Annotated in this window: 54 protein-coding genes, 1 tRNA gene and 2 pseudogenes (1 of these 57 cut by a window edge); 37 read left to right on the top strand and 20 right to left on the bottom strand. The window is 59.4% G+C overall.

Features of this window, described 5'->3' with window-relative positions:
• The 12 genes from K6U75_03965 to rpsI all read left to right on the top strand — a co-directional run.
• Nucleotides 1-447, top strand: partial view of an adenylate kinase gene (locus tag K6U75_03965; protein MCL6474195.1) — the 3' portion only. Its footprint begins 225 nt before the window's first position; 447 of the gene's 672 nt are visible here — the last part of the coding sequence; the start codon falls outside the window, past its left edge; its stop codon occupies nt 445-447.
• Nucleotides 444-1193 carry a type I methionyl aminopeptidase gene (gene map / locus K6U75_03960; protein MCL6474194.1) on the top strand — a complete coding sequence of 250 codons (750 nt, stop codon included), beginning with the start codon at nt 444-446 and terminating at the stop codon, nt 1191-1193. Before K6U75_03965 ends, map begins: the two co-directional genes overlap by 4 nt.
• Nucleotides 1194-1227: 34 nt before the next feature.
• Complete coding sequence (infA, locus tag K6U75_03955; GenBank protein ID MCL6474193.1) at nt 1228-1467, top strand: translation initiation factor IF-1; 240 nt, start codon at nt 1228-1230, stop codon at nt 1465-1467.
• A 119-nt stretch (nt 1468-1586) separates the two neighbouring features.
• Nucleotides 1587-1703 carry a 50S ribosomal protein L36 gene (rpmJ, locus tag K6U75_03950; GenBank protein MCL6474192.1) on the top strand — a complete coding sequence of 39 codons (117 nt, stop codon included), beginning with the start codon at nt 1587-1589 and terminating at the stop codon, nt 1701-1703.
• Between the two features lie 12 nt (nt 1704-1715).
• Nucleotides 1716-2090, top strand: coding sequence for a 30S ribosomal protein S13 (rpsM, locus tag K6U75_03945; GenBank protein MCL6474191.1), 375 nt, complete (start codon nt 1716-1718; stop codon nt 2088-2090).
• Nucleotides 2091-2108: 18 nt separating this feature from the next.
• Nucleotides 2109-2504 (top strand): 30S ribosomal protein S11, encoded by a 396-nt coding sequence (gene rpsK / locus K6U75_03940; protein ID MCL6474190.1) that lies wholly within the window; start codon nt 2109-2111, stop codon nt 2502-2504.
• Between the two features lie 23 nt (nt 2505-2527).
• Nucleotides 2528-3160, top strand: a complete 633-nt coding sequence (rpsD, locus tag K6U75_03935; protein ID MCL6474189.1) for a 30S ribosomal protein S4 — start codon at nt 2528-2530, stop codon at nt 3158-3160.
• Between the two features lie 109 nt (nt 3161-3269).
• Nucleotides 3270-4307, top strand: a complete 1038-nt coding sequence (locus K6U75_03930; GenBank protein MCL6474188.1) for a DNA-directed RNA polymerase subunit alpha — start codon at nt 3270-3272, stop codon at nt 4305-4307.
• A gap of 12 nt (nt 4308-4319) precedes the next feature.
• Complete coding sequence (gene rplQ / locus K6U75_03925) at nt 4320-4664, top strand: 50S ribosomal protein L17 (GenBank protein ID MCL6474187.1); 345 nt, start codon at nt 4320-4322, stop codon at nt 4662-4664.
• A gap of 9 nt (nt 4665-4673) precedes the next feature.
• Nucleotides 4674-5447, top strand: coding sequence for a tRNA pseudouridine(38-40) synthase TruA (gene truA / locus K6U75_03920; GenBank protein ID MCL6474186.1), 774 nt, complete (start codon nt 4674-4676; stop codon nt 5445-5447).
• 12 nt (nt 5448-5459) lie between these two features.
• The gene (gene rplM / locus K6U75_03915; protein MCL6474185.1) at nt 5460-5891 is read left to right on the top strand and encodes a 50S ribosomal protein L13; all 432 of its coding nucleotides are present in this window, start codon (nt 5460-5462) and stop codon (nt 5889-5891) included.
• Nucleotides 5892-5902: 11 nt separating this feature from the next.
• Complete coding sequence (rpsI, locus tag K6U75_03910; GenBank protein MCL6474184.1) at nt 5903-6301, top strand: 30S ribosomal protein S9; 399 nt, start codon at nt 5903-5905, stop codon at nt 6299-6301.
• Between the two features lie 46 nt (nt 6302-6347).
• On the opposite strand, the gene K6U75_03905 is transcribed toward rpsI, so the two are convergent.
• The 3 genes from K6U75_03905 to K6U75_03895 are packed head-to-tail and all read right to left on the bottom strand — an operon-like array spanning nt 6348 to nt 7985.
• Nucleotides 6348-6749, bottom strand: coding sequence for a nucleotidyltransferase domain-containing protein (locus tag K6U75_03905; GenBank protein ID MCL6474183.1), 402 nt, complete (start codon nt 6747-6749; stop codon nt 6348-6350).
• Nucleotides 6736-7179 (bottom strand): DUF86 domain-containing protein, encoded by a 444-nt coding sequence (locus K6U75_03900; GenBank protein MCL6474182.1) that lies wholly within the window; start codon nt 7177-7179, stop codon nt 6736-6738. Before K6U75_03900 ends, K6U75_03905 begins: the two co-directional genes overlap by 14 nt.
• A 38-nt stretch (nt 7180-7217) precedes the next feature.
• Nucleotides 7218-7985: a hypothetical protein gene (locus tag K6U75_03895; protein ID MCL6474181.1), complete on the bottom strand. Its 768-nt coding sequence runs from the start codon at nt 7983-7985 to the stop codon at nt 7218-7220.
• A 138-nt stretch (nt 7986-8123) separates the two neighbouring features.
• Here K6U75_03895 and K6U75_03890 point away from each other — a divergent pair, with 138 nt between their 5' ends.
• Both K6U75_03890 and K6U75_03885 read left to right on the top strand, forming a co-directional pair.
• The gene (locus K6U75_03890; protein ID MCL6474180.1) at nt 8124-9320 is read left to right on the top strand and encodes a glycine C-acetyltransferase; all 1197 of its coding nucleotides are present in this window, start codon (nt 8124-8126) and stop codon (nt 9318-9320) included.
• 7 nt (nt 9321-9327) lie between these two features.
• A complete protein-coding gene (locus tag K6U75_03885; protein ID MCL6474179.1) occupies nt 9328-9846 on the top strand; it encodes a DNA helicase in 519 nt (172 codons plus the stop codon).
• 5 nt (nt 9847-9851) lie between these two features.
• Here K6U75_03885 and K6U75_03880 read toward each other — a convergent pair whose 3' ends face one another.
• A complete protein-coding gene (locus K6U75_03880; protein MCL6474178.1) occupies nt 9852-11009 on the bottom strand; it encodes an aldo/keto reductase in 1158 nt (385 codons plus the stop codon).
• Between the two features lie 89 nt (nt 11010-11098).
• On the bottom strand, nt 11099-12646 hold the full coding sequence (gene pruA, locus K6U75_03875; GenBank protein MCL6474177.1) for an L-glutamate gamma-semialdehyde dehydrogenase: 1548 nt from the start codon (nt 12644-12646) through the stop codon (nt 11099-11101).
• A gap of 163 nt (nt 12647-12809) precedes the next feature.
• Between pruA and K6U75_03870 the strand changes: the two genes are divergently transcribed.
• The 4 genes from K6U75_03870 (at nt 12810) to K6U75_03855 (ending at nt 18359) form a co-directional block, all read left to right on the top strand.
• Complete coding sequence (locus tag K6U75_03870; GenBank protein MCL6474176.1) at nt 12810-13637, top strand: SMP-30/gluconolactonase/LRE family protein; 828 nt, start codon at nt 12810-12812, stop codon at nt 13635-13637.
• 44 nt (nt 13638-13681) lie between these two features.
• Nucleotides 13682-16054 carry a DEAD/DEAH box helicase gene (locus K6U75_03865; protein MCL6474175.1) on the top strand — a complete coding sequence of 791 codons (2373 nt, stop codon included), beginning with the start codon at nt 13682-13684 and terminating at the stop codon, nt 16052-16054.
• Between the two features lie 118 nt (nt 16055-16172).
• On the top strand, nt 16173-17150 hold the full coding sequence (locus K6U75_03860; protein MCL6474174.1) for a glycosidase: 978 nt from the start codon (nt 16173-16175) through the stop codon (nt 17148-17150).
• Nucleotides 17151-17171: 21 nt separating this feature from the next.
• Nucleotides 17172-18359, top strand: a complete 1188-nt coding sequence (locus K6U75_03855) for a cofactor-independent phosphoglycerate mutase (protein ID MCL6474173.1) — start codon at nt 17172-17174, stop codon at nt 18357-18359.
• Between the two features lie 36 nt (nt 18360-18395).
• On the opposite strand, the gene K6U75_03850 is transcribed toward K6U75_03855, so the two are convergent.
• The 6 genes from K6U75_03850 to K6U75_03825 form a co-directional block, all read right to left on the bottom strand.
• Nucleotides 18396-19874, bottom strand: coding sequence for a hypothetical protein (locus K6U75_03850; GenBank protein ID MCL6474172.1), 1479 nt, complete (start codon nt 19872-19874; stop codon nt 18396-18398).
• Between the two features lie 29 nt (nt 19875-19903).
• A complete protein-coding gene (locus tag K6U75_03845) occupies nt 19904-21016 on the bottom strand; it encodes a cytochrome c3 family protein (protein MCL6474171.1) in 1113 nt (370 codons plus the stop codon).
• A gap of 32 nt (nt 21017-21048) precedes the next feature.
• The gene (locus K6U75_03840; GenBank protein ID MCL6474170.1) at nt 21049-22746 is read right to left on the bottom strand and encodes a hypothetical protein; all 1698 of its coding nucleotides are present in this window, start codon (nt 22744-22746) and stop codon (nt 21049-21051) included.
• Between the two features lie 13 nt (nt 22747-22759).
• On the bottom strand, nt 22760-23749 hold the full coding sequence (locus K6U75_03835; GenBank protein MCL6474169.1) for a hypothetical protein: 990 nt from the start codon (nt 23747-23749) through the stop codon (nt 22760-22762).
• Between the two features lie 127 nt (nt 23750-23876).
• The gene (locus tag K6U75_03830) at nt 23877-25715 is read right to left on the bottom strand and encodes a hypothetical protein (protein ID MCL6474168.1); all 1839 of its coding nucleotides are present in this window, start codon (nt 25713-25715) and stop codon (nt 23877-23879) included.
• A gap of 11 nt (nt 25716-25726) precedes the next feature.
• Nucleotides 25727-27094 carry an N-acetylmuramoyl-L-alanine amidase gene (locus K6U75_03825; protein MCL6474167.1) on the bottom strand — a complete coding sequence of 456 codons (1368 nt, stop codon included), beginning with the start codon at nt 27092-27094 and terminating at the stop codon, nt 25727-25729.
• Between the two features lie 170 nt (nt 27095-27264).
• Between K6U75_03825 and K6U75_03820 the strand changes: the two genes are divergently transcribed.
• Entirely contained in the window at nt 27265-28296 is a 1032-nt protein-coding gene (locus tag K6U75_03820) for a putative CRISPR-associated protein (GenBank protein MCL6474166.1), read from the top strand.
• On the opposite strand, the gene K6U75_03815 is transcribed toward K6U75_03820, so the two are convergent.
• A complete protein-coding gene (locus K6U75_03815) occupies nt 28293-30458 on the bottom strand; it encodes a DNA polymerase (GenBank protein ID MCL6474165.1) in 2166 nt (721 codons plus the stop codon). The two genes, K6U75_03820 and K6U75_03815, sit on opposite strands and share 4 nt — an antisense overlap.
• A 121-nt stretch (nt 30459-30579) precedes the next feature.
• Between K6U75_03815 and K6U75_03810 the strand changes: the two genes are divergently transcribed.
• The 10 genes from K6U75_03810 to glyS all read left to right on the top strand — a co-directional run bounded on the left by K6U75_03810 (nt 30580) and on the right by glyS (nt 37955).
• Nucleotides 30580-31005 carry a nucleotidyltransferase domain-containing protein gene (locus K6U75_03810; protein ID MCL6474164.1) on the top strand — a complete coding sequence of 142 codons (426 nt, stop codon included), beginning with the start codon at nt 30580-30582 and terminating at the stop codon, nt 31003-31005.
• Entirely contained in the window at nt 31002-31157 is a 156-nt protein-coding gene (locus K6U75_03805; GenBank protein MCL6474163.1) for a hypothetical protein, read from the top strand. The genes K6U75_03810 and K6U75_03805 overlap by 4 nt, the downstream gene beginning before the upstream one ends.
• A gap of 12 nt (nt 31158-31169) precedes the next feature.
• A complete protein-coding gene (locus K6U75_03800) occupies nt 31170-31430 on the top strand; it encodes a DUF86 domain-containing protein (protein ID MCL6474162.1) in 261 nt (86 codons plus the stop codon).
• 58 nt (nt 31431-31488) lie between these two features.
• Entirely contained in the window at nt 31489-31851 is a 363-nt protein-coding gene (locus tag K6U75_03795) for a cupin domain-containing protein (protein ID MCL6474161.1), read from the top strand.
• Complete coding sequence (locus K6U75_03790) at nt 31848-32825, top strand: zinc-binding alcohol dehydrogenase (GenBank protein ID MCL6474160.1); 978 nt, start codon at nt 31848-31850, stop codon at nt 32823-32825. Before K6U75_03795 ends, K6U75_03790 begins: the two co-directional genes overlap by 4 nt.
• Nucleotides 32826-32837: 12 nt before the next feature.
• Nucleotides 32838-33605, top strand: coding sequence for a carbon-nitrogen hydrolase family protein (locus tag K6U75_03785; GenBank protein ID MCL6474159.1), 768 nt, complete (start codon nt 32838-32840; stop codon nt 33603-33605).
• Between the two features lie 133 nt (nt 33606-33738).
• Nucleotides 33739-34416: an RNA polymerase sporulation sigma factor SigH gene (sigH, locus tag K6U75_03780; protein MCL6474158.1), complete on the top strand. Its 678-nt coding sequence runs from the start codon at nt 33739-33741 to the stop codon at nt 34414-34416.
• A 6-nt stretch (nt 34417-34422) separates the two neighbouring features.
• Entirely contained in the window at nt 34423-35313 is an 891-nt protein-coding gene (gene glyQ / locus K6U75_03775) for a glycine--tRNA ligase subunit alpha (protein MCL6474157.1), read from the top strand.
• Nucleotides 35310-35828 (top strand): signal peptidase I, encoded by a 519-nt coding sequence (gene lepB / locus K6U75_03770; protein MCL6474156.1) that lies wholly within the window; start codon nt 35310-35312, stop codon nt 35826-35828. Before glyQ ends, lepB begins: the two co-directional genes overlap by 4 nt.
• An 18-nt stretch (nt 35829-35846) precedes the next feature.
• Nucleotides 35847-37955 (top strand): glycine--tRNA ligase subunit beta, encoded by a 2109-nt coding sequence (gene glyS / locus K6U75_03765; protein ID MCL6474155.1) that lies wholly within the window; start codon nt 35847-35849, stop codon nt 37953-37955.
• A gap of 177 nt (nt 37956-38132) precedes the next feature.
• Here the strand turns inward: glyS and K6U75_03760 are convergent, their stop codons facing one another.
• A complete protein-coding gene (locus K6U75_03760) occupies nt 38133-38897 on the bottom strand; it encodes a DUF1559 domain-containing protein (protein MCL6474154.1) in 765 nt (254 codons plus the stop codon).
• Between the two features lie 324 nt (nt 38898-39221).
• Nucleotides 39222-39752 carry a hypothetical protein gene (locus K6U75_03755; protein MCL6474153.1) on the bottom strand — a complete coding sequence of 177 codons (531 nt, stop codon included), beginning with the start codon at nt 39750-39752 and terminating at the stop codon, nt 39222-39224.
• Nucleotides 39753-40072: 320 nt separating this feature from the next.
• Here K6U75_03755 and K6U75_03750 point away from each other — a divergent pair, with 320 nt between their 5' ends.
• From K6U75_03750 to K6U75_03740, 3 genes are read left to right on the top strand one after another with little or no spacing between them, the layout of a single operon-like run.
• Entirely contained in the window at nt 40073-41203 is a 1131-nt protein-coding gene (locus K6U75_03750; GenBank protein ID MCL6474152.1) for a GntR family transcriptional regulator, read from the top strand.
• The gene (locus K6U75_03745) at nt 41200-41952 is read left to right on the top strand and encodes a DUF1559 domain-containing protein (protein MCL6474151.1); all 753 of its coding nucleotides are present in this window, start codon (nt 41200-41202) and stop codon (nt 41950-41952) included. The genes K6U75_03750 and K6U75_03745 overlap by 4 nt, the downstream gene beginning before the upstream one ends.
• Before the next feature lie 59 nt (nt 41953-42011).
• Nucleotides 42012-42212: a hypothetical protein gene (locus K6U75_03740; protein MCL6474150.1), complete on the top strand. Its 201-nt coding sequence runs from the start codon at nt 42012-42014 to the stop codon at nt 42210-42212.
• A gap of 101 nt (nt 42213-42313) precedes the next feature.
• On the opposite strand, the gene K6U75_03735 is transcribed toward K6U75_03740, so the two are convergent.
• Both K6U75_03735 and K6U75_03730 read right to left on the bottom strand, forming a co-directional pair.
• Nucleotides 42314-43834, bottom strand: a complete 1521-nt coding sequence (locus K6U75_03735) for a hypothetical protein (GenBank protein ID MCL6474149.1) — start codon at nt 43832-43834, stop codon at nt 42314-42316.
• A 180-nt stretch (nt 43835-44014) separates the two neighbouring features.
• Nucleotides 44015-44090, bottom strand: a tRNA-Arg gene (locus tag K6U75_03730).
• Nucleotides 44091-44199: 109 nt separating this feature from the next.
• Between K6U75_03730 and K6U75_03725 the strand changes: the two genes are divergently transcribed.
• The gene (locus K6U75_03725) at nt 44200-46161 is read left to right on the top strand and encodes a hypothetical protein (protein MCL6474148.1); all 1962 of its coding nucleotides are present in this window, start codon (nt 44200-44202) and stop codon (nt 46159-46161) included.
• A 149-nt stretch (nt 46162-46310) separates the two neighbouring features.
• On the opposite strand, the gene K6U75_03720 is transcribed toward K6U75_03725, so the two are convergent.
• The 3 genes and pseudogenes from K6U75_03720 to K6U75_03710 all read right to left on the bottom strand — a co-directional run bounded on the left by K6U75_03720 (nt 46311) and on the right by K6U75_03710 (nt 50565).
• A complete protein-coding gene (locus K6U75_03720) occupies nt 46311-48131 on the bottom strand; it encodes a hypothetical protein (protein MCL6474147.1) in 1821 nt (606 codons plus the stop codon).
• Complete coding sequence (gene rimO / locus K6U75_03715; protein MCL6474146.1) at nt 48128-49525, bottom strand: 30S ribosomal protein S12 methylthiotransferase RimO; 1398 nt, start codon at nt 49523-49525, stop codon at nt 48128-48130. The genes K6U75_03720 and rimO overlap by 4 nt, the downstream gene beginning before the upstream one ends.
• 860 nt (nt 49526-50385) lie before the next feature.
• A pseudogene (locus tag K6U75_03710) lies at nt 50386-50565 on the bottom strand (DUF1559 domain-containing protein).
• 324 nt (nt 50566-50889) lie between these two features.
• Here K6U75_03710 and K6U75_03705 point away from each other — a divergent pair.
• Both K6U75_03705 and K6U75_03700 read left to right on the top strand, forming a co-directional pair.
• Nucleotides 50890-51123: a DUF433 domain-containing protein gene (locus K6U75_03705; GenBank protein MCL6474145.1), complete on the top strand. Its 234-nt coding sequence runs from the start codon at nt 50890-50892 to the stop codon at nt 51121-51123.
• A gap of 2 nt (nt 51124-51125) precedes the next feature.
• Nucleotides 51126-51486 (top strand): annotated as a pseudogene (locus tag K6U75_03700) (DUF5615 family PIN-like protein).
• Nucleotides 51487-51505: 19 nt separating this feature from the next.
• Here K6U75_03700 and K6U75_03695 read toward each other — a convergent pair.
• A complete protein-coding gene (locus tag K6U75_03695; GenBank protein MCL6474144.1) occupies nt 51506-52828 on the bottom strand; it encodes an aminotransferase class III-fold pyridoxal phosphate-dependent enzyme in 1323 nt (440 codons plus the stop codon).
• A gap of 179 nt (nt 52829-53007) precedes the next feature.
• On the opposite strand from K6U75_03695, the gene K6U75_03690 reads away from it, so the two are divergent.
• Nucleotides 53008-55143 (top strand): hypothetical protein, encoded by a 2136-nt coding sequence (locus K6U75_03690; GenBank protein MCL6474143.1) that lies wholly within the window; start codon nt 53008-53010, stop codon nt 55141-55143.
• Nucleotides 55144-55162: 19 nt separating this feature from the next.
• Nucleotides 55163-56638, top strand: coding sequence for an ADP-ribosylglycohydrolase family protein (locus tag K6U75_03685; protein ID MCL6474142.1), 1476 nt, complete (start codon nt 55163-55165; stop codon nt 56636-56638).
• The last annotated feature ends 297 nt before the right edge of the window (nt 56639-56935 follow it).

Raw genomic sequence — 56935 nt, 5'->3', positions numbered from 1 at the left:
GACACCGGCACGGGGGTGATACTGGACGGTTTTCCACGCACCGTGCATCAGGCAGAGATCCTGGAGCAAATGCTGGCTGAACACTGCTGGCAGTTGTGCGGGGTGTTGTACCTGGACGCTTCGGAAGAAGTGGTGCAACAGCGTTTGGGCGGCAGGCGAAACTGCCCGCAGTGTGGAGCCAACTATCACGTGGTCACCATGCCGCCCAAGGTGGAGGGACGTTGCGACCGTTGTGGGGCGCAGCTAGTGGTGCGTCCTGATGACACGCCAGAGGCTATCCGCAAGAGGCTGGAAGTCTACCATCGACAGACGGAGCCGCTGGTGCTTTTTTACAGTCAGCGTGGTTTACTGGAGCCTATCGATGCCAGCGGCGAGGTAGATGAGGTATACCGGGCGGTGAAAGAGTCGGTCTCGCGTCGCTGGCAGCGATGTCTGGAAAACGCATGATCATTATCAAGAGCCCAGCAGAGATAGAGAAGATACGTGTTGCAGGCAGAGTACTGGCCAGAATCCTGCGTACACTCGGTGAGTCGATAACGCCCGGCGTTACCACGACGGCGGACCTCGATGCGCTAGCGGCTATTCTGGTGAAAGAGGCTGGTGGACGCGCCGCGTTCAAAGGTTATATGGGCTATCCCGCCCATATTTGCACTTCGGTGAACCATCAGGTGGTGCATGGATTGCCGTCGAATCGGGTGCTGATGCCGGGAGATATACTGAGCATCGATATGGGTGTGGAACTGGATGGTTATTACGCCGATGCCGCTGTTACCGTACCGATTGGCGAGATTGCGCCAGAGGCACAGCGGCTGCTGGATGTCACCCGCCAGGCGCTGTACGTAGGGATTGACCAGGCGCAGGTGGGGAAGCGCATCGGCGATATCGCCTCCGCCATTCAGAGGTTTGTGGAGAAGCAGGGTTACTCGGTGGTGCGCGAACTGGTGGGGCATGGGGTGGGCAAAAAGATACACGAAGACCCACCGGTACCGAACTACGGAAAGCCGGGTACCGGACCGTTGCTTCGTGAAGGCATGACGCTGGCGATTGAGCCGATGGTGAACCAGGGTAAGCCGCAGGTGGTGTGTCTGTCCGACAAATGGACAATAGTGACAGAGGATGGCAAACTCTCTGCTCACTTTGAGCATACAGTAGCCATTACTCGTAAGGGTCCCCTGATCCTTACAGTAGAGTAAGAACACACCCGTTGCGCGGGTGGGGATAGAGGCTATGGCTAAGAAACAGGAGCCTGTCGAGAAGGAGAAAGGGCTTCAAGTAGAAGGCACAGTGGTGGAGACCCTTCCGAACGCGATGTTTCGCGTGCAGATTCAGGAAGGTCACATTGTGCTGGCGCACGTTTCCGGGAAGATGCGGATGCACTTCATCAAAATCTTGCCCGGGGACCGTGTGCTGGTGGAACTGTCGCCCTATGACCTGACTCGCGGGCGGATTATCTATCGCTACAAATAGCGCGTGGTCGCCCGGTAACACGGAGGGGGAGCACTTGCCGAAAGGGGGAGACTTTCGGTATAATAGGTATTTGCGTGTCCGTTTGGGCTTTGGATTCGGGCTGAAAAGGGGTTCAGACCATGAAGGTTAGAGCATCAGTGAAGAAAATCTGCAACGATTGCAAAATCATAAGGCGCAGAGGTGTGGTTCGGGTCATCTGCAAAAAGAACCCGAAACACAAGCAGCGTCAGGGTTAAGGAGGCAGTACGTTGGCACGCATTGCTGGTGTAGACTTGCCACGAGATAAGAAGATCGAGTATGCCCTGCCGTATATCTACGGCATCGGGCTGTCGAGCGCGCGTAAGATACTGGCACAGTGCGGGATTGACCCGTCGACGCGCGTGCGCCAGCTCACGGAAGGCGAAATCAGCCGTCTGCGCGAGGTGATCGACCGCGAGTATCGCGTAGAGGGCGAACTGCGTCGTGAGGTGCAGCAGAACATTCGTCGTCTTATCGAGATAGGCTGCTATCGTGGTTTGAGACACCGCCGTGGACTGCCGGTGCGAGGTCAGCGCACACGAACCAATGCGCGCACCCGCAAAGGTCCGCGCCGCACCGTGGGTACCAAACGGAAGAAGAAGTAATAGAGGAGGCATCACGAGATGGCGAGAAAAGCCGTTACCACGCGACAAAAGGTAAAACCGAAGAAGAACATTGTTCACGGTGTTGCGCATATCCAGTCCACCTTTAATAACACGATAGTGGCGATTACCGATGTCAATGGCAACGTCATTGCCTGGTCAAGCGCAGGCGTAGTGGGTTTCAAAGGCGCGCGCAAGGGCACTCCTTTCGCGGCACAAATGGCGGCGGAGGACTGTGCCCGTAAGGCAATGGAACACGGTGTGCGCAAGGTAGATGTGGAAGTCAAGGGTCCGGGACCCGGACGTGAAACCGCTATCCGTGCCCTGCAGGCGGTAGGGCTGGACATTCTCTCCATCAAGGACGTGACACCGGTACCTCATAATGGCTGTCGTCCGCCCAAGCGACGCCGGGTGTAAAGGAGCAGGAGGAGTTTCATTCGATGGGTATTGCATCACCGAAGTGTCGTTTGTGTCGCCGCGAGGGCGTCAAGCTGTTTCTCAAGGGCGAGCGGTGCTACACCAAGAAATGCGCGATCGAGCGTGAAAGCCGTCGCAAGCCGCCCGGACAGCATGGCGCCATGGCAGTGAGCAAGAAACTGACCGACTATGGAAAACAGTTGCGGGAGAAACAGAAGCTGCGGCGCATTTATCGCATGGAGGAACGCCCGTTCCGCACGTACGTGGATGAGGCAATCCGACGTCCGGGCGTGGCGGGAGAAAACCTGCTGCAGCTGCTGGAAATGCGGCTGGACAACGTGGTCTACCGGCTGGGATTGGCGGTTTCTCGCGACCAGGCGCGGCAGCTGGTCTCTCATGGCTTCTTCACGGTGAACGGGCGAAAGGTGAATATTCCCTCATACCAACTGCGTCCTGGTGACGAAGTGTCCGTAGCGCAGGGTAAGCGCGACTCCGAACCGATACGCAGTAACCTCGCGAAGCGGGGAGCACATATCCCCGAGTGGTTGACCTTCGACACCACAACGCTGACGGGACGGGTGGTGGCACGTCCGACCCGTGAGCAGATTGATACCGATGTCGAAGAGCAGATGGTTATCGAATTCTACTCGCGATAACGGCGTTCTGGTGTTCGCGGTGTGCGGATAGTACGAGAAAAGCACATAGCGAACACCGATGACCGGGCGAGATGGACAAAATGCCGTAAGGAGGCAGAGAGTCCGAACGATGGCAGAACCATTACTTGTGCCGCGTATCGAATCGATCGAGCAAAGCGGCACCTATGGCAAATTTGTCGTGGAACCTCTGGACAGGGGGTTCGCTACCACGCTGGGCAATGCCCTGCGGCGTGTGCTGTTGTCGTCTATTCCGGGCGCGGCAGTCACCGCCATCAAGGTGGAAAAAGTGCTTCATGAGTTCTCCACCATTCCCGGTGTGAAGGAAGACACCACCGAGCTGATTTTGAACATCAAGGAGCTGGCGGTGCGCGCACCGGGCGGTGGTAGACCGAACGAAGTCATCACGCTGACCGTGGACGCACGTGGACCGGGGATGGTGACCGGCGCAGACGTACGCTGCCCCAACGATGTGGAGATTGCCAACCCTGAGGTGTACCTGGCGACCATCAGCGAAGAAGGGGCAACCCTGCGGATGGACCTGTACGTGCAGCGGGGGCGAGGCTATGTGGCACCAGAGAAGGTGACCTTGCCGGATTCTCTGGCGAAGACCATCGGCGTCATACCTATCGGTGCGATGTTCTCGCCGGTACGTAAGGTGAACTATATCGTGGAGTCCACGCGCGTTGGCTTTAAGACCGACCTGGAGCGGCTCACGCTGGAGATATGGACGAACGGTACCATCTATCCAGTGCACGCGTTGCAGGATGCCGCACGGATTCTGCGTGAGTTCATGGACATGTTCGTGCGCATGGATGCCAGCTCCGCGTTGCCACTGTCTCCGGAGACCGTGCTGCTGCCTGCCAATGTGCCAGATGTGCGGGTGGAAGAGCTGGATTTCTCGGTGCGTACCTATAACTGCCTGAAAAGGGCAGGTATAAGCAGCGTACGCGACCTTGTGCACCGCACCCAGAGCGAATTGATGAGCATTCGCAACTTCGGAAAGCGGTCGCTGTACGAGGTGCGGGAAAAACTGGCGCAGCTCGGTTTGACCCTGCGCGGCGAGGACCTGGCGCAGGTGATGGAGGAACTGGCGGCATCTGCCGAGGCGCACAAGGAAGAGAAAGAGGAAGAAGAAAGCAAGGAGTGAGTTATGCGACATCTGGTTGGTCATCGTAAACTGGGACTGCCCAGCGACCAGCGTCGTGCGCTGTTGCACGGGCTGACGCAGCAGTTGTTTATTCACGAAGCCATCCGCACCACCGATACACGGGCGAAAGAGGTGCGTTCCATTGCCGAGAAGATACTCACGCTTGCGAAGCGCAACGACCTGCACTCGCGGCGGCTGGCTCGACGCATCTTGAAGTCCGAGAGCCTGGTGAAGCGGGTGTTTGATGAAATCGCCCCGCGTTATGCCAGCCGGAACGGTGGTTACACGCGCATCGTGCGGCTGGGTAACCGTCGTGGCGATGGCGCGATGCTGGTGCTGCTGGAGCTCATCCAGTGAGCTTTGTCTATGCGTACAATTGCCGTGGTCATCGAATATGATGGCACGGACTTTGCAGGTTTCCAGGTACAGCGTGGTAAGCGCACCGTGCAGGCGGAACTCTGCCGGGCGGTGCAAAGGATAACCAGAGAGTCGGTACCTGTTATCGGCGCAAGCCGGACAGACGCGGGGGCACATGCTACCGGGCAGGTGGTGCATTTTCGGACCACATGCCGTATTCCGGTGGAGAGAGTACCCGCAGCACTGAACAGCGTGCTGCCAAAGGACGTCGCCGCGCGCCGGGCGTGGGAAGCCGATGAAGGTTTCCATGCGCGATACAGTGCCCGTTCGCGGGTGTATCGCTATACGATATGGAACCACCCTGTGCGCTCTGCGCTGATGGAGCGGTATGCCTATCGCGTGAGTCAGCCTCTGAATGTGGAGGCGATGCTAGAAGCGACAAGGTATCTTGTGGGCAAGCACGATTTTGCGGCTTTCGCCTCGGAGGCTGGAAGATACCGTAATACGGTGCGAGAGGTATACCGGGCTGAACTGCAGATGCGCTTGCCGCTGGTGTGGTTGCGCATCGAAGCAAACGGTTTTCTGCAGGGCATGGTGCGCGCCATCGTGGGCACGTTGATAGAGGTCGGGTTGGGTAAGCGTTCACCCGACACAATGGAACATCTGCTCCAAGGCAGCGCCAGAGGCCGTGCCCTGTTTCGTGTGCCGGCACACGGGTTGTGCCTGGTAAGGGTGAACTACGACGAGAGCACTATTCGGAGGAGCGAACGAACAGGCGGGTAAAGGGCAATGACAATGAAAACCTATTCAACCAAACCATCAGACATCAAACGAGAGTGGTTCGTGGTGGATGCGACGGATAAACCACTGGGTCGCCTGGCGGCGGAGGTGGCAAAGATACTGCGCGGTAAGCACAAACCCATCTTCGCGCCACATCTGGATACCGGCGACTTCGTGATTGTGGTCAACGCCAGCAAGGTGAGGTTGACCGGTCACAAGGACGAGGAGCTCATCTACTGGCACACCATGTGGCCTGGCGGCTTGCGTTCTGTCTCGCGGGGCAAGCTGATTGCCGAGAAGCCGGAGCGAGCAATCCGTCGCGCCGTGAAGGGTATGCTGCCGCACAACAAACTGGGCGCGGCGATGATTCGCAAACTGAAGGTGTACGCCGGTCCCGAGCATCCACACGAGGCACAACAGCCGAAGCCGTTAGAGATTAAGGTTTAGTGAGGGAGACTATGGCACAGGAGCAGGTACGCTACTACGCAACCGGTCGCCGCAAGACGGCGGTCGCGCGGGTCTGGCTGATGCCCGGCACAGGCAACATCACCATCAACGGCAAGCCTGCGCGTGAGTATCTGGGCAGGTATACGCTGGAGGCGATGGTGAATCAGCCTTTCGCCGTGACCAACACCGAGGGGCAGTTCGATGTGATTGCCTATTGCAAGGGAGGCGGCATCAGCGGACACGCTGGCGCGGTGCGGATGGGTATTGCCCGTGCGCTGCTTCAGGCGAAGCCGGAGCTGCGTCCCACCCTGCGTCAGCTGGGCATCGTCACCCGCGACCCGCGCGTCAAAGAACGCAAGAAATACGGTCGCAAGCGCGCACGCCGTGCCTTCCAGTACGTCAAGCGCTAATCTCGCTGCGAAGCGAAACCCCCCGCTCCTGCGAGCGGGGGGAAGTTTACCACATCGCGGCGTAGCGTAACCCCTCGGTATCCCACCAGCGCAGCGTGACTTTTTCCGCAAAGTCCGCACATTCTTCCCACTCACGCACCATCAACGGTTCGCCCCGCGCCGCTTCGAACTGCAAACCCAAAGAGGCATTGTTGAGCAGGACCACATCTACCGGCAGGCGTACCGCCCGCTCGAGGTCGTTCGCGATGTCGAACGATAGCAGCAGCGGATCTTGGTTACGAAGCGCATCCGGGTGGACGTAGACAGCGATATCGATGTCTTCGAAGCTACCGTTCAGCAGGAACGAGCCGAACAGGTAAGCAAAACGTATCTCTTCCCACTGCATCAGGCGTTCTCGCAGAACCTCGCAGATGTGTTGTTTTTCCTCCGCACTCTTACGGTGGCGCATGTTTTTGCCCTTTCACAAACACTTGAACGCTGTCGATAAATGCTTCCCAGTCTTGTATGCTCTGTTGCACAATCTGGTAGACACGGACGTCATCCACCAGCTGATACCGATGAACCAGCATGTTGCGGAAACGCGCCATCTGCACCAGCCGCGCCGCCAACTCCGCAGACACCACTCCGAGCTCCGATAATTGCTCAAAACACGATGGTATGCTGTCGGGAGCCTGTCCTTTGAAACGCGAGAAAAGATGACTGCACACCTGAGCGCACGATTCAATGCCCATGAGCAGGCGATATTTGGCGGCGTCTACCGCTTCCCGATTTGTCAGAAACTGTTGCTGGCTCATCTGCGCATAGGGCTCCAGCAGAGCCATTGCCTGCCGGATTTCTGCTATTCGCTGTGCGATAAGTTCTTCGTTGAATCTTGCCATTTCGCTATCCTTATCGTGGGATGGTGCGAACAGCAGGTTCACTCGACCAGCACTGCCCGCGCCCCGTCCAGTATCGCAAAGACGCCTTCTTGCTGGGCAGCCTGGCGAGCATCCGCGCTTAGCCACCCACCCGCTACCACTGGCATCGTGTGCCAGCCGAGTTTGGTGAAGGTGTGCGCCCTTCGGGACGCTCTCTGGACATCGCTCACGCCAATGCCCCACGAAACTTCTACAATCAGGTATACCTCCTCACCATCGGTTCTGCGCCGTCCGCGCACCACGACATCGGTCTGTACCAGGTCCTCGCGCTCTTGCTCTGTCAAAATGCCCTGATCCAGCGCGTCGTCCAGCAGCTGACAAAGGTCGTCGTGGTCGATGGCGCGCGTTCGCCTGATGAGTTTGCTAAAGTACATCGCCGCACGCGAGTGATAGCGGTCCTCCGGAAAGAACTCCTTCAGCTTCGCGACATCGTCGCCAATCTTCTGGAGGGATTGTGCAAGCGAGTTCACAACAGTAGTCAGCTCCTCCATACGCCGTGCAAGCGCTTTTAGCTCTTCGGCTATCTGGTCGACCCGAGCGGTCAGTTCGTCTACGCGCGCGGTGAGTTGCTGGATTTGTTCTGTGGTTTGGCGTTGAGCCTCTGTCAGCTGGCGGATTTGTTCGTCGGTGCGCTGCTGAGCCTGAACCAGCTGGCTGACAGTCTCAGGCAGCGTCAGCAGGTCGTCGGTGAGAAGCAACCGGCGCAGTTCTGCCCGCCACTCTGGATGCTGTTCCAAAGCTGCGATGAGTTCACGAAAATCACCCATGCCCAATCTCCGTTATCTCGAACCTTTAGTTTTCCACCACTCATTATAGCACAACCGCTGTTTTTCTTTTCTCTCTTCCGCGCTTGACTTTTGCTGTTGCTTCCGATAAGGTACTGATTAGAAGGAGGTATAGTGAGCATGAACGCGACATTGCAACGATGGCTACAGGAGCAGCTGGACGAGCTGAAGCGCCAGCATCTTTATAAAGTACCGCCCATCCTGCAGAGCGCGCCCGGAGGACGTGTGGTGCTCAACGGCAAAGAGGTCGTGAACATGTCCTCCAATAACTATTTGGGGCTTTGCACACATCCGCGCATGAAACAGGCGGCTATCGAGGCGATTGAGAAGTGGGGCGTTGGCGCAGGAGCGGTACGCTGGATCGGCGGTACGATGAGTATCCACGATGAGCTGGAACAGAAGCTTGCCGAGTTCAAAAAGACCGAAGCGGTGCTGGTGTTCCAGTCGGGCTTTGCCGCCAATTCGGGAACCATTCCGGCGGTGATGCAGGAGGGCGATGTGATTATTTCCGATGAGCTGAACCACGCCAGCATCATCGACGGAGTGCGTCTGAGCGGTGCCGCCTACAAAAAGAGCGAAGGTTATGTGTACCGGCACAAGGATATGAACCACCTCGAAGAGATTCTGAAGCGGTGTGGGCACTTCAAGAAGCGCATGATTATCACCGATGGCGTGTTCAGCATGGATGGCGACATCGCGCCGCTGCCGGACATCGTGGCGCTGGCGGAGAAGTACGATGCGCTCGTGATGGTGGACGATGCCCACGCCAGCGGCGTACTGGGCGAACACGGTTCGGGTACCACCTCCCATTTCGGGCTGTATGGACGGGTGGATATCCAGCTGGGCACGCTCTCCAAGGCGTTCGGCGTGATCGGCGGGTATATCGCGGGGTCGCGCCTGCTGAAGGAATGGTTAATCAACCGCGGGCGACCGTATCTGTTCAGCACGGCACATCCTCCGGCAGTGGTAGCCGCGCTCATCGCCGCAGTGGATATCCTGATGACCGACCCCGAGCCGATGAAGCGTCTCTGGGAGAATACTCGCTACTGGAAGGAGAACCTGCGGAAGCTGGGCTTCGACACGATGGGTAGCGAAACGCCCATCACGCCCGTCTACATCGGCGAGGAGGAGAAGGCGCAACGGATGCAGCAGCGGCTGTTCGAGGAGGGTGTCTTCGCACTGGGTATCGTGTATCCCACCGTGCCCAGAGGGAAAGCGCGGATTCGCACCATGCCTTCCGCGGTACATACCCGCAAGGATTTGGACGACGCGCTGGAAGCCTTCGCCAAAGTAGGTAAGGAGATGGGGCTTATCTGAAGGCGATATGGCGAAAGAAGACGCGCTACAGCGGGTGCAAACAGACATCGAGGCTGGCAATCTCGGCAGGGCGCGCGATCGCTTGCATGGGCTTATATGGCAATACCCTAACGACCTGTCTCTTCGCGCCCGACTCGCAGAAGTGTACTGGCAGCTTCGGTTCCCTGCCATGGCTGGTTGCTACTGGTATTTGGAAGAGCCGGCGAGCGACAAGATTCGGGAAGCCCAGGCGGAGTTCGAGCGATTCTGCGGACGTGACCCTTTGCACATGCTGCAGCGTCTAAAGTTTCGAGGCGACGCGGCAAGTATGCCTCCGTATGCCCGCGAGAAGCTGCTCGGGTTACAGAGAGATTGCGAGCGGAAGCATGGATGCTATCCCGACTTCTCCAAACAGCCAGCCTACTGTCGCACGGGTGGTTGGAAAGAACAGGTTCTGCCGTGGGGTTGTGTCGCGGGGATAGCTGCTATGCTTCTCCTTGCGGCAATCGGACTCGTGACGGTATTGCAGTGGCTTTTTCGTGGTTAACTGTTTTACCGCCACAGTCGTTTCACCGGCGCGCCGGTGAGCAGTTCGTGTGTCTCGCGCAGGAGCGCGGGGATGTTCAGCTTTAGCGGACACCGGGGCAGGCAGTCTCCGCAGTCGGTACACGCGTCCGCCTGCACACCGGGAAACCAGTGCCCGCCGTTACCGAAAAGGTTATAGCGGAACTTGCCGAACTCCACCATATCGAACGCCTTCGCCATGTTGCGCAGGCGCAACACCTCGGGGATATGGATGTCCTCCGGGCAGGGCAGGCACTCAAAGCAGTAGGAGCAGTAGGTATGGCCCAGCTCCCGCTTCATGGTTTCGTCCATGCGCTGCAGGATGGCTTGTTCCTCTGGGTTCAGCGGCTCCACACGGTCTGCCATCCGCAGGTGGGCGTCCCACTCCTCCGGCTTACCTGCGCCGACGGTGAGGGTGGTCACGGCGGGGTCACTGAGCAGGAACCGCTGGTTGATTTCGATGGGCGTGTAAGGCGCTGTTACCTGCCGGAGCTTTTCCGGAGCGATGTGTAACTGACCGCCCTTATCGGTGGGTGAGATAATCAGCACGCCCATGTCCAGCTCTTCCGCCAGGCGAATTGCCGGGTAATTGCGCTGGTTGAAGTAATAGTAGTGCAGGTTTACCGACTCGAACTCGCCGGTGCGCATGGTATCCAGAATCACCTCCAGCGGGGCGTGGGTGGAGAAACCCAGATGGCGCACGATACCCTCCTGCATCGCCCGGCGGATGCCGTCCAGACAGCCGCCCTTGCGCACCGACATCTCCAACAGCTCGTAGTTATTGATGCCGTGGAGGTCCAGGTTGTCGATGTAGTCAATGCCCATTCGCTGGCAGGACTCGTCGATGTAGCGGCGCATCTCGTCGGCAGCAGGGGTGGGTGCGATCTTGGTAGTGATAATGAGCTCCTCTCGCTTCACTGGCAGATGCGGCAGCCACATGCCGATAAGATGCTCGCTGTTGCCGTAGCCTCGCGCGGTTTCGAAGTGATTGACACCCACTTCCAGCGCGCGTTTCATGGTGAGGAAGGCATTTTGCTCGGCGCGGGCGCGCTCTTTCGGTGACAGTTCACCAAAGGGGATACGCATTGCCCCGAACGTAAGCACCGAGATACGCAGATTGGTCCTGCCAAAACGACGATATTGCATCCTGTCAGCCCTCTCGTTTTTCTGCAGGTTTAGCGTTGGCAAACGTGTTTTCCTGCCCCGCCCGACGAGCGGGCGGGGCAAGGGGTTCGCTACCATCGCTCGCTGATGGACTTCGCCTGCATGAACAGCAGCAGGTAGTCGCTTCCGCCCGCTTTCGAGTCGGTGCCAGACATGTTGAAGCCGCCAAAGGGCTGCACGCCCACCAGCGCGCCGGTAATCTTGCGGTTGAAGTAGAGGTTCCCTACGTGGAACTCATGCCGGGCGCGCTCCAGATGTCGGCGATTGTTCGAATAGACGCCGCCGGTCAGCCCATACTCCGTACCATTCGCGATTTGCAGCGCGTGGTCGAAGTCGCGTGCCTTGATTACTGCCAGCACCGGCCCGAAAATCTCCTCCTGAGCGATTCGCGCGTTGGGGTCCACGTCGGCAAAGATGGTGGGAGGCAGGAAGTAACCATCGCCGGGCAGACGCTCTCCGCCGAGCACCAACCTGCCCTCAGTGCGACCGATGTCGATATAGCCCAGTATCTTGCGCAGAGCAGCTTCGTCGATAACCGCCCCCATGAAGTTGCGACCGTCTACCGGGTCACCGACGGTGTTCTGTTTCGCGCGTTCCACCACCATCTCCAAGAATCGGTCGTATACCACCTCGTGAATCACCAGTCGCGAGCAGGCGGAGCACTTCTGTCCCTGAAAGCCGAAGGCAGACCAGTTAACGCCCTCCAACGCCGATTCGAGGTCGGCATCTTCGTCGATAATGATACAGTCTTTACCGCCCATCTCCAGAATGGTGCGTTTCAGCCAGATTTGACCGGGCTGGGGCTTTGCCGCCAGCTCATGGATGCGCAACCCCACCTCTTTGGAGCCGGTGAAGGCGATGAATCGGGTGAGCGGGTGCGTAACCAGCACGTCTCCCACACTGCTGCCAGGTCCGGGCAGGAAGTTGATAACGCCGGCGGGCAGGCTCGCTTCCCGCATCACCTCCATGAACTTCGCGGCAATGGTGGGAGACGCGGACGCCGGCTTCAGCACGACCGTGTTGCCCGTCACGATGGCGGCAGTGGTCATGCCCGTCAGGATGGCGAGTGGGAAATTCCAGGGGGGTATCACCGCACCCACGCCCAGCGGGATGTAGCGCAACTCGTTCTCCTCGCCCGGATAGTCCACGACCGGCTGCGGCGGACCGAGGCGCATCATCTCGCGGGCGTAGAACTCCATGAAGTCAATCGCCTCGGCGACATCGGCATACGCCTCTACCCACGACTTGCTCACTTCATAAACCATCCACGCCGCCATCTCGTAGATGCGCCGGCGCATGATTGCCGCCGCCTTCAGCAGGTAACGGGCGCGCTCATCATAAGGCACGCGGCTCCAGGTGCGGAAGGTATCATACGCTACACGCACTGCCCTATCTGCCAGGTCAGGCGTGGCTTTGGCGAAGCGCCCAATCATCTGCGAGGGTCGGGCGGGGTTGATGGAGATAAAGGTTTCGGGAGTCTTTACTTCGTCGCATCCGATGATGAGGGGATACTCTTTGCCGAGTTCGCTTTCCACCTTACGAAGGGCTTCCAGCATTCTCTGGCGGTGAACCTCCTCGTTGAAGTTCACCACCGGCTCATTCTTGAAAGGGGGTAACATGGTCACTCCTCCTCGAGACTTCGGGTCCATGTGCAGCTTTATTATATCCCATACTCGCCTCCGAGTGCAGGCGAACCTGCTGGACACAGCGAACTATATTTTTCACGGAAAGAGGTGATGGAACATGCGGATGTTCACGATTTTGTTCGCAGGAGGCATTGTGATGGCGCAGACGACAGGAGAACCGGTCAAACTGGCGGAAGGCTTTCAATTCTGTGAGGGGCCAGCGTACGAACGCAGTACGGGTTACCTCTACTTGGTGAACTGCCAGAGTGACAACATCCACCGTGTTTACCCCGATGGCAGGGTGGAGGTATTCGCCAAAGCACCCGGCAGCGGCAACGGCTCTACCTTTGCAAAGGATGGCACGTTGTGGGTGTGCGACTACAAGCGCAAGGCGATTGTACGCTATGACCGTAGCGGCAAGCCGGAAGTCATGGCGGAGGAGTGCGAGGGCAAACCCTTCCTGGGGCCGAACGACCTCTGCTTTGACTCGAAAGGCAACCTGTATTTTACCGACCCCGCAGGCTCTTGGGACAGACCCATCGGTGCGGTGTACCGGCGCAATGCCGATGGCAGGGTACAGCGGCTGGCGGAAGGCTTGCAGTTCCCTAACGGCATCGCACTGAGCCGCGACGAGAAGTGGTTGTACGTGGCGGAGTCGCCGCGCAACCGCATCTTGCGCTGGCAGATACGCCCGGACGGCACGTTGGGCGAGATGGAGGTGTTTATCAACCTGCCTCCCCCCGGCGGACCCGACGGTATGCGCTTTGACTCGCGCGGCAACCTGTGGATTGCGCAGTTTGGGGCAGGCAAAATACTGGTGGTCAGCCCGAACGGCAAACTGTGGCGCAGCTATCCCGCAGGCGGACAGAACCCTACCAACGTGGAGTTCGGCGGCAAGGATAACCGGACGTTATACATCACCGAAACCGAGACCAACGCTGTGTATACCATCCGTGCGCCGTATCCGGGTTTCAGACGGTGGTAGCGGTTCCGGCAGACTGATGTCTGCATGCGGAAGGGGCTACGGCGATGCGGCTGGCGGAATACGTGTATATGTTTCTGCAGAACGAAGAGGTGCGCAAGCGGGTGGTGCATGTGCATCTGCTGGAGGCGACCGCCGGGCGCACCGGCACGATCAGCAGCCCCTTGCCCCAGGTACTGGAGCAGGCATTGCGCCGGCGGGGTGTGGGGGTGCTGTACAGCCATCAGGCGCAGGCGCTGGAGGCGGCACGACGCGGCGAGAACGTCGTGGTGGTCAGCGGTACCGCCTCCGGCAAAACGCTGTGCTACAACCTGCCCGTGCTGGAAAGCATCCTGACCAACCCGTATACCGCCGCCTTTTACCTGTTTCCGACGAAGGCGCTCGCCCGCGACCAGCAGGAAAAGTTGAACGAGCTAGGGCTGTTTCCTCAGGTGCGCTTTGGAGTGTACGACGGCGATACCCCGCAGCCGGAGCGCGCCTCCATTCGGCGCGGCTCACACATCATCCTCACGAATCCCGATATGCTTCATGTGGGCATCCTGCCCAATCACTCTGCATGGGCGAGTTTCCTGCGCAAGCTGCGCTACGTCGTAGTGGACGAAATGCACGCCTACCGCGGCGTGTTTGGCTCGCATGTCGCACTGATTCTGAGGCGATTACGCCGGCTGGCGGAGTTCTACGGGGCGCGCCCGCAATTCATCCTGACCTCCGCAACGGTGGGCAACCCGCTGGAGACCGCGCAGACCCTTACGGGGTTGCCCTGCACGCTCATCCAGGAAGATGGCGCGCCCCGCCCGCAACGCTACTTCGTGCTGTGGAACCCTCCCATCATTGGACAGAACTTCGAGCGGCTCAGCACCAATGTGGAATCTGCAGCGATAATGACCGCGCTGGCGGAGGCGGGATGGAGCACACTGGTGTTTGCCAAAGCCAGGATAACCACAGAACTGATACTGCGCTACGCCTGCGAGCTGGCAGACCGCCGCAACCCGGAGCTGAAAGAGCGACTGATGTCTTATCGCGCGGGGTATACCCCCGAGCAGCGACGCGATATCGAGAGGCGGCTGTTCAGTGGCGAACTGCTGGGGGTGGTCAGCACCAACGCGCTGGAACTGGGGGTGGATATCGGTGGGCTGGACGTGGTGGTGATGGCAGGCTATCCGGGCAGCATCACCAGTATGTGGCAGCAGGCGGGCAGAGCCGGGCGGCGCGACCGCGAGGCGCTGATTATTCTCGTGGCACAGGATGACCCGCTGGACCAGTATCTCATGCGCCATCCGGAGTACCTCTTTGGGCAGCCGGTGGAAAAAGTGCGTCTGAACCCCACGAACCATCCCATTTTGCGCGACCATCTGTGTTGTGCGGCGCACGAGAAGCCGCTGGAGCCGGAGGACTACACGCTTTTCGGAGATGCCGAAACGTGCATGAGCGCGATTGCCGGGTTGATGGACGCAGGTAAACTGGGCGCACGAGAAGGGCGATGGTACTACTTTGGCGGAGGCTATCCGGCAGCGGAGGTCTCGATACGCACCGCGTCGGGGGAGGTGGTTGTCATCCGTGACGGGGAGACGGGCATGGAGCTAGGGCGAGTGGAGATGGAACGCGCCTATCGGACTGTACATCCCGGCGCCATCTACCTGCATCAGGGCGAGAGCTATTTCATCGAAAGCCTGGACGATGTGCAGCGTGTGGCGGAGGCTGTGCCCGTGGAGGTGGACTATTATACCGAGCCGATGCTGTACGTGGATCTCCAGATTCTGCGCACGCGCGCCACACGAGAGATAGGAGCAGCGAAGGCTGGCTTCGGTGACGTGCGCGTCACCGAGCAGGTGGTGGGCTATCGGCGCAAGCACCTGCGCAGCGGAGAGACCATCGATGTGCAGCAGATGCTGATGCCAGAACAGTCCTATGATACCGAAGGCACTTGGCTGGCGTTTGACCTGCTGCAGATTGCCAGATCCGCTGACTGGACAGCGCGACCACGCGAGCCGAAAGAGATCGATGCACTCGCCCAGCTGCTTCGTCACACAGACCGAAGCATCCTTTCCACCTCCGCCGACTGGATGATGGCTCTGCATGGGGTGGAGCACTCCCTGCAGGCGGTAGTGCCCCTGACCTGTGGTTGCGAACGCATGGACATAGGCAGCCATTTCAGCTGGCTCTATCCTTCGCTTGGGCAGAGCGCGATATTTGTTTACGATACCAGTCCGGGCGGCACGGGCATCAGCAAGGGCGCGTACGAGGATCTGGAGACGCTGGTACGGATGGCAGTGTCGCTGGTGCGCGAATGTGCCTGTGCCGAGGGCTGTCCCAGCTGCCTGCATTCTCCACAATGCCCGGTGCGCAACGACGGACTGGACAAGCGTTGGACTCTGCGCCTGCTGGGGTGGCTGGAGGGGCAGGTGACACCGCCTGCGTAACTCTGGTATCTTCGCGATTGGCAGGGTATCATACTATACGCTTGAACTTCCTAGAGAGCGTCGATGTTTTACCGATAGTACTGTCAGGAAATCAGATTTTGCATGAACAGGTGGAACCATGAGTGAGGTCAGGCGTAACAATCATCACCAGCAGCTGTTGCACCGTTATGCGGGCAACCCGATATTGACCGCTGCGGACTGGCCGTACGCGATTAACACCGTGTTCAACGCGGGTGCGACAAAGCTCCCCGACGGCACAACGCTATTGCTGTGCCGGGTGGAAGACAGGCGAGGCATCTCCCACTTTTGTGCGGCGCGCTCCCGCAACGGGGTGGATTGCTGGGATATCGACCCTTGCCCGACGTTGCTTCCCGACCCTGACAACCATCCGGAAGAGATTTGGGGCATCGAGGACCCGCGCATCGTCTATGTGCCCGAGCTGGGTAAATACGCGGTGACCTATACGTCTTACTCGCGTGGTGGACCGGGCGTTTCCCTCGCGCTGACGGAGGACTTCCGGCACTTCGAACGACTCGGGGTGATTATGCCCCCCGAGGACAAAGATGCCGCCCTGCTTCCCCGGCGTATCGGAGGGCACTGGGCGCTGATTCACCGCCCGGTAACTGCACAGGGAGCACACATCTGGATTTCCTACTCGCCTGACCTGCGTCACTGGGGCAGCCACAAGATGATTTTGCAGGCGAGACGCGGGGCATGGTGGGATGCCAACAAGATAGGGCTTTCCCCACCCGTTATCGAGACGCCAGAGGGCTGGTTGATGCTGTATCACGGCGTGCGCCAGACCGCCAGCGGCAGTCTGTACCGGCTGGGGCTCGCGCTGTTCGACCTGAACACGCCCGAACGGTGCATCCTTCGCAGCGACGAGTGGATGTTCGGTCCCGAGGAGCCTTATGAGCGCGAAGGCGACGTGGCCAATGTGGTGTTCCCTTGCGGGTACACTATCGAAGATGACGGAGATACCATCAACCTGTACTATGGCGGCGCGGATACGTGTATCGCGCTGGCAACAGGAAGCATCCGCGAGATGCTGGAGTGGCTGAACGAGCATGGACACCCTGGCGATCACGGGATATAAGGAGGAAGATGCCCTTTGCCCATGAAGTACGTGCTGCTGGTGCCAGATGGTTTTGCGGATGACCCATTGCCCGAGTGGAACGGCAAGACGCCCAAGATGCGTGCCCACACGCCATATCTGGACGCCCTGGCAAAGCGTGCATTGATTGGAGCGGTGTGGACAGTGCCGCCAGACATGTACCCCGGAAGCGATGTCGCCAATATGGCTATACTCGGTTACGACCCGCGCCGCTACTACACGGGCAGGGGACCGCTGGAAGCACTGGCGATGGGCATATCGCTGGAAGGCGAGGACGTTGCCTTCCGCTGCTCTCTCATTAGCACCGATGGGGAGCGTATCCTGGACCACAGCGCGGGCAACATCAGCAACGAGGAAGCGCATCCCCTTATCCGTCTGGTGGACGAAAAGCTGGGCACACGCTACTGGCGGTTCTTCCCCGGCGTGGGCTATCGGCATGTGATGGTGTGGCACGAGGGACCCGCGGAGATACGTTGCACGCCGCCCCATGACATCGTGGGTGAACCCTGGCAGAAGCATCTACCGCAAGGGGAAGGCGAGCAAAAACTGCGCCGACTGATCGAGGACTCGCTCAATCTGCTAGATGACCACCCAATTAACCGTCGTCGCCGCGACGAAGGCAAAATGCCTGCCAACATGATATGGCCGTGGGGGCAGGGGCTTGCTCCCAAACTCCCGGCTTTCTCGTTGCAGCGCGGTTTAACCGGAGCGGTGGTTGCAGAGGTAGATTTGGTCAAAGGCATCGGACGGGCGGCGGGACTGGAGGTGCCCAACGTGCCGGGTGCTACCGGTTACCTGCACACCGACTACCGCGCCATCGGCGCCGCCGCGCTGCGGATGCTGGAAAAACACGATTTCGTTTTCATCCACGTGGAAGCGCCAGACGAAGCGGGACATCAGGGCGACCCCGAGGCGAAGGCGTGGGCGATGGAACAGATCGACGAACACATCGTCGCGCAGCTGGTGGATGGCTTAAAGGAACACGACTACCGAATGCTGGTGCTGCCCGACCACGCTACCCCTGTCACCATCCGCACCCATCGCGCTGGCGCAGTGCCTTTCATGCTGTACGATTCGCGCGAAGACCTCTCTCGCGACAGCCTGTTGACCTTCGACGAGAGCGCAGTGGAGGAGGCGAAACTGCGCATCGACGAAGGCTGGCGACTGATAGACCTGCTGTTCAAAGTGTAAAGGACGGGGCAGATACCTGCCCCGTCCCTTAGCCCCCTAGTCTACCGCGTTTCGTGCTGCCCTTCTCTGCTGTTGCAGGTCAGCCTCGAGGATGCCGCGTCGCTGCGCCGGCGAGAGGCTCACCGCTGCCCGCGACGCCGCGCCGACCCCCAGCCTGTCCAGATTGGCATTCGCCACCTCCAGCAGGTAGCGGGTGTAGGCTGGGTTATGCACGCCCAGGCTCTTGTCGTTCAGGATGAAGTAGTAGTTGTGGCGGGCGCGCTTGACCTCGATAGGTACCTGTGCCTGCGGCGGTGGCGTTTTACCCAGTTCCTGAATATAGGCGGTGTAGTTCCACAGGTCAGGGTCTCCAAAAGTCTGTTGCGCCCACGTGCGCAACCGCGACCGCAGTGCCAGCAGTGCCTGCTCGGTCTGGCTCTTGGTGACCTGCGTGCGTGCGGCAGCGTCGGCAGCGGTATGGCAGGGCGTGCAGCCGGTATCGTAGCTGACCGTAAACGTATGGCGCGAGTTGCCCATGTGACAATGCGTGCATTGTCCGGGCGCAGTGGCATGGGCAGTGTATCGCGTGATGGGACCCGGTTGCTCTTCCACCCCAGTGATGCCCATCAGCATGTTGTACTGATTGCTGTAGTGGAAGTTGACCCGAGCGGTACCTGTGTTCAGCGCGGTGTCAGACGGGTTCCCACCGCGACCGTTATGGCACGACCCGCAGATTTGGTTAACCGTCGTGTGCTGTTTAACCGGCGTGCCGGGGGCGATGTCTGTCGTGTCGGTGTTCAGCACGGCGTGGCGTAGCTGCAGCTCCTTGCCCTGCCAGCTGAGGTTGCCCGTGATGCGATGCGGGTCGTGGCAGGAAACGCAGGAGGCACTCTCGCGGGTCGCACGCGCAATCTTCGCGATGGAGTCGGCACTCATCGCCTGGATAGCACCGTCGATGGCGTCGCGCGACTGACCGTATGTGACCGGGTTATCCACCATCTGGTTGCGGAACGGCGCGCTGTGGCAGCGGAAGCAGTTCTTTCCGTACACGTTTGGGTTGTTTTCTGCCATCTGCACGACTGGTTCCACTGCCCCCGCATGTCCCGACTGCTCATAATGCGCTGCGACGGTACCATGACACTGGGCGCACACCTCCGAGCTCGCCACGTTCGGATAGGTGAGGATGTTGTCCTTGACGGGCTCTTGTACGTGTTTGCTACCCGGTCCATGGCACTGCTCGCAGCCCACGTTGACCTGGGCGTGCTTGGTCTTCTGCCATGCGACGGCCACAGGTTCGGCTCCTGCCTGCCGGTGTCCGGCACCATGGCAGCCGAGGCACTGTTGCGTGCCCACGTAGGTGGCGTCCTTCTGCGCAGGCGGTAGCAGCTCGGTGAAGCGCGTGGTTGGCGAGGGGGTGCCTCCATTCGTCGGCGGTGTTAGCGGACCGCCTCCGCCCCCGCATCCCTCCAGCACAAACACCGCTGTTACTACTGCCAGCGTCACCGACGCCAGCCAAAAAGTGCGTTTTCGGTGCATATCGCCTACCTCCTTTTGGTACACACTGTTCATGGTGATGTGTACGGTTGAGACAGCTTCTGCATCTGCTGTGCTGTCAGCGGTTCGGCGTACAGCATCTGCTTGCCATCGGCCCCTGTTTTCAAGAAAACCCACTTGGTGGGGTCGGTCGTGGGTGAAGCGGGGTCACCCGTGTAATCCACAAAGTCCAGCTGGAACGCTGTTTGCCAGTCCGGCGGCACGGGGATGACGCCCTTCTTGTTCACCACTTTGGAGCCATCCCACCTGGTCACCACGATTTTGCCGGTCTCATTGTATTCGCGGATGGCGGCGTTGTCGTGGCAATCTTCGCACTTGCGGGCGTTTTTCGCAATGGTATGTGCCCGGTAGGGAGCCACTGCCAGGAAGGTTTTGTCGTTGTAGTTCAGGGTCATGATGCTTCCGGTGTACACCTTGCCTGTTTCCTTCCGCCTCAGCAACAGCAGGTAGTCGCGAATCAACCCATGGGGGCGTTTTCTGTCCGCCTGGATCTCGCTGGGCAGGTGGCAGTTGTAACACGAAACCACCGACTGTGTGTGGCACGCAACGCAGTCCACGCTCCTGTTATGGACGTTGTGTGCGGGATTGCTCTCCACCCTGGTGTGGCAGGTTTCACACTTTACCTTCACTGCTCCGGGTTCCAGCCACGATGCATACTGCTTGCCGTCGCCATGCACATCCTCCAGCGTGTGGCAGCTCATGCAGCGAAATCCCTGTTGACGGTGGACGTCGCTGTAGAACTGCATCTCTCGCATCTGCCGGCTATGGCACTTGAGGCAGGTCTGGTCGCTGACCGAAGAGCCCGGGGAAGAGTGGCAGTCATCACAACCGGGCTGGTAGGTCGCCGTGTCGATGGGTGTGCCATCTGCTTTGGTACCCGGGTGGCACTTCATACACGCCATCTGCGAGATAGACACATTCGTCAACGCTTCAAAGCCGCCGTTCGCCCTGCTATACCAGGTCGCCTTCCCCAACCGCGTGGCGTGCAGGCTGGTGCGGAACGTTTCCTCGATAGAGAGGGTAGGCTCCGTTCTGCTCTCGCCTCCGCATCCCTGCAACATCCCGACGGAAGCAACGACAGCGACGGTGAGGGTCACCGCCCCGAACGCCTTTAGTCTTTTCATGGTTGCGTCCTCCTTCCATTACACGCTCGCGTTTAGAAGCGTCCACTAAGGGACAGCATCACCAGTTGCGTATCGTAATCCATCCATCGGTCTACCTCATCGCGGTAGACCCATGGGGCAATGGTTAGAGTGAGCTGGTAATCCGACGGCAAGAGATAGGTGAGGTTCGCCGTCAAGAACCTGCCTTCAGTGTTCCCATCCCGTAGCAACAGGGGGTTGTCGTTATCGGTCACGAAGTTGGTGTAGGTCAGGCTGAGTTGCGTGCGCGCGTCGATAGTCCAATTCAGCCCAATGGTTCCCACCCGGCTGTTGGGGAAGAAGTTTTCGAGAGTGGGGAAGGTGGTAATTTCGCTTCTGGCACCCCACGCCTCGGTGGAGTATTCCGCAAACACGCTCAGCCTGTCATTGGGCGTGTAGGTACCCCCTAAGGTGAAGCCGGTCAGGTTCAACGCCACCGATCGCGCATCGTTCGTCCACTGGCGGTAGTTATAGCTGATGTAGCCGTTGAACAGGGGAGTGCCGCCATCCAGCTTCACCTGAGCGAACCGCCGCTCGTCCCAGAAGAGGGAGCGTGTGTCCGTCCCCACGACGACAGGTGGGTCGTTCAGGTATTCGGTAAAACCGCGCACGGTGAGGCGCAGCTGCCTGTTCAGTCGCCCCCATAACCTCCCCTCCACCGTCCACCAGCGTGGCACATCCACGAAGGTCTGGTCTGCCCGTATGCGTTCTGCTTCACGCTGGCGCACACCGAACTGCAGATTCCAGCGGTTCCAGCGGTGTATCAGCAGCGCCTGGCTCTGACGGCGTTCGCGGACGTAGGCGTTTTGCACCACTGGCAGCGTCATCTGGTCTCGGCGGAAGCTCAGGGCGAGCTCTGTGCTGTTACTGAGTACCCAATCCGTGCTCATGTTCCAGGTTTCCATTCGGCTGGACGGGCGGTTTTGCTGTCTCAGTTCCATCCGCGCGACGCTTCCTTCCACCGCCAGTCTGGGGTTCAGCTCCCAAAGGTATCGGGCGTGCCAGCGCTCCATCCCCGTGTCGGGGAAGGTATCGGTACGGTCAAAGTAGCGCCAATCGGTATAGCCGATGCTTATCTGCCCGTTTCCCAGCTGCCCTTCCGCGACGGCGTCCCAGTAGCGAACGTTCTGCAGCAGCGGCGCGCGGGGGATGTCCACATAGTGGTTTTGCCCATCCTGGCGGTATCGCACAAACACCGAGAAATCGGGCGTCAGCGACTGCTTGAAAAAGGCTTCGGTGACGCTGCGCTCACTGATTGGCAGAGAGGCGGGCGTTGGCGTCAGGAAGCGGTTGCGCGTCGTCCAGCCTTCGATGCGCGTGCTGCCGAAGCGGAAGGAAAGATTGGCTTCTAACCGATAGTCATCCTCTGTGGGGCTCCACAGTTGCAGGCGTATGTTATCTCCATTCCGCCAGAAGGGCGAAAGGTAACGCAGCTCACGCAGGAAGCGGCTGTTGGGCGGCGTGGCGTATTGACGGAACTTCTTCGCGTTGCCGTCCTCATTCCAGAACGACCAGCCAAAGTCGACGGTGAGGTGCTTGGGAGGCGGTGGCAGGGGTTGTTCGGGAGATTCGGGCGGGACGGCGGTTTCTTGCTCCGATGGCGGGGTGACCTGCGCCTGTACTGGCGTGTGCACAGCAAGCAGCAGCACCGCCACACCCAGAGCCAGACACCTGCATAGCCATTGCAAACCCTTTCGACACGTCCGTTTCATCGCTCAACCTCCCCTACGGGCGACGCAACAGTGCGTCGGAATTGGAGCCATGTATCGCCGCGTGACAGCCTGCCATCCAGCAGCTGCGCCCCGGATAGTGCGTTGCCGCTTTGTCGGTGTGGCATTGACTGCACAGACCCCGCGAGGAAGCAGTGAGCAGTTTGGGGTTGGGCGAACCGTGTGGACGGTGGCACTCGGTACAACCCTGTCCGCTCCATCCCGCGACGGGGTCATGCTCGAAGGCAAATGGGCCCGCCTTATCGGGGTGACAGCTCACGCACATCTCCTTGATGGGGCGGAACCGCTTCTGCGCCGCTTTGCTGGGGTGTGCCTCGTGACAATCGCCGCACTCCAGCCTGCGCTCCGGCACCGGATGGTGGAAATTCAGGCGGAACTCGTTGGCTTCGCGCTGATGGCACTGACTGCACAGGATGGGGTCGTCGAACTTCAGCAGGCGTCGCGGTTGTGGTTCCTTCTCCGTTTGCGGCGCGCGCAGGCTTCCCAGGTTGATTAACCCACGCGCCGGAGGCTCTTTGTGCGGTTCCCAGTGGATTTGATGACAGGCGGTGCAGGCGACGTCCGCCTTGCCGTGCTGGGTGCGATGCCACTGTGAGAGGCGCATGGTGTCAGCGTGGCAACGCAAACACATTGCTGCAATATCTGCGGGTTTGGAGTCGCTGTAACTGAAAATCTTCTGTGGGTCCTCCAGGTGCGGGTTTGCGGGACCGTGACAGCCTTCGCATCCTCGCTTGTCGATGGGTAGCTTCGGGTCGCGCATGAACGGTGCGTGCGGCGAGCGGCTAAAGTTGTCGGCGTGGGGATAGTGGCATCCCGCTTCGGTGCAGTCCTTATCGCCCATATAATCATCGGGCGTCGCTTTGGCGAACAGGCTCTGCGGATAGGGAGGTTCCTTTTGTGGCTCTCTCCCCGCCACAACGGTCACCGTTGCCAGCAAAGCGAGGGCTGCTGCGCTCAAACAGAGCCAACGTCTTTGAGTGTTCACCGGAATCTCCTCCCGAGAACAAAGAGTTATGGTGCAAACTGTGCCCACATCTCACAGGCCCATCCTGTGTGCTCGGTTTATTACTCTAAATATACAGAATAACTATAGTATCTCTGGCAAAACGATACTATTTTCTGAGTAGAACCTTCGCGAAAGATTCCTGCTTTTCCTGCTCCTGAGAAGAAAGTGAAAAAGATTTTTCACGCACCGAAATGTGGTACTGCACCGACCTCTGCCAGTCCATACCAAAGGAGAAAACGATCTGCCCTCTCAGGGATTGTCCGATTGTGGTTGGTGCGTCGGGCACCAGGTGGCGTTGCTGTTCCAGCTCCTCCGCGCTTTCGGCAGCGATGGATACTCTCTCGCCTTCAAGCGTGTAGGTGCCTTCGCGCCAGCGTTCCACCACAAAGGCGAGCTCGGAGTGCAGGTCGCGTCTGGTGAGGTAGTCGAGAAGGAGCGGTTGCAGCGTTTCGTGGAGTTTCGCCAGCATGGCTTCCTGAAACAGGGTCTGCTGAACAGGGGTCAGACTGTGGTAGGCAATGGGCTGACGCCGAAGAGCGGCTTCCTTCTGTCCTGCGGTCAGGCTTGCCCAGAAGCGCAGAGCGAGCGCGGCATCTCGCAGGGGAGTGGGGTCAAACTGGAAAGAGTAGCCATGGCTTTCCTTGAGACGCAGAATACCTTCCGGCGTCAGCTGCGCGGCGAGAGCAGCATAATCATCCAGACTCAGCCCCTCCGTTGCCCACTTCTGTTCCATCTGGCGCACCAGTTTCTCAGGGAGTTCGCTGCGTCTCAGTTGCCAGTAGCGTGCGTGCCGAAAAAGAAGCCAGTCTCCCTCGACGCGCAGATAGCCAGGCTCTTGTAGTGTAAAGCGACCGAGCCATTCTGCCAGCGTGTCGCCTTCCACCACGAGGCGCACAGGTACGCGAAAGGCGTCGGCGATGACGTTCATCTGCGCGTGTTGTGCTATCCAGCGCAGCGAATCAGCGGCGGTGGACTGCCCTGGAGGTGGTGCAGGCGAAGGGGTCTTGTTCTCAATCCTGCGACGGAATCTACTGAACTCTTCTGGAGGTGCCTGCCATCTTTCCCAGCGTTGTTGCACGGAGGGTTTCTGTTCGTGGTCAGGCGAAACGGGGTGCGTGTATACCGTCGCCGTCGGCTCGGCGGTGTCGTCGCCAGGTTGAGTGAAGGCATAGAACACCAGCTCCCGCCGCGCTTCGTCCAGACGAATGCCGAACAGCATCGATCGCGGGATGGTATCTGCAGGATGGGCCTGCCATCGCAGGGCATCGGGTGGCAACGGAAGCGTGCCGGGCTCTTGCGCTGTAGAGAACCAGACGGTTTCACCGTGACGCAGCTCGCGCCAGATGGTGGAGGAAAACCGGCGATACAGCCATCCTGCCAGATAGCGATGCCATTCAGCAACCTCCCGTACTTGCGCGAACTGCTCTGCGAGTGCAGCGCGACGGTCTTGCCAGCTGGGTGGTTTCTCCTGTTGCAGTTTGTCCATCTCCTCCTCGATGTCCGATGCCCGCCTGGCGTAGACGGCAAAGTCGTCCCGAATCAGTTGCGACCAGGTGCGCAGGGTCTTCTCGGCTTCCAGTCGTATCATGCGCCGTTCCCACTCTACCGCTGCCTCTTCTTGCTGGCGAAGGGCGGGGTCAGGAAGCAGCTGGTAGCCTTCTCCCTGCGGCTCACACTTGAGACCAAACAGGCTCATCCATTTCGCAAGCACCTGTTGGGCTGGTTGATTGGTGACAAAAAATGTGGCTTTTTCTTCCTGCAGGGAAGGGTGCAGGGTAAAAGGTACGCCGGTCTGCTTGCTCAGCTCCTCCATGATCTCGGTAAACAGTGCGTTGGGAAGCTGGAGCGTAACCGTTTTTTGCAGGCGCGGGTCTTCTTGCCAGTCACTAGCCAGTACCTGCACGCACAGGATAAACCATGCCACACCAAGCATTACGTGGCGCATGGTTCCCATCCCTATCGCCTTGCCGGTGTCACGGGGCCGACGATTCGCACCGCGTCGGCGATAACCACGTACCCCGATGGTGCGTTCGGGCGCAGGTAGACAAAACCGCCTCCCCGCACAAACTGGTATCGTCCCAACCAGTTCCACTTGCCGCCGTTTGTCTGCTGGTTCACCACCTTGACTGCCGTGCCGGTGCGGTGCACGATTTCATAACGGGCGGCGGTGCTGCGATTGGTTCCCTGACTCCACCAGGCATACACATCGTAGTAGCCGTCTTTAGGCACATTCAGGTACCAGCGTGCCCATGCGGTGCTACGGGGATTGGTGCTGGTCCAGCGGTAGTCCGCGCCATATTTGCCCGGCGCTGTGGTTCCCGTGTTCCATGTGCCCCGTACGCTGAAGTTCTCGCTCACGTTATCGATAATGATGTCCCAGGGCACGACATCGATGCGGAAGGTAACTATCGGACCGAACCAGGTAACCCCCTCGCGCACGAGCTGATAACTCTCCTCGTAGGTACCGTAGCGTTCCGGCGCGGTGAGGGTGAAGTGAAACTCCCCGAAGGCTTCCGGTGGGGTGGGGGCGGCTACCGCGGTGGGGCGGTTGGGCGAAATCCATGCGCGCGACGTATAGAAGGGGCTATGGCGGTCGCGTGGGTTCTGTGTGCCCAGACGCACAGGGTTCGTGCCCATCGGTTGCCAGGTGATGTCGCCCGTGTTGCGGAAAACCAGTCGCGCGGAGGCGACTTCACCTGGGCGCAGGGTCAGCGGCACGGAAGCCTCTTCCAGTATCGCCGAAGACTGCACCATCTGCATGTAGAAATCCCAGTTCCAGTTGGGACCGGGGTCGGTGTGTGTCGCACCGGGCACCTCTACATGCCCAAGAATGTAGCTGCGTGTGCGCGGGATACCATAGATTCGGCAGATGTGGCGCACCAGCGTGGCGGAGGAATAATACATGGCGTAGGTAAACCACTTGGAGTCGTGTACCCAGCCCTCATGCTCGATGCCGATGGAGCGGCAGTTGTACCACCAGTTGCCCGCGTGCCATGCGATGTCCTTGTGGCGAACCATCTGCGTCACTTCGCCGTCGGAGGAACGGATGACGTAGTGCGCACTGACGCGCGAGCTGGGATTCTGGAACCAGGAGATGCAGCTGTTATACGAACCCTGTACCACGTGAACGATGACATACCATATCGGGTAGGTGCTGGGGCGGTTGGAAACCGTGTAGTTGCCCGAGTAGGCGGGAACCCATCGCGCAGGCGGGTAGTCCTCAGAGGCATACATACGGCAGGTACCAGTCACCACGCCGATCGTTATCAGGAATATGTACACGAACCGCATGGCACTGTCACCTCTGGCATCTGGTGGAAGCATCTTAGCACATCGCGTGTGCCCCTGTCAAACAGGATTTGTGTCCGCGTTGCCCGCAACTTCCAGTCGCTGGGACACTGCAGGGTTCTCCGAACACCTCCGAGGCACTTTGTCTACTGAAATGCTCATCGAGTATAATACAGGCAACATACTGTTTGGCGAGGGTGAATCTGATGCGCACAATCATCGCGACAGTGGGCACTTCCCTGTTGACCAATGCCGAACGGGCGGGTAAACAGAACGACCTGCAGATATACCTCCGTTTCACCGAGCCAGAAAAAGCCAGTGCGGAGACGAACTCGCTCAGTAGGCTGCTTCAGCCAGGGGACAAGATCGTGTTCCTGCACTCTCAGACCGAGGAGGGCAGGCGTGCGGCAGAGGCTCTGGCAACCTTCTACAAGAACAGCGGATACACAGCCGAGCTGCGCGAGGTGGCTGACCTGCAATACCGCGAAAGCCGGTTCAAGATGCGCGGTTTGCGCTCGCTGGTTGCTGAAATGGTAAGCTGCGTCCGCGATGAGCGGGCGGCAGGGCGCGAGGTGTTGATTAACGCAACGGGCGGGTTCAAGGCGGAGATTGCCTACGCCACGCTGGTAGGGTTGCTGTTCGACGTCCCTGTGTACTATATCCACGAAGCCTTCAGGGAGATTATCGAGTTACCGCCGACCCCCATCGGATGGGACTTCAGCCTGATGGATACCTATGCGGACTTTTTCGAGTGGATAAACGCCGACCTGCGCCCTACTGCAGAGGTCGACCGCCGTTTGCGTCCTCTGCCCGACGAGATTCGCCTGTTGCTGGTGGAGGAGGAGGGCTACACCATGCTTTCGCCCGCAGGGGAAGCGTTCTTCGAGGCGTATCGGGCGCGGGTAGAAGCAGAACGTCCCACGCCGCTCTTCCTGCATCAACGGGCGGTTCGCGCGATGAGCTCGGCAGAGCCGTCCATCCGCGATGTGCTGCGCGAGCGGCTCAAGCACTTACAAAACCCCGAACGTCGTCGCCAGAACTCCCATAGCGTACACGGAAGCGACTGTCTGGTCTACCCCTCCGTCAACGTGGCGGAGCGCATCCTTTACTATGAAGAGGATGGCAACGTGTGGGTGTGCGAAGTTTTCTGGTCGCACAGAGACTATGAAACCGCCCTCGCTGAAGGGGTATATCGGCTGCACTACCCGCGCGAACAGTTCGAGGAGTGGCATCCTTAGAACAGGCTCGGCTGTTGCTGTTTGCGGATGACCTGCTCGGGACGGGGGAAAAGGAGGTCGAAGTCGTCACCGATGGCTTCGCGCAGGCGCAGGGCAAAGCGGTAGAGCTTGTTCGCGTAGTGTTCGCGGTCTTCGTCGCCTGCATAGTCCTCCATCATGCCCAGCGAGCCGTCCGCCCGCTGATACAGATTCACATAATCGCCCACACTGACGCCCCGCACCGCCTCGGCGGCTTTGCGCTTGTTCTCGCTGGTGAAGGTCTTTTCGGTCACGCGCTCCCGCCGCGCCAGCTCTTCGATCGGAACGTCACCGTTGAGGATGCGCAGGATGGTTTCACGGTATAACTGGGCGATACCGTCGCGGTCGCCCTCCACCAGCTTCTGCAATACCTCGGCAATGAACTGCCTTCCGTACGGTTCGTCGGCACGGGAGCGCAAAGATGCCCCTTTGTATGTCCAGTTGCCCTCATAGTCCAGCAGGGCATAGTTCTTGGTTTTCACCGAGATCATGGCGCGGTATCGCCCGTCGAAGCTGAGACGGATACCGACAGGCAACGTCTCCGCTATCTGCTGTACGTATGCCTCTTCCGCCTCCTGTCCTTCTACGCCCTCTGGCGGCTGGAAGTAGACCCCATCGGTGTCCACTTCAATCACCTTGCTGCCGGTACGCTCCAGCGCGTCCACCAGCTGCATGGCGATTTTGCGCCCCTCCTCGGTCACCCGTTGTGCGGCATCGAAGTCGTTGAAAGGGAAGTTTGCGCCCAGGTAGCCGTAGAAGGAATTAATCAATACCTTGAAAGAACCCTGAATGCCGTCCCAGTAGGCGCGCTGGCGCGGGTCGGTGGCGCGGCGCAGTTCGGCTTTCGCTTCCAGTCTGCGGCGAGTCAGCTCTTCCAGCGCAGGCAGAAACACGCCCAGTTTGTCCGAAGCGGGTGCGATGCGGTGAACCAGCATAATGCTGGGATAGAGGCTTTCGACATCCGCCTTCACCACGCGCGGGATGACCCCTGTGCGACGCACCTCCGTGTATCCTCCGGGGAAGTCGCGCGCGGGCTGAGGCCTGGGAATGGCATAACCTGCGTGCAGATACGCCCGTACGAAGATAGCATTAATCTTTTCACCGCTTCCAGCGGTGGCAACGTGCTGGTAGGTGTCGGGAACCATCTGGGTCTGGTAGAACTCGGTAGGCAGTACAATCTCCGCCAGCCGGGCGGTCTCCTGAGCATCCTGCAGGGCGTACTGTCGCACCCTTTCGGGGTTGGATTGCCACTGCTCGCGCAGGTCGGCGCGGTCTATTAGCACCCGCTCCTCATCGGCGATGCCGTAGGCGCGCGCCACCTCTTTGAGACCGTAGCTCTGCAGGTCGCCCTTTGCCCAGTCGTAGCGCTGTACCGCGAAATAGGTGTCCACCACGTGCCGTCCGGGGATGTACACGGGGCGATAGGGACGGTTAATCGCACCGATGGGCAGATTGCGCTCACTGCCGATGGTCATCAGTTGCCCACTGCGTCCGACAGCAAGGGAGATACCGTGTCGCCGGGCGCGTTCGATGAGATACGGAAGGTCGAAACCATATAGATTGTGTCCTTCAATCACGTCGGGGTCGCGCTCGCGCATGAGCTGCACGAACCGCCGGAGCATCTGTGCTTCATCGATATCGTCCAGTACCTCACTCCAGCCCCGATTATCGTGCAGCACGATTAACAGCACGCGATTCGCGGGGTCCTGGGGATTCAGTCCGGCGGTTTCGATATCCACCTGCATTCGGTGCACGTCGTCGAAACTCATCTCCTTGAACAGTGTGTAGCCCGACAGCATCAGGAACTGCCGTTCGGGGCTGCCGTAAGCGAGAACGTCCACATGCATATCGCGCAGGCGCAGGCGTGCACTCTGATATTCCGTCCAAGAGCGGAACTTCGCCATCCAACAATAGCCCCCGCCTTCCAGCCGCTCCCACTGCGCGTCGATGTCGGAGTATGGCTGGGTGGTCAACAGCCAGGGCGTGAACGGTTCGCGCCAGCTGGTGCGTGTGCCGTCTGCTGAAAGCTGATGCAGGATGGCTTCGGTTTCGGTCATCTCCACCGCCACGAGGCGCGGCGTGTGGTTCCAGCCGAAGAGGATGTCGGCAGCAGAGACTGCTTCCATATCGAACAGGTTCGTCATCGCATGGCTCCTGCACAGGCTAATGGTATTATACCTGAAGGGCAGGTGCAGGTAGGGAGTAACGGCGTGCCCGGTTGACAGAATAGCGATGGCGTCAGTATGATAAGGGCAGGTGGTCGATATGGAAATGCGTCGGTTCAGCCTTTCACCGGAGCAGAAGCAGCAGGTCAAAGCGCAGATTCAGCACCTGCTGGAGTCGCGAGAGGAGGTGCTGTTCGCCTACCTGCACGGTTCCTTCTTGCTGGATGTGCCTTTCGAAGATATCGATATCGCCGTCTACCTGCGTGAGGACATGGTCAGTAATGGAGAGTGGCTAAAGACCGCTTTCCGCCTTGCGGATACCATAGAGGGACGCCTGGGATTGCCGGTCGACGTGCAGGTTCTCAACACCGCGCCGCGAGGGGTGCAGTTCACGGGGAGTGCAGGGGAACTGTTATGCAGCCGAGACGAGGAGTTTCGGTGCCGTTTCGTGGAGAGGCTGTGGCTGGAGATTATGGACTTTGACTATCATGCGCGACAGATGCTCAAGGAGGCGCTACAGGGATGAAACCAGACTTGCACGTTCTTCTGGCGCGAGCGGTGTCCCTGCGCCAAAACCTGGACAAGGTTCAGCGTCTGGTAGCCCTGCCCGATGAGCAGTTTTGGGGCAACGAACTGCACATCGACTCGCTGAAGCTGCATCTCATTCAGGCGATATAAGACGCCGCCAGCATCTGCACGCACCTGATAGCACGGCTGGGCGGGATTGCTCCCTCCGCTTACGCAGAGTGCTTCGCCTCTCTTCACCACAGAGGCATCCTCGACGCCTCGCTTGCCGAGCGTCTGCAGGCGATGGCACGCTTCAGGAACCTGCTGGTACACCGTTACTGGCAGGTGGACGACCGGCAGGTGCTGCGCATTGCCCGTGAAGAGGTGACGGATTTGCTGGAGTTCCTGCGACAGGTGGGAGAATACCTGGGTGAGTCCATCTAGCTCGCCCACAGGAAGTCGGCTTGCCTTTGCCGAAGTCCCGACCGGGGGTGAAACAACGATGCCTGTTTACAAGAAACCGCAGCCCCACTACTGGCAACCCGGTGGGGAGGTAGAAAAGCATTTCCACGACCACGACGAGACATGGATTATCATGGACGGCAGGGCAAAGGCGTTCATGATAGACCACGACGGGCACTACCATGAGTTCATCCTCGAAAAGGGTGACATCTGGATGGTGGAAGCAGGGGTGGAACATGGTTGTGTCGCTCTGGAACAGGGTGTGGCTATCTTTCCCTTCCCCGGTAGCATCCCGGAGGGCGCTCAGCCGTACGGGCACTACTACATGGAAAAAGAGGGCTACATCCCCCGGCTGAAGGTGGAGCGCATTCCCACAGACCGCTACCGGAAGGAGCAGAAATGATGCGGCGTATCGGCATAGAGTATCCCCAGCGCGGACAGATGCGCCTGAGTGACATCGGTGAGCCTCCACCTCTGCTGCCGACGCAGATACTCATACGTACCTGCTACACCGGCGTCACCAATGGCACGGAGCGTCATGCTTTGCTGGGAGAACACGGGTTCACCGTATACCCCTCCCGGCACGGTTATCAACATGTGGGGCAGGTAGAGGCGGTCGGAACATCTGTGAGGGAGTTCCAGCCCGGCGATTGGGTATTCTATGGGCAGTACGTGGGACATCGTGGATGGAATGTGGTGGACGTGTGCTGTACGGATGTCCAATCCTACAGCTCGCACCTGTGCCTGCGTTTGCCTGAGGGAATAGACTACCGCCTCTGTGCATTGTTTGGTGTGGCGGGAGTGGCAATGAGGGCAGTACGGCGATTCCGGGTGCAACCCGCACAAAGGGCATGGGTAGCAGGTGTCGGTGTGATTGGGCAATTTGCAGCTCAGGCAGCGCGGGCGCTCGGGGCGCATGTGACGGTCACCGACCTTCAGCCCAGGCGTCTGGAAGTAGCAGAAGCCTGCGGAGCACATCGAGTCATCAATGTGCACGAGCAGGGGATGGAACCGCTTCGAGAGGGCGCGCCTTACGACTGCATTATCGACTGTTCGGGGGTACCCAGCCTGCTGCAACAGATTCACGAGATGCAATTGCTGGCGTACAAGGGGGTCATCGGTCTGGTAGCGGTGCGTTCGCAGACGGAGTTCCCCTGGGCGATGCTGCACGGAACGGAAGCGTCCATCGAGGTATCCTGCCACTTCAGTCTCGATGACCTGCGGGTGCTGCTGTACTTTGTGCAGCAGGGCATCATCCGCATCGAGCCGGTGGTGTCGCACGTGGTGCCCATCGAGCAGGCTGCAGCAGTGTATGAAACCCTGCGTGACCACCCGGCGGAATTGCTGGGGGTGATTTTTGACTGGACGCAGTCATAGAGGAGGAACAGAATGCCCCTTCGCATTGCCGGTGCGCAGATACCCGTCACGACGGATGTCGAAAGCAACCTGGCCGCCATCCGTCGCGCCATTGCCTACGCTGCAGAGAAAAAAGCGGATGTGCTGTTGACGCCAGAAGGCTCGCTCAGCGGTTACACCCCGTCCTTCGACCAGCAAGCGGTGCAACAGGCGTTGCAGCAGGTGGTCGCGGAGGCAATGTCTGCGGGGCTGGCGCTGGCGTTGGGCACGTGCTACATTGAGGACGATGGGCTGTGCTACAACCAGATTCGCTTCTATGATGAGCACGGACGTTTTCTCGGATTTCATGCCAAGATATTGCGCTGCGGCACCATGAGCCACCCCCCGGTTGGCGAGATTCAGCACTATGCAGTGGCTCCCCTGCGCACATTCGTGCTGCGAGGTGTAACCGTCGGCGGTCTCATCTGCAACGACCTCTGGGCGAACCCAACCTGCACCCCGATGCCCGATACTCATCTCACGCAGCGGCTCGCCGGAATGGGAGCGAAAATTATCTTCCATGCGGTGAACGGCGGGCGCGACGGTTCAGAGTGGTCACGAGTGGCATGGCGTTACCACGAGGCAAACCTGCGTCTGCGTGCGATGGCAGCAAAGGTGTGGGTGGTCACAGTGGATAGTTGTTACCCTTTGCACCTGCGGTGCTCCTCGCCGTCCGGTGTGGTCTCGCCGGATGGGGAGTGGAAGAAGCGCGCGGCTGCACAGGGTGAGCAACTCTTTACCTTTACGCTACCCGTAGATTAAAACATAAAGCCTGCCGTTTATGCCTGCTTTCGGCGTACCCCCTTGCCTTTTTCGCGCGATTTTGGTATGATGACTGCAGAACACGGCTGCGGCGCAGCCGCCCACTCTATACCGGGTGAGGATTGGACTAACAGTGTTCACGGAAGGTGAATCGCACGTCAAGCGCAGCTATCGTCGCTTCATGCAGATGTCCGACCGGGAAATCGTGGAACAGGCTCAAAAAGGCGACGAACAGGCTGCGGAGTTCCTGCTGTATAAATATCGCAATCTGGTTCGCACCAAAGTCAAATCGTATTTCCTGTTGGGCGCAGAGCGGGAGGACCTGCTGCAGGTCGGCATGATTGGGCTGTGGCAGGCCATTCTGGATTATCAAACCGATAAGCCCATTTCGTTCCCGGCGTTTGCCAAAGTGTGCATCCAGCGCCATATTATCACCGCCATTAAGGCGGCGACTCGTCAGAAACAGATGCCGCTGAACACATCCCTTTCGCTGGAGGTGACGGCGGAAGACGAAGATTCGGACTGGAGCCTGGCGGATATGCTGCCCGCCGAGCCGAGCAGCGATCCCGAAGAGCGTTTGCTGCGCGCTGAAGATACTCGCCAGCTGCAGCGCACCTTACAGCAGTTGCTCAGCGACTTCGAATGGCGCGTGCTGATGCACTATCACTTTGGCAAATCGTATCGGGAAATCGCCGAGGCGTTGCAATGCAAGACCAAATCGGTGGACAACGCTCTGGCACGCATCAAGCGCAAGGTGGCAGGACTGCCGCTTGGCAAAGCCGACTTGCGAGAACTCTTCATGAATAACTGAGGTGCGATGACCTTTCAGGAGCTTCTGCTGAGATTAGAACAGTTCTGGGCACAGCATGGGTGCCTGATTTTGCAGCCCTATGACGTGGAAGTAGGGGCAGGCACCATGGCGCCGGGCACGGCTCTGCGCAGTTTGGGGCCAGAGCCGTGGAACGTGGCGTACGTACAGCCCTCCCGTCGCCCCGCCGACGGACGCTATGGGCGCAATCCCATGCGCGTGCAGCACTATTACCAGTACCAGGTCATCCTCAAACCCTCACCGGAAAACGTGGTGGACCTGTATCTGGACAGCCTGCGCGCGCTGGATATCGACCCACTGGAGCACGACATCCGTTTTGTGGAAGACGACTGGGAGGCTCCCACACTGGGCGCGTCGGGCGTGGGGTGGGAGGTGTGGCTGGACGGAACCGAAATCACGCAGTTTACCTACTTCCAGCAGATGGGCGGCATCGAGTGCCGACCGGTCTGTGCGGAAATCACCTACGGACCCGAACGGCTGGCGATGTGCCTGCAGGGAAAGAGCAGCTTCTGGGAGCTCGAGTGGGCACACGGCATCACCTACGGCGAGGTGGACAGGCACGCCGAAATCGAGCATAACTACTATAACTTTGACCATGCCGATGTGGACATGCTGTTCCGACTTTTCGAGATGTTCGAGGCGGAGGGGCATCGCATCGCCGACCTGGGTTATACGCATCCGGCTTTCGACTACGCGCTGAAGTGTTCGCACGTGTTCAACCTGCTGGACGCCAGGGGTAGCATTTCGGTCACCGAACGTGCCAGCTATATCAACCGCGTGCGAGCACTTGCCCGAAAATGTTGCGTGCAATATCTCAAGCAGCGTGAGGAGATGGGCTTCCCGCTGCTGAAGGCACAGGAGGCACTGGCTGTCGGATGAAAACGATGCTACTCGCATGGCTGTCTTCTGCCATGCGAGTAGCGGTGGTCAGTGCCCTCGTATTTTTGCTGACGGTAAACTTCGTGGGGCAGGGGTTCCGTGTGGATGGACGATGCATGGAACCCAATTTGCATCATGGGGAGCGCGTGCTCACCGAAAAAGTGAGCTATCGATGGCGGCAACCCCGACGCGGTGATGTCGTGGTTTTCCGTGTGCCCGATGGTACCAATGACCTGATGGTGAAGCGGGTCGTTGCGTTGCCGGGTGAGCGCATCAGCATCCGTAACGGACAGGTGTTTATCAACGGGCGCCCTCTGCCCGAACCGTACCGCCGTCATGAAATGCACTACTTCATGCGCGAGAAAACGGTGCCAGAGGGCATGTTGTTTGTGATGGGCGATAACCGCGACGTCAGCAACGACAGCCGCGACTGGGGGTTCCTGCCGATGAATCGTATCATCGCGCGGGTGTGGTGCCGATACCAGTTGCCCTTTCGGTTTGAGTTGGTCAGATAGGAAGGCAGGAGGACGGTTTTGGCAGACCTGTTGCTCGAAATCGGAACGGAGGAGCTGCCCGCCAGCGTGGTGGAAAACGCGCTGGAGCAGTTGCAATCCGCAGTCACACAGAGGCTGCAGGAGGCTCGCATCGCTTTTGCGCAGGTGGAGACCTTTGGTACGCCGCGCAGGCTGATTCTGCTCGTGCATGATGTGGCGCCGAGCCAGACCGATGTGGTGCGCGAGATACGCGGACCCGCTGCAAACATCGCGTTCGATGCGCAGGGCAATCCCACCCCCGCGGCGCAGGGGTTTGCCCGCAAGCAGGGTGTCGACGTGAAAGACCTCGAGGTGATGCACACCCCGCAGGGCGACTATGTGATGGCGAAGGTGTTTGAACGCGGTAAGCCGACGGTGGAAGTGGCTGCCGGCATCTTTCCCGAAGCCATCCGCTCGATGACCTTCCCCAAGATGATGCGCTGGGGCAGTGGCAACCTGCGTTTCTGCCGCCCCATACGCTGGCTGCTGGCGTTGTATGACGGAGAAATCGTGCCGTTCGAACTGGATGGCATCCGCAGTGGTAACCGTTCGCGTGGGCATCGATTCCTCGCACCGGAGGAGTTTGAGGTGCGCAGCCCCTCCGAGCTGCTCCAGCAGCTGGACGAGCGGTACGTTCTGTACGACCATCGCCGCCGGCGAGAAGTGATTCGCGAGCAGGCGAATCGCCTTGCGGAACAGGCCGGCGGACGTGTCCTCTGGGACGACGCCCTGCTGGACGAGGTGACCCATCTGGTGGAGTACCCCACCGCCTTGCTGGGGCGTTTCGACCCCACCTTCCTGAACCTGCCTGAGCCAATACTCATCACCGCCATGAAGAAGCATCAGCGTTTCTTCGCGGTGGTGGATGCGGAGGGCAAGCTGCTGCCTTACTTTGTGGCGGTGCGCAACGGCGATGGCCGTTATCTGGACATCGTGCGCGAGGGGAACGAGCGCGTGCTGACTGCCCGATTCAACGACGCGCATTTCTTCTACGAGCGCGACCGCCAGCAACCGCTGGAGGCTTTCGTCGGCGAGCTGAACCGGATTGTGTTTCAGGAAAAGCTGGGCACGATGGCAGACAAAGCCGCGCGTCTGGTAAGGATGGCGCGGGAGATGGCAGAGCAGGTGGGCGTAGACCCCTCGCTGGCAGAGCGGGCCGCGACCCTGTGCAAAGCCGACCTCGCCACCGAGGTGGTGATGGAACTGCCCGCACTGCAGGGTATCATGGGCAGGGAATACGCCTTGTTGTCGGGCGAGGACAGTGCCGTCGCTCAGGCGATAGCCGAACATTACCTGCCTCGCTTCGCCGGGGACAGCCTTCCCGAAAGCGCACTGGGGCGGTTGATCGCCGTATGCGACCGGGTGGATACACTCGTTGGCTACGTGGGCGCGCTGGGAATTGTGCCCACCGGTTCGGGTGACCCGTTTGGCTTGCGGCGAGCCGCGCAGGGCGTGGTGCAGATACTGGCAACGGTGGAGGGGATGCCACGCCTCTGGGCACTGGTGGATTCGGCGGCGAGCGCCTATGCACAGCAGGGCGTCGAGGTTAGCCAGGAAGGATTGCGTCAGCTGGCGCAGATGTTCACCCAGCGTATCGAGGCTTTGCTGGAGGACGAAGGTGTTCGCTATGACGTGGGGCAGGCGGTGCTGGCGGAGGAGCGCGTAGAGCCTTACGTGGCGCGGCGCAACGCGCGGTTATTAAACGCACTGCCGATGGAGCGGCTGACGCCGGTAGCTCTGGCGGCAACGCGCGTGCGGAACATCCTGAAAGCCGGGGAAGCAACCAGACTCGTTCCCACCGCTCATTGGCGGTCGCCTCTGGAATGGCTGTCGCAGGTGCAGCCTGCCCTGTTCCAGCATGAGGAAGAGCGTGTTTTGCATCAGATAACCGGACAGCTGCAAGAGAGAGACACCGAAGCGGTGGGGCAATTCCACAGCGATGCGGCGTTCTCCCTGCTCGAGGCGCTGACCGAGCCGGTCAACCGATTCTTCGACGCCGTGCTGGTAATGGCGCCTGACGAGGCGATTCGACGCAACCGTTTGCTGTTGCTGGCTGGCGTGGATTCTCTCTACCGCAGTATCGGCGATTTCAGCAGGCTGGTGGTGTAGCAAGATCCCGCTGCCACGCACCACCTCGAGGGCGAGGCTCGTGCCTAGCCGTAAACCTCCAGTCCACGAGCAGGTCACGTGGAAGGCAATTCACCCGGAGGTTCGCCCCCCAATGGTGGCCGCGGAAGAGCGAACCTCCGGCAAACAGGTCTTAACAGGCGGCTGTCTCACACAGACTTATGGAGCGCCCTGAGTGCACCAGCCCCACTGATCCTGCTTGGCAAATCCCCACAGTTCGTCGCGGCACACGGTTGGACCGGGTTCCTGGTTACACCAGCGGGTATACGCGCCGGAGGTCACGCAGTACTGCCGGAGTGCGTTTCGGTTGATATTAAGCCCTGAGCAGCCCGACAGCTTTGCTGTAAAGGTCTTGGCGTGTCCGTCTGCGTAACAGGCGTTCACGATGTCGTTGTGACGAGCCTGAACCGGCGAGTCGAACAACCCGAAGCCACACGCGCCAGGCAGTGCGAGATTCCCATCCGACGCCAGCGCGGTTTCCGCCGGGAACTCGATGGAGGCAATGGACGCACTGATGTTGGTCAGCGCATAGTTGAAGTTGTAGCTTGCGAGGGCAAAGCCGCCGCATTCACCGCCGGGTACCCCCAAACCCCGGAAGCCCGCGTCGATATCCATCGCTCTGGGCTCGGATGGGCACTGGTAAATCTGCCGGTTTTTGACGTAGGGCTCTATGGCAGCCAGGAATGTGAAGTAGCAGGGTTGCCCCGCCGCGTTTACCGTTTGGTAGTAGCTCAGAGGGAACCGCTCATCGTAATCCTGAACGTACATCATGGCAGCAGTTCCCATCTGCTTCATGTTGCTCAAACAGCTGGTTTGTCTGGCTTTCTCCCGCGCCCGTGCAAAGACGGGAAACAGAATGGCCGCCAGTATCGCGATAATCGCGATAACCACAAGCAACTCAATCAGGGTGAACGCACGTTTCATGATCGACAACCTCCCTTTACTTAGTGTAGACAAGCTTATACGAGTAACCGCCATATCCATTCTATAACAGGCGCGCCAGAGTCGTCAAGGGTTATCGGGGGGCTGCCCGACGAGTGGTTTTTTCCCGGCAACTGGAAGTTGCGGGCAACCCCAGACAAAGCCTCCTGCGGAGGCTGGAAACCTGCGGCGGCAGGTTTTGTCCCCGTGTTATCCGTGACTTTGAGTCTCCGGGGCAAAACAGGAAGCCATTGGTCAAGCACTCTCTCGGACCCCACACCATCAGTGCCCACGATTTGAATCGTGGGCTACCCTGCTGGTTTCGCCTCATCGAAGTCTGGTCAGGAAGTCGGTCCGCTGTGGCTTGCGCCGCAGGTGCCAGCCCGTGTCGAACACCACTTCCGGCAGTTCCGGGTTCTTTGCGTCCACCCGGGCTTCACCGACGCGGCGCGAAGGCGTGCCGATATAGGACTCATAGATGATGACGTGCGGACTTTCTCCAAACAACGTGCGGATTTCCCGCCAGACCTGATGGGCGATGAGTGCTTTGTCCCACGTGGGAATAGTGGCGGCGCATTCCAGATAGAAAGTGCCCCGCTCATCCACGTGCAGGTTTACCGGCATGTCCTTGCTGCGGTAGCGGCTGCGCAAAAGACGCCCGTACTGTCTTTTCTGTTCGAACACTGCGGCTTGTGTGTCGATCTGTTGTTGTATCTCGGCGGTGGTCGGCTGCCAGGAATCGATGTCTGACAGGTCAGGCATCGTTTGATTCGACATGGGGTCATACGTTGCCAACTTGAAGATGGCGATACCTCCCGCGAACACCAGAATGAGCACGATGACGGTCAGACGATTCATTTTGCAACTCCCCATTCCAGCCTGTTGGCGCAGCGTTGGTTGTGAATATGGTACCTGTTTGCCCGGCAAGAGTTCAACCATGCAAGCGATGTTTGGCAAATCTGACTCATGCCTTCTGGGATGCGAGGCTTCCATCGAACCTTTGCGTGTTTGTTACGGCTCACCAGAAGCTTCATCTTTCGGAAACGCGGGTTAAAGCCTGCGGCTGCATTTGATATATTTTTGAACACCCCCTTGCAGGACTTGACAGAACTGCGAGCAAACTCTATAATGGAAATACCATAGGCAAGACGAAAGATAAACCTTACGGTAATCGCGCCATGTCTTCCGTGAAGTGGAAACAGATTGCGGACGATATCCGCCTTCAGATTGAGTGTGGAATGCTGTCTCCCGGCACGCCGCTGCCTTCAGAAAGCGCGCTGGCTGAGCAGTACGGTGTGTGCCGGGTGACGGCGCACCGCGCGATGTCGGAGCTGCAAAGGCTGGGGCTGGTGGTGCGCAAGCGCAAGGTGGGTACGTTTGTTGCAGAGCCGCCGCCCGCAAAGCCCGTTTTTGTCGCTGCGGTGTTTCCCTTCATGCACGACTACCCGCAGGTCGAGTACCTTCGCGGCATTCGCAGCGCGCTTCCCGACCATTATAACCTGTTGCTCTGCGAGACCCGCAACGACCCTCACCTTGAGGCGCAGTACCTTCGCCGGATGCAGCATGAAGCGGACGGCATTATCTGTTATCCGACCTGTGACCCGAAGAATAACTCTCTTCTGCACCGCATTCTGGACACCGGCAAGCCCGTGGTGTGTGTGGACCGTCATCCACAGGGGATACCGTGTGATGTGGTGATGACGGATAATTACATGTCTGCACTGACCGGCTTGCGCCATCTGACCGCGAACGGGCATCGCACTATCGCTCATTTCACCGATGACGCCCTGTACGTCTCTTCGATAAGGGAGCGGTACGAGGCGTACCTGCAGGTAATGCAGGAGCTGGGGTGGGATGATGTTCAGCCGCTGGTGCGTCTTTTCCCCATGCACGAAAGTGTCAGGCTGGACTATCTGGCGCAGGCGGTACATGATGCGTTGTTTACCCTGATGCATCAGCCCGGACCGATTAGCGCCGTGTTCTGCCTGCACGATTACTACATGGTGGCGGTACTGGAAGCGTGTGACCGGATGGGCATCTCGGTTCCCGAAGATTTGGAGGTGCTCAGCTTCGCGGACGCTCCTCCACTGATGACCAGGGTCACACGCTCCGTACACCGTCTCGTGCAGCAGGTGTATGAGATGGGGCGTACTGCCGCCATTCGCTTGCAAAGTCGCATCAATGGGGAGGTGATGCCTTCAGAGGTAATGACGACTCTGGCAAGCTTCTATCCCGCGCAGCGCAATCCGCAGGGGGAAAGAAAAGTAATTACTCCCACACTATCTTATCACAAGGAGGAAAAGCCATGAAAAACCGCGCTTTCACCCTGATCGAGCTGCTGGTGGTCATCGCGATTATCGCGATACTGGCAGCCATTCTGTTCCCGGTGTTCGCCCGCGCCCGTGAGCAGGCGCGCAAGACCAGCTGCCTCAGCAACATGAAGCAGATTGGTCTTGGCATCGGTATGTACGTGCAGGACTACGATGAGAAGTACTTCTCGTGGAGTAGCCAGTGCGCGCACACGGCGGACTGTGCCGGCGACATCGTGATGGCGTTCACGCGCTGGGCGGTGCTGGTGCAGCCCTACGTGAAGAACGCGCAGATTTTCATCTGCCCATCCTACCCCGATAACTTCTGGAAGTGGGGAGGCTGGCCCGCGAACGGCTGCCCGGACCTGTGGCCTGTCGCGGGCTTCAGGGGCTTGTCATATGACTTCAAGCTGGGCTTGGCGACGGGCTCGCGATGTGGGGTGAAGCTCGCCAGCATCGATAAGCCCGCACAGACCATCATTTCTTACGAGAACAGCCCCATCCACGCGGAGAAGAGCGTGCCGTTCTGGTCGTGCACCGACAACCCGCAGGTGTTCACGCGCATGGCCTTCAACGCCATCTTCGCGGACGGGCATGCCCGCTACATTATGGCGGGTAACCACCGGTTCGTCAAGCAGCGGGTGTGGGAGGTGGAACCATACCCCTGCGCGAACTTCGACCCGCACTGGTTCGTGCGGGATGACCGTCGGAACACATGGAACCCCAGTGAGGGCTGGGACATCGACTGATGAACGGCGAGGGCAGGCAGCCGTTGCTGCCTGCCCGAACCCGACTCAAGGAGGCAGAGATGGACGACAAAGGTAAGCGCACGATGATGGGCATCATTGCCGCCGTCATCATCGTGATCGCGCTGGTAGTGATTGGTCTGCAGTGGGGCAAACAGCAAAAAGAGAAACAGCAGGTCTTGCCGACTGAACGCCCCTCGTGGTTTGGAGGAGGAGCAGGAGCGCCGACCGGCACCCCCGCACCTCAGACATCCGGGCAGTAGGGCTTGTTCAAGCCGAACCGGGCGGGGCATCTCCCGCCCGGATAACTCAACAGGCACACGCTGGTACGTCTACTGAAGGTTGACCGATGGTGTGTTGACCGCTAAAAATCTCCACCACCCGCATCACCACCAAAATCTCCACCCACATCGAAATCGGCAAAGTCTGCTCCGCCCGCGTCGATGTCGCCGGTGTCGAAGCCGCCGAACAGACTGTCAAAGAAATCCGCTCCAGCCGCCTCTGCATCGGCTGTCTCGAAGCCACCCATCGAACTATCAAAGAAGTCTGCTCCGCCTGCGCTTGGGGAGTTCGCCTCATCCCAGCCAGCGGTACTGGTGAAGAAATCACTGCTGCCAGCGTCCGTCACGGGGAAAGTCTCGTTTTCACTCTCGGATGGCCGTTCCTGAATAACAACAGGTGTGGGTTGCGCGAGGATACTGCCCAGCAGAAGCAGGCTCACCCAGTCCATGCCCGGATAGGGTCTGCCGTAATCGCGGTAGGGGTCATAATCCGGGTTCTCGTACCAAGGGCGAGCGCCGTCCCCATCGCGGAACACGCGCATCGCCGGGGTTTCACCCCGCCGCAGCTGCGCGGCGCACTCCTCGCACGCCCACACCTTTCGCGTTTGCTCACCGACGGTTACCTCTACCGGCTGCAGTTCGCTGAGCGTGGGCGGTTTGGAGCAGAAGAAGCAGGCGTATGTTCGGTCGTTGGGGCGAATGGATGTATACGCCTGTGGGGCAACCGATTCTTCGGGTTCTTCCTCCACATGGATACTGGTGTCGCCTCCTGCGCGCAGGATGTATTTCTTTGCCTTTTGCACACTCATCTGCGCTTTGTCCAGCAGGTGCTCTGCTCGCCAGAGGTCTTGCGGTCGCTTTGCGTTTTCCATCAACTGTACCGCTTGTGTCTGCAGTTCGGCGGCACGCTGTCGGTGTTCGCGGGCGCGAGTGGCGTCTTCCCCTGCAGGCAAGACTTCGAGGTAGCCATCCACGTATTCGATGCCTTCCAGCACCTGCGCCCGCTGATTCTGCAACTGCGCTTTCAGTCTGGCTACTTCCCGTGCCCTTCGGCGAATCACCCACGCAACACCACCAATCACGAGCACCGTCGGGATGCCTACTAATGCTGTGGTCTCCAGCAGGGAACTGCGTCGCTCGGCGACGTAGTGGTCACGCAGACCACGCGCCAGCTGCTCCAGCCCCTGGGTGTATCCCTGTGTGCTAAATGCGGCAAGGTGTTTCTGCAGTATCGCCTCGACCTGTTTGGGCGGGATGACACCGCTGCTGGCGGAAACGCCGCCGCGCGTGTTCGCCATCTTGGGCACCATCACGATGACTGCTCCCTCGCGGATGTTCAGATAGCGGCGCAGAGCGGTTGCCCAGCGGTCTCTGCTCTGGCGGTCGCTCAAGGGAACAACCACAAACTTGACGGTGAAGGGTTTCAGGTCGTTGGAGACCCGCTGTAGCTGCGCCGCGTCCACGACCTCTTCCAAGCCCGGCGCGACGTACACATCTGCCCGTGTAAGGGCGTCCACCACGGCATCCTCCACTCGCGAGGACACCTGCGCCCACACCGTCCCCAACGCACCCAGACCCAGCAGACAGAAGAACAGAGCACGCATCCAGAATACCTCCGAGTCGCAAAAGCGGTAATTGCCTCCACCTGCATTATTATGACAGATATTGCGTGCAGAAGTTGCTGAAGGAGCTGTGGAGGCAAGACCATCAGACTGGGGGAAGCTGTCAGCACGAGTAACACAAGATGTCGTACGGTGGGATTGCGCAGGGTGGCAGGTGGTGTATGGCGCGCCCGGAGGGACTCGAACCCCCAACCCTCAGATCCGAAGTCTGATGCTCTATCCATTGAGCTACGGGCGCGCTCTGCATATATTATCCCATAAAACTCACGTAATCGCAAGTAACTGCATGACAGGATTCTCTCGCTACGGGGCGAACCGAATGGCGACCGACCTCGGGAGGCGAAAGGATGCGTGCTGGTAGCCAATTCGAAGGACAGTACTTCTCAGGCGGGGGAGATACAGAATATCTGCAGCTTCTGGACATCGCCCGTCGGATGTTTGGCCCCGATGCCGAATTCCAAAACCTGTCGATGCTGTACACGCCGCAGTGGAACGGTTTCGTGGAAGGTCCCACGTGGAACGCCTGGTGGATACAAAACAGCTACGGAACGACCTACTGCGCACTGCCGTTCCTGCTGGAGCCATACGTCACTTTCCTGCAGAACGCACAGGACCTGTGGTTCGACCAGATGGGCGACGGTAAGACCGTGCGCCCCTTCCAGATGGGTGAACGCCGTTTCCTCTGGGTTCCGCCGGATGGTTGCCTGTGTGACGCCGCCGCGCCGGGCTGGTTTGTGGCAAAGCAGGGAGATGGATGGGTAGACATCCACGATTGGGGCATGGAGTTCACGGCGGCGGGACTGTTGTTGCAGGCGGAGCTGCTGTTAATCGGTCGCAACCCCGAAGCCATCGCCCGTTACCTGCCCAAGCTGGAGCGCTGTGCGGAGTTCGTCGAAAGCAGACGTGACCCGACAAACAATCTCTTCCTTGCCGGACCGGCTGGAAATTTGCTCGCCCCCAGCTATGCAGGCTGGAAGCGTCCCGATGGCACGTACGGCATGGCGTACCTCGCCGGGCTGTCTATCACTTACATCGCCGCACTGGACAGGCTTATCGAGCTGGAAAAGGTGGTGGGCGATGTCCGTAAAGCACGGCTGTACACGGGGCGCCGCGAACGAGCACGTAAGGGATTAACGCTGCTCACCACAGAGGAGGGCTACTTCATCAAATCGCTGGACCCTGACGGCACCAGACACGGGGTGTATGGCGCACCAAAGCACGGCTACTTCGAGTCCTCGCCAAACCACGACGCGATATGCTTCCGCGTCGTGGATGATGCACACGCACAGCGCATCTACGCCAGAATCGCCTCTATCCCCGGTTTGCGCCCATACGATTTCATCATCCCGAACTACCCCTCACTGGACGACATGTACACAGAGCCAGAGGGCTTGTGGGCTTTTGGCACGTGGGTGAACGGTGGACACTGGTCGACCTGTGAAGCGCGGATGATCATGGCATACTACCGTCTGGGCAAGCACGAGGACGCTCGCCGTTCCATGAAGCGATTGCTGGATTTTGCCCGCCGGTTTCGTCTGGACAATCCGCTGGTGAAGTTTGGAAGTGATGTGTATCAGCCCGGAGAGCCTATCAATATTACTTACGATGCCTTTGGTCCTCCTGCTGCGATGGTGCGCGGCTTGTTCGAGTATCTCTACCGTGCCGACGGGTTGACGCTGATACCGCACATACCTGCAGGTGTGACCGAACTGCATCAGCGTTTCCCGGTGCGCTTTGGCAGAAAGCGTTTGTATCTGTCCACAGTCGGGCAGGGGCGTGTACGCAGGGTACTGGTCAACGGCAAAGACTGGCAGTGGCATGACGAGACATCGGTGTTTCTGCCCGAAGATCGCACACCGGAAGTAGCCACGATACAGATACTGCTGGGCGATGCAAAACCTGCGCGGGTACCGGCTCCCACCGTACCCGTGTCCGCGCAAGCGGTGCTGAACGAGTTTGCGAAGGCATCTGCGCCGGCTCCACTTGCGCCGCTGAAAGAAAGAGTGTCCACCTTTGCCCGTTTACTGCAACGATTGGAGCAGGCAGAGCTGGCTCAGACCTACGAAGCTGCTCACGCCCAGCTGATATTGAGACAGTGGTTGACGGTGCTGAAACGCACGGAGTTGCAGGACGCAGGCAGGCTGTCGCGGTTGCCCGAGCCGTCACAAACGGCTGCCGATAAAAGCTATGTGGAAACCCTCACGAAGTTATGCGACGGTCTGGAGAAAGTGCTGGACGGCTACGCCGATTCGCGCCTTGCCGAAAAGCGCCTCATCTACGAGATGTGGCGGGTGGCTAAAGAGAGGTAGCGGTGTCCAATCTGTTGACATCGAGAGCAACCGCCTGGGCGGTCACCATGTGACCCATACGGTAACGGACAGCGCACTGTTGTAACCGCAGTCTGGAGGGCGAGCCCCGGATGAGCCAAATCCCCACCCGACATCTCGCCCTCCACCTGTCACTTTTTGATGTGCTTGCGCTTGGCGCGGTCGATGCCAGCGTCGCGCTTCTTCTCGTCCAGATGCCACATTCCACCACGCACGTAGAAGGCCTGGAACGCGCTGAGCACGGAAGCCACCCTTCGAGGCTTGGTACGTCGGATGACGTTGACCTCGCTGAGGATGCTCAGAAACTCCATGCCTCCGCGGTGTGTGCCCAGAATCTCGCAGATGATGTCGAAGGTGGAGTAGGTCTGAGCCATGCGCGTGCTCATGTCCAGCAGCTCCTCGTAGCGAGCGCGGCTGATATGCACGCGCCGGTCCAGCGTGTCTTCCCAGCGCACCTTGAAGACGAAGGGGTCCTCTGTGCGGGTGAGCGTAAACACCAGCCCCGAGACCGCGTCGCGGGTGGCATACCAGTCCAGCAAGCCGTAGATGAGCCTCACGTTCTGGTTCACATACACATCGGTATAGCGTTCGCCAGTCGTCTCGTCGATCAACGTCACCTGCTGGAAGTTCGGCTCTTTCAAGAAGAAGCCGTCAGGTATCTGGCACAGCGGGAACGTGCCAATCTCCTTGTGGCGCGCCTTGACTACGCACTGCACGCTCTCGGGTACGGGGAAGATGGTAACCTCGCCCTCTTCGTCGCCCACGTCTTGCGCTACCGGGTCCTGAATGTCGGAGCGCAACGTGCCAGACAGTCCCTCGTCCTCCAGGTCGATCTCCAGAGGTTCGCCTTCTTCCGTGTAGAATTGCACCTCCGGGAAGCACAGGCTCTCGGGTACCTGGAAGAGGTAGGGAGGCAGATTCTGCGGGTTCACAAAACGCGTGCCGCCCAACCATATCACCCGTACATCCTGCTTGAGTGACTGGATGATGGTTTGCAGGTCGTTGGCGTATGTGGGGTCGCCGGGCGCAAGGTCAAAGAACCGTCTCGCCAGTTCGTCTGCCGTGACCACCCTGGGGGATTGCAACACGTGTTGCACCATACCTTCCACGTCCTCGACCGATAGCACCAGCGGCTCAGCCATCAGCTGCGCCAGCACGCCTGCCATCTGCCTGGCTTGCGGGCGTATCGCCTCTATCCACTGGGGCACCCACTCTGCCAACGCCCAGTGTGTGACAGGCTCCAGCGTGTCGTTCTCCTGGAGGGGCAGTGCAACCAGCCCTTCCGCGTCTATCAGGCTCTGGTAAGCCCTGACCGCATCGAAGGTTTCTGGGTGCCGATACCACTGCAGGAAAGCCACGAAGCGCGCAGACAGCGGAGTACCCGCCGTGCGCAACAGAGCGACCACCGACTCCGGAGAGCCGTCGAACTTCGGGTGTTTCCGCAACAGTTTTTGCGCCTCAGCGAGGTCCACGTAGTTGTAGAAAGCGACGTCTTCCGGGTTGTTGTAGTCGGTACGCAGTAGCCACTCGCGCAAGCCGATTCGGTTGTCCGGCAGGCGGAAAAAGTGCTCGGCTGACAGACGGTATACCATCATCGCCATTGCCTCCGGCGCGCGGTGATACACGTCGGCAAGCAGGTAGGCGAGCGACTCCAGAGGGACAGGCCGTCCCGCATGGCGCAGGACGCGCTCTATCAGCGCGTACATGGGGCGCGTTGGGTCCTCGTAGCGTATGGAAAGCGTCCATCGCCGTTCACTGGAGATGAACAGGTCCGAGTTCACCCCCAGCGTGTAGCGCAGCAGGTCCATATCGAGAGAGGGAAGGTTACAGGCTTCCTGCAGCTCCGACATCTTTGCCGGCTCTCTGAAACGCAATAACGCGTTTGCCACGCTGGCACGCAGAAGCGTCTGAGCAAGTGTCTCTACACCTGGTACGGTAACCGATTTACTCACGGTGAAACCTCCTCCTTAAGCCCGGCAGTAACGGGCAGGTTAGCGGTGCTTTCAGCTATCAGGTCGTAAGCGGTCGCATCGGTCACGATAACCTTCACAAAACTGCCCGGTTCTAGGTTCTTTCCCCGCACCAGCACCACACCGTCCACCTCGGGAGCGTCGCGGAACGAGCGGGCTATCCACACATTGCGCTGAACCGGATGCGCCGCTTCCACCAATACCTCCATTTCGCGTCCAATCCACGCCCGGTTGCGCATCAGCGAGATGCGTTGCTGCAGGCGCATCAGGCGGTCGTAGCGCGCCTGTGCCACACGTGAAGGCACACGGTGGGGCAGCTTGTCGGCAGGGGTGCCGTCTTCAGGCGAGAAGATGAAGGCGCCCGCTCTGTCCAGCTGCACCTCTTCCAGAAACGACAGCAAGTTTGCAAAATGCCGGTCTGTCTCGCCCGGAAAGCCCACGATAAATGTGCTGCGCACCGTCATATCGGGATGTGCCTCCCGCAAGCGGCGTATCAGTGCGACATACTTCTCCCTGCCGACCGGACGCATCATAGCACGCAGTATCTCATCATCTGCATGTTGTAGCGGCATGTCCACGTAGGGCAACACTCCAGGAGTATGTGCCAGTACCTCCATCACCTCATCGGTGACCCGCGAAGGGTAACAATACAGCACGCGAATCCAGCGGAATGCCCCCATTGCCGACAGCTCACGCAAAAGGTGCGGCAGCATCTGCTTGCCGTAGAGGTCGAGACCGTATTGCGTGCTGTCCTGAGCGATGAGGTTGACCTCTTTGACGCCTCGCGTTGCCAGGTCCTCCGCCTCCGCGAGGACGCGCTCCAGCGGCTTGCTCACGTGTCCACCCCTGAAGGCGGGGATAGCGCAGAAGGTGCACTTGTGGTCGCAGCCCTCCGAAATCTTGAGATATGCGCTCCAGGGGGCGGTGGAAAGCACTCTCGTGCCCGTTTTTGCCCAGCGATGCTGCGGGGGCGTTTGCTCTACCAGCCGTGCATCCTGTCCCAGCGTCCGCTCCACCACTTCATGAATACGCGCCATCTGTCCCACACCAATCAGCGCGTCCACTTCAGGCACCTGTTCCAGCAGCTTTTGGCCATACCGCTGCGACAAACACCCAGCGACAATGACCTTAGCGCCGCGGCGACGTTTCCAGCGAAGCGCATCGCGGATTGCGGACAACGATTCCTCCTTTGCGCTGGCGATGAAGCCGCAAGTGTTGACGATGATGGCATCGGCGCGGGAAGGGTCGGCGGTCAGAGTATACCCCTGCTCCGCCAGCACACCCAGCATCTCCTCCGCGTCGACCACGTTTTTGGCGCAGCCCAGGTTCACGATGGCTACCGATGCGGGTTTTCCGTTGGAACGTTCCTTGCCCATGCTTTCCTCACAAAAAGAGCGCACTGACGTGCGCACATTAGTATACCATGTGAACCCTGCAGAGGTCAAAGGAGAGCACATTCGGGACACTGACAACCAAACCTCAGGAGGAAATCGCCCGCGCGGTAAACAACAATAAGCAAAGTGCCCCCGGTGTGGGCGCACCGAGGGCTCCAACGGATGGCGAGGGGGCGGCTTTACCAGCCGTTACGGCCTGGCACGTAGATATGGTCGACCCAGTTCAGTCGTCCCTTCGCCATCGCCTTAGCATGTCCATCCGCGAAGATGGTAGTGCAGTGACCGTTATGGCGGAAGCGCGGCATCACCGCCGCATGCGGCCAGCGTCCGTCCCACGATCCTGGCGACCAGTCGCGGTCTGGGTTCGGGTAGGAGAGACCCGTCGCGTTCTGGTTGGCAGGACCGTTCGGCCAGCCAGCAGCGGGGTTCTCCCATGCCCACACGTGTCCCCATGCCTGGAAGAAGGGCCACGAGTTGGACGTGCCGTCGGGCTGGACGGACTGGAAGTCCGCACGTCCCTTCTCAAGGATGATGGCGATGTTGGATGGGCGGTCGATCTCTGCTAACGTAGCTGAGATGTCGGTGCAGGGTTGCTGCTCTTCTGGACTGCCCCACCAGCATCCACGGAACAGGGCTTCATGAACGCCGTAGTGGAAGACCTGTTTGGGGTCGGGGTGCGAAGGGCACACGAAGATGCCGCCAACTCCGCGCGCCGCACCGTGTCCGGAGTCGCCATATTGACCGGCTTTCACGTAGGGTGCGATGTCCATCGTCCACGCGCGTCGCCGCCCGGGCACCTGCGGGTCTCCCCAGTCACGCCACTGCTGGTGCGGGAAGCGTTCGTCGTAGTCGTTGGCATACATCAGCGTAGCCAGTCCAATCTGCTTGGCGTTGGACAGGCAGGTGGTCTGCCGTGCCTTCTCCCGCGCCTGCGTGAAGACGGGGAACAGGATGGCTGCCAGTATCGCGATAATCGCGATAACTACCAGCAGCTCGATGAGCGTAAAGGCTTTGCGTTGCATGGACGTGCCTCCCTGAAAAGATTTACGTAATCGCTTACGCAGCTAAGAGTATAGTCTCCGCAGCAGAGACTTTCAATACCTCTTACAGGGTGTTGGGAGCAAACGCTATCGTCAACTTTTATGAGGGTGTTAAGCGTTTCCCAGCCACCCGACGCTCTCACAGGTGACGCCGTGAGCTCTGCTTAAAGGAAGCAGAGGCAGGGTATGGTAGTGTCAAAAAGCAGTCAGTGCGCTTCTGAGTTCAGCAGCGTTTTTCACACCTTTTTCAGGGAGCCGAGCAGGTGGTATAATAGTTGCCAGAACCAACGTACAAAGGGTGTACAAATGACACGCGAAGAGCTTTTACAGCGCATATCGATTGACCCTAACATCTGCTTTGGTAAGCCCTGCATTCGCGGTCACAGGATATGGGTGTCTCTCATTCTTGACATGCTTGCGAGCGGGATGAAGATAGATGACATCTTGCAAGAGTACCCCGGGCTAGAAGAAGCAGATGTTCTGGCATGTATTGCCTATGGGGCCGAGATGGCTCGAGAACGTCACGTGCTTATCGGGTGACAATGCGGTTCAAGCTGGACGAAAACCTGGGCGAGAGCGTAGCACGCATATTTCGCGAAGCTGGCCATGATGCGGAAACCGTTTTTTCAGAAGGCTTGTGCTCGTCCTCCGATATGTGCTAAGGAGAAGCGTTGTCTCGTCACGCTCGATATGGACTTTTCAAATCCGCTACTATTCAACCCGGCTGAATATTCGGGCATCGCTGTACTACGAGTTCCCAGCCCTTGCACCCTAAAGGATATTCAGGAAGCAGCGGAAACGCTACTACTGGGTCTCCAGCGTGAATCGATTGACGGTTTGCTTTGGATTGTACAAACAGGCAGGATACGTATCTATCAACCTGAAGGAAACTCTGGCGACTAAGCCAGTTTCTTTAATCTAACTACTGTAGCGCGTTCACCACCCGCTCCAGCTTCTGAAGTAGCAGATGGATGTCTTCTATTGTCACGCTGAGACTGGGGCGGAGGCGAATCGTATCGGTTCCCGCGCCGAGCAACAGCAGGTCCTCCTCTTGCAGGGCGATGTCCAGCAGCCTCTGGCGCTGGTCAGGTTGGCGCAAACTGAACCCCTGATATAGCCCCATGCCGCGCACGTTATAGATGCGGTCGGGGTAGCGTCGAGCTAAGTCGTTGAGACCGTCCACCAGCACTGCCGCCTTTTCGGGAACCTGCTCTATCAGCCGTTCCTCGCGCACAATCTTCATCTCCTGCACAAAGCGCACCATATCCGCTAGTGTACCGCCCCACGTCGAGTCCAGCACGCCCCTGTCTTCCATCGGATACAGCATATATACCACGCCGTTGCCCAGCTTCTTCGCGGTCGCCACCGCTTGTGGGGGGTAGGGGAGGTCGAACTGGTCGCAGGCGAAGAAGGTGCCTGTCTGTCCTCCTGCGGTCTGTACCTCGTCGAAGCCCAGGTATACGTCGTACTGATGGGCCAGCTCGCTCAAGCCGCGGAAGAACTCCGACAGTGCGACGCGATGTCCACCCGCACCCTGCAGCGGCTCCACGATAATGCCAACCACCTCTCCCTGATACCGCTGCAGGAAGTCTTCCACAATCTCGAGACTGCGTTGGGTGCGGGCGCGGTTCTCCGATTCGGGCAGCGAGGTGTCGATCGCGGGGAAGGGCACCTGGATGTTGCCCGGAATGAAGCCGTGGAAGTCTTTGGTGACGATGGGGTCGTGCGCCACCTGCGTCACGTTCAGCGCGAACACGGTGCGCCCATGAAACGCCTGGTCAAAATAGATAAAACGGCGCGGATTGGGTATCCTCCCTTTGCGCAGCAGTTTGTGGTGATGCAGGTTGATGAGGTACTTCATCATATTTTCCACCGCTTCCGCGCCGGAGTTGACCGCATAGACCTCCAGACGCGGGTTGCGCATACACTGCGGAGCCAGCTCATGGAGCAGGCGATAGTATTCCAGGCACTCCGGGGTGAGGAAGTCCGGATTAGCCACCTTGTTGTTTGCCGCACGGGCGAGCTTCTTGAGGTATTCGGGTTCATACAGGCGCGGGTGGTTGTGCCCAATCAGCTTGGAGGCGTAGTAGCCCGCCCAGTCGAACACGCGCTGTCCGTCCACCGTCGCCAGCCACATCCCTTCGCTGTGTTCCAAATCCACTACAAACGGCTTGGGTGTGGCAATCACGTAATGCGACAGCTCTTCCAGCATCTGCTGGCTGATCGCGCCCGGGTATTTTGGCATATCGGCAGCCTCTCCGCAGAATAAGTTCCATGTATATCATATCACACTCGCGGCGTTCATCCCGCAGTAAGGGTGGCGGCGACGAACACAAGCAAGCAGGAAATGCTGGTCCCCTGCGGAACAGACTCTCAGTTTCTCCCGCGAGGTGCAATATGTGGTGGCAAGGATGTTTGGTCGTATTGCTCGTGTTGACATGTGTTGGCGCGGTGTACGCGGATGTCCCCGAAGATTTCCCCCGCTTCGAGGTGCCCGGGCAGGAGAGACCGCTTCAGACCCTGCGGCGCCTGTTCTGGTTGCACTATCCGGGCGCAGGACCAAAAGCGACTCTGTGGGATGAGTGGCTCTCCTGCGCTGCACTCTGGCCTGCCGTCGATACCAGCGGCTTCGCCGACGCTTTCCGCCAGCAGTGGAAGGAAGCGCTCAGCCGACGCATCATCGACGACGAAGGCTACGTCGCCACGCACCAGCACGCCTCCATCGCACACCAGCTGGGCTGGCCGTTCCCCTTCTGGAATCAGGGCAGGCGCACCGCAGGCTGGCACTTCTCGTTTAAGGACACCGTGGGGCCGGGCTGGCGCACCGATCAGCTGAGTACACCCGATGGATGGGACCTGTGGGGTGCGGAGAATGCGGGTGTCACCGACGAGGGCTGGAAGATTGTGCTGACCGCTGCGAACGCCTCGGTGACCACTCCCGCCTGCGATATTGACCCCTTTGAGTCGCCCTTTCTGCAGCTGCGCTGGAGGAGCAAGGGGCTGGAAGGCGCACAGCCATACATCGAGTGGACAACGCGCCAGCAACCGGAGTTCTCTCCCGAACGACGCATGTATTTTTCTCCACACGCTGGGGAGAGCATCCGCTACGAGATGATTCCGCTGTACCGCCACCCGCAGTGGAAGGGTGACATTACCCGCCTTCGCATCGGTTTCGGAAATCCTAGACCGGGCGGTGAAGTCGTGATTCAGGCGTTCTTTACCCAGTACGACACCCGACACAACATCAACGCGCAGAACTTTGTGCGGGGGTGCGCCACCTATTTTTGGTGGACGGGCGACCTCGAGTTCCTGCGTCAGAACCTGAACCGGATGCGCCTTGCCATGCGCTACATGATGACCGAGCATCAGACGCTGCAGCGCAAAGTGGTTTACACCCCGTGGGTGGGGCATGACGGGCGCAGCGGCATCGAATACACCCGTGACGGGCAGAAGCGCATCCGACACGGGTATGGCATCGGCAATAACTACTGGGACCTGCTGCCGTTTGGCGACAGGGACGTGTACGCCACCATCCACTACTACGACGCGCTGCGCAAAATGGCGCAAATCGAAGCCGAGGTGCGACGTCACCCGGAGTGGAACATGCCGAGAGGGGTGTTCGAACTCGACCCACAGGAGCTGCTTCGCCATGCAGAGGATGTGAAAGCGGAAGGCAACCGCCTGTTCTGGAACCCGAAGACCCATCGCTACGCGCCCATCGATGCCGACGGCAAGATGCACGACTACGGCTACACCTTCCTGAATCTGGAGGCGGTCTATTACGGCTTCGCCCCACCCGAACGCGCCCGCGACATCCTGAGCTGGGTCAGCGGCGAGCGCATCGTGCAAGGCGACACCTCCACTGGAGCAGATATCTACTACTGGCGATTCGCCCCACGTGCCAGTACCAAACGCAACATCGATTACTACTTGTGGGCATGGAGCGCGCCGGAGAGCATCCCGTTCGGCGACCAGGTACAGGACGGCGGCGCGGTGCTGGGATTCTCGTGCCATGACCTAATGGCGCGGCTGAAGGTGCGGGGCGCGGACGACGCGTGGAACCGCCTGCAGGAGATACTGCGCTGGTTCGAGGAAGTGGAACAAGCCGGCGGCTATCGCAAGTACTACGATGGTTCCCGTCCGGGCAAGTTGCAGGGCGGGGGCACCGCAGGCGGATTGGGGCTGGATATGGAGTTTTTCGAGAGCGTGCTGGTGCCGCAGGTGATGCTTTACGGCTTCCTCGGTTTCCAGCCAACAGCCGATGGGTTTGCGATAGACCCCAAACTGCCCTCCGGCTGGGAATCGTTACGTATTGACCGTATCCGCTGGCATGGAATCACGCTGGCGATTACGGTGACGCCGACAACTATCCGCATTGAGAAGGATGGAGATAACGGCGAAACGCCACTGGTTCGCCTGCCCTCGGGCTCATGGAGGGCTACCGGCAGGACGGCAAGCGGTGAGCAGCGTCGGTTGAACCTGCGAACTGTAACACCCGAACTGCATCGCCTCGATTGGCAGGGTTTGCAGGAAGTGGTGCTGGAACGCTGGAACCGATAAATGAGGAGGAACACAGGAGATGAAACCGATAACCATTTCTCTGGAAGAATACCGCGACAAAGTGTACGCTTGCTGGATGGGCAAGAACATCGGGGGTAATCTCGGCGCGCCCTACGAGGGACAGAAAAAACTGCATTCCCTCACCTTCTATGACCCCGTGCCCGACAGGGCATCTGCGAATGACGACCTGGATTTCCAGCTGGTCTGGCTGGAGATGTTGCGCGAACGGGGTGTGCAAATCACTCTGAGCGATTTCGTGGACTACTGGAGTAAACACCTTGCTTCCTACCCGTGGAACGAGTATGGCTTCTGTATGCGCAATATCTCCCGCGGGTTGCGCCCGCCGATTTCAGGCTGCTTCGAGAACTACTATATCGACGAGATGGGTTCGCCCATCCGCAGCGAGATTTGGGCGTGTGTGGCGCCGGGCGACCCCCAGCTGGCGGCTTCGCTGGCGTGGATGGACTCGGCGATGGACCACGCAGGCGGCGAGGGCACCTACGGCGAGATGTTCTGGGCGGCGGTGGAGAGCGCTGCGTTTGTGGTTTCCGACCCGCACACGCTGATTCGCATCGGATTGTCCATGATTCCGGTCTGGTGCCGCATTTCGCGCGTGATCCGCGAGGCGGTGTGGTGCTACGACAACGGCGTGCCCTGGCAAGAGGCGCGTGAGCGTATCCTCTTCAACTTCGGACACAATCAGCCCTGCCACGCCGTGCAAAATCATGGTTTCACCGTACTGGGCTGGCTGTACGGTAACGACTACGGCGACAAACTTTGCACCGCCGTGAACTGTGGCTACGATACCGACTGTACCGGCGCAACGCTGGGTTCGTTGCTGGGTATTCTGGGCGGCACGAAGGGCATCCCGCAGGAATGGATAAAACCGATAGGCGACGCTATCGTGTTGCACCCGTACACACGCGGAATCGACGCCCCCAAGACCATTGCCGAACTGACCGAGCGTACGGTAGAGGTGGGTAAGAAGATGTTGGAAGCGCACTCGGACAGCGCGGCTCTGGGCGATGCCACTCGCCTGCCTGATAACCTGCTCTCTCTGCTTTTCCGTAACGAGCGGGCATTACTGGCACTGAGTCGCGACCCGCAATCCGCTATCATACACACAAAGGGCTATGATATCGCCCTGCACTACAACGGCGAGCCGGTGCTGCGTCCGGGCGTCGAGAAAGTCATCGGCGTATCGGTGAAGGAAAATGACGCGCCGGTGTCCGCCAGCGTGACTATACGGGTACCAGCGGGCTGGCGTGTTCAACCTTCCAGTGAGCTTTTGGGGCAGCAGCGCTTCATCCTGTACGCCGATGAGGTGGCAGACCGCAATACGATAGAGGTTACCGCTACGCTGGACGGCACGCTGTTGAACGCGACATTCGTGATGCTGGGACCGGGGGAAGCCAGAGGCTATCCCGCTGGTCAAAACGTGCCCACCTGCCCGAGATGCCACGCCCGGGTAGAGGCGTGCATTTGCGAGAAGTAACCCTCACCTCCAGTCCCTCTCCCGAAGCTTCCGGGAGAGGGACTTTCACTTATCCCTTCACGGCACTGATAGGACGCATCGCTCGTCGCCTGCACCTCCCTGAAGATGTTATATTTCAGCAGTACGAGGGATGGAATGGAGGAAGATTTTCTACTCAGCACACGGCTGGAGGGCGAGGTTTCCACAGAGCCTTAGTGGTCACCAATGCAAACGAAAAAGTCTGTTGTTACCAATGGCGAGTCACATTTAATTCCCAGTTTGAAATGTCACATATCCAAACGCTTCGATGGTATCACA

This window comes from Bacillota bacterium (genome assembly GCA_023511455.1).
Taxonomy (GTDB): Bacteria; Armatimonadota; HRBIN16; order HRBIN16; family HRBIN16; genus HRBIN16.
Note: the sequence above shows the minus strand (reverse complement) of the source record. Positions and strands in the feature narration are given on the sequence as shown.

Bases quoted from the DNA above. Each gene is read 5' to 3' on its own strand.
- map (MCL6474194.1), top strand. From the start codon at position 444: ATGATCATTATCAAGAGCCCAGCAGAGATAGAGAAGATACGTGTTGCA.
- infA (MCL6474193.1), top strand. From the start codon at position 1,228: ATGGCTAAGAAACAGGAGCCTGTCGAGAAGGAGAAAGGGCTTCAAGTA.
- rpmJ (MCL6474192.1), top strand. From the start codon at position 1,587: ATGAAGGTTAGAGCATCAGTGAAGAAAATCTGCAACGATTGCAAAATC.
- rpsK (MCL6474190.1), top strand. From the start codon at position 2,109: ATGGCGAGAAAAGCCGTTACCACGCGACAAAAGGTAAAACCGAAGAAG.
- rpsD (MCL6474189.1), top strand. From the start codon at position 2,528: ATGGGTATTGCATCACCGAAGTGTCGTTTGTGTCGCCGCGAGGGCGTC.
- K6U75_03930 (MCL6474188.1), top strand. From the start codon at position 3,270: ATGGCAGAACCATTACTTGTGCCGCGTATCGAATCGATCGAGCAAAGC.
- truA (MCL6474186.1), top strand. From the start codon at position 4,674: ATGCGTACAATTGCCGTGGTCATCGAATATGATGGCACGGACTTTGCA.
- rplM (MCL6474185.1), top strand. From the start codon at position 5,460: ATGAAAACCTATTCAACCAAACCATCAGACATCAAACGAGAGTGGTTC.
- rpsI (MCL6474184.1), top strand. From the start codon at position 5,903: ATGGCACAGGAGCAGGTACGCTACTACGCAACCGGTCGCCGCAAGACG.
- K6U75_03905 (MCL6474183.1), bottom strand. From the start codon at position 6,749: ATGCGCCACCGTAAGAGTGCGGAGGAAAAACAACACATCTGCGAGGTT.
- K6U75_03900 (MCL6474182.1), bottom strand. From the start codon at position 7,179: ATGGCAAGATTCAACGAAGAACTTATCGCACAGCGAATAGCAGAAATC.
- K6U75_03895 (MCL6474181.1), bottom strand. From the start codon at position 7,985: ATGGGTGATTTTCGTGAACTCATCGCAGCTTTGGAACAGCATCCAGAG.
- K6U75_03890 (MCL6474180.1), top strand. From the start codon at position 8,124: ATGAACGCGACATTGCAACGATGGCTACAGGAGCAGCTGGACGAGCTG.
- K6U75_03885 (MCL6474179.1), top strand. From the start codon at position 9,328: ATGGCGAAAGAAGACGCGCTACAGCGGGTGCAAACAGACATCGAGGCT.
- K6U75_03880 (MCL6474178.1), bottom strand. From the start codon at position 11,009: ATGCAATATCGTCGTTTTGGCAGGACCAATCTGCGTATCTCGGTGCTT.
- pruA (MCL6474177.1), bottom strand. From the start codon at position 12,646: ATGTTACCCCCTTTCAAGAATGAGCCGGTGGTGAACTTCAACGAGGAG.
- K6U75_03870 (MCL6474176.1), top strand. From the start codon at position 12,810: ATGGCGCAGACGACAGGAGAACCGGTCAAACTGGCGGAAGGCTTTCAA.
- K6U75_03865 (MCL6474175.1), top strand. From the start codon at position 13,682: ATGCGGCTGGCGGAATACGTGTATATGTTTCTGCAGAACGAAGAGGTG.
- K6U75_03860 (MCL6474174.1), top strand. From the start codon at position 16,173: ATGAGTGAGGTCAGGCGTAACAATCATCACCAGCAGCTGTTGCACCGT.
- K6U75_03855 (MCL6474173.1), top strand. From the start codon at position 17,172: ATGAAGTACGTGCTGCTGGTGCCAGATGGTTTTGCGGATGACCCATTG.
- K6U75_03850 (MCL6474172.1), bottom strand. From the start codon at position 19,874: ATGCACCGAAAACGCACTTTTTGGCTGGCGTCGGTGACGCTGGCAGTA.
- K6U75_03845 (MCL6474171.1), bottom strand. From the start codon at position 21,016: ATGAAAAGACTAAAGGCGTTCGGGGCGGTGACCCTCACCGTCGCTGTC.
- K6U75_03840 (MCL6474170.1), bottom strand. From the start codon at position 22,746: ATGAAACGGACGTGTCGAAAGGGTTTGCAATGGCTATGCAGGTGTCTG.
- K6U75_03830 (MCL6474168.1), bottom strand. From the start codon at position 25,715: ATGCGCCACGTAATGCTTGGTGTGGCATGGTTTATCCTGTGCGTGCAG.
- K6U75_03825 (MCL6474167.1), bottom strand. From the start codon at position 27,094: ATGCTTCCACCAGATGCCAGAGGTGACAGTGCCATGCGGTTCGTGTAC.
- K6U75_03820 (MCL6474166.1), top strand. From the start codon at position 27,265: ATGCGCACAATCATCGCGACAGTGGGCACTTCCCTGTTGACCAATGCC.
- K6U75_03815 (MCL6474165.1), bottom strand. From the start codon at position 30,458: ATGACGAACCTGTTCGATATGGAAGCAGTCTCTGCTGCCGACATCCTC.
- K6U75_03810 (MCL6474164.1), top strand. From the start codon at position 30,580: ATGGAAATGCGTCGGTTCAGCCTTTCACCGGAGCAGAAGCAGCAGGTC.
- K6U75_03805 (MCL6474163.1), top strand. From the start codon at position 31,002: ATGAAACCAGACTTGCACGTTCTTCTGGCGCGAGCGGTGTCCCTGCGC.
- K6U75_03795 (MCL6474161.1), top strand. From the start codon at position 31,489: ATGCCTGTTTACAAGAAACCGCAGCCCCACTACTGGCAACCCGGTGGG.
- K6U75_03790 (MCL6474160.1), top strand. From the start codon at position 31,848: ATGATGCGGCGTATCGGCATAGAGTATCCCCAGCGCGGACAGATGCGC.
- K6U75_03785 (MCL6474159.1), top strand. From the start codon at position 32,838: ATGCCCCTTCGCATTGCCGGTGCGCAGATACCCGTCACGACGGATGTC.
- glyQ (MCL6474157.1), top strand. From the start codon at position 34,423: ATGACCTTTCAGGAGCTTCTGCTGAGATTAGAACAGTTCTGGGCACAG.
- lepB (MCL6474156.1), top strand. From the start codon at position 35,310: ATGAAAACGATGCTACTCGCATGGCTGTCTTCTGCCATGCGAGTAGCG.
- K6U75_03760 (MCL6474154.1), bottom strand. From the start codon at position 38,897: ATGAAACGTGCGTTCACCCTGATTGAGTTGCTTGTGGTTATCGCGATT.
- K6U75_03755 (MCL6474153.1), bottom strand. From the start codon at position 39,752: ATGAATCGTCTGACCGTCATCGTGCTCATTCTGGTGTTCGCGGGAGGT.
- K6U75_03750 (MCL6474152.1), top strand. From the start codon at position 40,073: ATGTCTTCCGTGAAGTGGAAACAGATTGCGGACGATATCCGCCTTCAG.
- K6U75_03745 (MCL6474151.1), top strand. From the start codon at position 41,200: ATGAAAAACCGCGCTTTCACCCTGATCGAGCTGCTGGTGGTCATCGCG.
- K6U75_03740 (MCL6474150.1), top strand. From the start codon at position 42,012: ATGGACGACAAAGGTAAGCGCACGATGATGGGCATCATTGCCGCCGTC.
- K6U75_03735 (MCL6474149.1), bottom strand. From the start codon at position 43,834: ATGCGTGCTCTGTTCTTCTGTCTGCTGGGTCTGGGTGCGTTGGGGACG.
- K6U75_03725 (MCL6474148.1), top strand. From the start codon at position 44,200: ATGCGTGCTGGTAGCCAATTCGAAGGACAGTACTTCTCAGGCGGGGGA.
- rimO (MCL6474146.1), bottom strand. From the start codon at position 49,525: ATGGGCAAGGAACGTTCCAACGGAAAACCCGCATCGGTAGCCATCGTG.
- K6U75_03705 (MCL6474145.1), top strand. From the start codon at position 50,890: ATGACACGCGAAGAGCTTTTACAGCGCATATCGATTGACCCTAACATC.
- K6U75_03695 (MCL6474144.1), bottom strand. From the start codon at position 52,828: ATGCCAAAATACCCGGGCGCGATCAGCCAGCAGATGCTGGAAGAGCTG.
- K6U75_03685 (MCL6474142.1), top strand. From the start codon at position 55,163: ATGAAACCGATAACCATTTCTCTGGAAGAATACCGCGACAAAGTGTAC.